The 57,671-nt window shown below is 41.6% G+C and carries 58 protein-coding genes and 2 pseudogenes (1 of these 60 running past the window's edge); 11 read left to right on the top strand and 49 right to left on the bottom strand.

The genetic code is table 11. From position 1 onward, the window contains the following. Together CU635_RS01230 and CU635_RS01225 are read right to left on the bottom strand one after the other, a co-directional pair. Window positions 1-135, bottom strand: partial view of a carbohydrate ABC transporter permease gene (locus CU635_RS01230; RefSeq protein WP_101575354.1) — the start only. 753 nt of this gene lie to the left of the window's left edge; only the first 135 of its 888 coding nucleotides appear in the window; the start codon lies at window positions 133-135; its stop codon lies off the left edge, out of view. Between the two features lie 79 nt (window positions 136-214). Beyond that, window positions 215-1,483 (bottom strand): sugar ABC transporter substrate-binding protein, encoded by a 1,269-nt coding sequence (locus tag CU635_RS01225; protein WP_101575353.1) that lies wholly within the window; start codon window positions 1,481-1,483, stop codon window positions 215-217. A gap of 531 nt (window positions 1,484-2,014) precedes the next feature. Here CU635_RS01225 and bglX point away from each other — a divergent pair. From bglX to CU635_RS01210, 3 genes are all read left to right on the top strand, one after another. After that, window positions 2,015-4,180, top strand: a complete 2,166-nt coding sequence (bglX, locus tag CU635_RS01220; protein ID WP_101575352.1) for a beta-glucosidase BglX — start codon at window positions 2,015-2,017, stop codon at window positions 4,178-4,180. 27 nt (window positions 4,181-4,207) lie between these two features. Next, window positions 4,208-7,531, top strand: a complete 3,324-nt coding sequence (locus tag CU635_RS01215; RefSeq protein ID WP_101575351.1) for a GH36-type glycosyl hydrolase domain-containing protein — start codon at window positions 4,208-4,210, stop codon at window positions 7,529-7,531. Between the two features lie 132 nt (window positions 7,532-7,663). Next, window positions 7,664-8,629, top strand: coding sequence for a LacI family DNA-binding transcriptional regulator (locus tag CU635_RS01210; RefSeq protein ID WP_101575350.1), 966 nt, complete (start codon window positions 7,664-7,666; stop codon window positions 8,627-8,629). 145 nt (window positions 8,630-8,774) lie between these two features. Here CU635_RS01210 and CU635_RS01205 read toward each other — a convergent pair whose 3' ends face one another. The 20 genes and pseudogenes from CU635_RS01205 to CU635_RS01110 form a co-directional block, all read right to left on the bottom strand. Continuing rightward, entirely contained in the window at window positions 8,775-9,221 is a 447-nt protein-coding gene (locus tag CU635_RS01205) for an SMI1/KNR4 family protein (RefSeq protein ID WP_101575349.1), read from the bottom strand. A gap of 298 nt (window positions 9,222-9,519) precedes the next feature. Then, entirely contained in the window at window positions 9,520-9,936 is a 417-nt protein-coding gene (locus CU635_RS01200) for an immunity 70 family protein (RefSeq protein ID WP_101575348.1), read from the bottom strand. A gap of 13 nt (window positions 9,937-9,949) precedes the next feature. After that, a complete protein-coding gene (locus CU635_RS01195) occupies window positions 9,950-11,158 on the bottom strand; it encodes a pre-toxin TG domain-containing protein (protein ID WP_101575347.1) in 1,209 nt (402 codons plus the stop codon). Then, window positions 11,155-11,472: a DUF5082 domain-containing protein gene (locus tag CU635_RS01190; RefSeq protein WP_101575346.1), complete on the bottom strand. Its 318-nt coding sequence runs from the start codon at window positions 11,470-11,472 to the stop codon at window positions 11,155-11,157. The genes CU635_RS01195 and CU635_RS01190 overlap by 4 nt, the downstream gene beginning before the upstream one ends. Before the next feature lie 347 nt (window positions 11,473-11,819). Further along, complete coding sequence (locus CU635_RS01185) at window positions 11,820-12,677, bottom strand: divalent metal cation transporter (RefSeq protein WP_142383173.1); 858 nt, start codon at window positions 12,675-12,677, stop codon at window positions 11,820-11,822. A gap of 42 nt (window positions 12,678-12,719) precedes the next feature. Continuing rightward, on the bottom strand, window positions 12,720-13,121 hold the full coding sequence (locus CU635_RS01180; RefSeq protein ID WP_101575344.1) for a hypothetical protein: 402 nt from the start codon (window positions 13,119-13,121) through the stop codon (window positions 12,720-12,722). Window positions 13,122-13,249: 128 nt separating this feature from the next. After that, window positions 13,250-13,963 carry a GntR family transcriptional regulator gene (locus CU635_RS01175; RefSeq protein ID WP_101575343.1) on the bottom strand — a complete coding sequence of 238 codons (714 nt, stop codon included), beginning with the start codon at window positions 13,961-13,963 and terminating at the stop codon, window positions 13,250-13,252. A gap of 53 nt (window positions 13,964-14,016) precedes the next feature. Continuing rightward, window positions 14,017-15,363, bottom strand: a complete 1,347-nt coding sequence (locus CU635_RS01170; protein WP_101575342.1) for an FAD-dependent oxidoreductase — start codon at window positions 15,361-15,363, stop codon at window positions 14,017-14,019. A 391-nt stretch (window positions 15,364-15,754) separates the two neighbouring features. Continuing rightward, window positions 15,755-16,543, bottom strand: a complete 789-nt coding sequence (locus CU635_RS01165; protein WP_101575341.1) for a MerR family transcriptional regulator — start codon at window positions 16,541-16,543, stop codon at window positions 15,755-15,757. 144 nt (window positions 16,544-16,687) lie between these two features. Then, window positions 16,688-17,547 (bottom strand): annotated as a pseudogene (locus tag CU635_RS01160) (AraC family transcriptional regulator). Window positions 17,548-17,839: 292 nt separating this feature from the next. After that, on the bottom strand, window positions 17,840-18,346 hold the full coding sequence (locus CU635_RS01155; protein ID WP_101575340.1) for a DinB family protein: 507 nt from the start codon (window positions 18,344-18,346) through the stop codon (window positions 17,840-17,842). 177 nt (window positions 18,347-18,523) lie between these two features. Then, window positions 18,524-19,291, bottom strand: coding sequence for an HAD family hydrolase (locus CU635_RS01150; protein WP_101575339.1), 768 nt, complete (start codon window positions 19,289-19,291; stop codon window positions 18,524-18,526). Between the two features lie 155 nt (window positions 19,292-19,446). Beyond that, on the bottom strand, window positions 19,447-20,676 hold the full coding sequence (locus CU635_RS01145; RefSeq protein WP_101575338.1) for a phosphopentomutase: 1,230 nt from the start codon (window positions 20,674-20,676) through the stop codon (window positions 19,447-19,449). An 82-nt stretch (window positions 20,677-20,758) separates the two neighbouring features. Then, window positions 20,759-21,673, bottom strand: a complete 915-nt coding sequence (locus CU635_RS01140; RefSeq protein ID WP_101575337.1) for a phosphotriesterase family protein — start codon at window positions 21,671-21,673, stop codon at window positions 20,759-20,761. Window positions 21,674-21,746: 73 nt separating this feature from the next. Continuing rightward, window positions 21,747-22,127: a PRD domain-containing protein gene (locus CU635_RS01135; protein WP_101575336.1), complete on the bottom strand. Its 381-nt coding sequence runs from the start codon at window positions 22,125-22,127 to the stop codon at window positions 21,747-21,749. 206 nt (window positions 22,128-22,333) lie between these two features. After that, the gene (gene rpe / locus CU635_RS01130; protein WP_101575335.1) at window positions 22,334-23,020 is read right to left on the bottom strand and encodes a ribulose-phosphate 3-epimerase; all 687 of its coding nucleotides are present in this window, start codon (window positions 23,018-23,020) and stop codon (window positions 22,334-22,336) included. 108 nt (window positions 23,021-23,128) lie between these two features. Then, window positions 23,129-24,226, bottom strand: coding sequence for an SIS domain-containing protein (locus tag CU635_RS01125; RefSeq protein ID WP_101575334.1), 1,098 nt, complete (start codon window positions 24,224-24,226; stop codon window positions 23,129-23,131). Window positions 24,227-24,271: 45 nt separating this feature from the next. After that, a complete protein-coding gene (locus tag CU635_RS01120; RefSeq protein WP_101575333.1) occupies window positions 24,272-25,537 on the bottom strand; it encodes an alanine racemase in 1,266 nt (421 codons plus the stop codon). 129 nt (window positions 25,538-25,666) lie between these two features. Then, the gene (locus CU635_RS01115) at window positions 25,667-26,056 is read right to left on the bottom strand and encodes a DUF2620 family protein (RefSeq protein WP_142382808.1); all 390 of its coding nucleotides are present in this window, start codon (window positions 26,054-26,056) and stop codon (window positions 25,667-25,669) included. Window positions 26,057-26,222: 166 nt separating this feature from the next. Beyond that, window positions 26,223-27,560, bottom strand: a complete 1,338-nt coding sequence (locus CU635_RS01110; RefSeq protein ID WP_101575332.1) for a YhfT family protein — start codon at window positions 27,558-27,560, stop codon at window positions 26,223-26,225. Window positions 27,561-27,821: 261 nt separating this feature from the next. Here CU635_RS01110 and yhfZ point away from each other — a divergent pair, with 261 nt between their 5' ends. Then, window positions 27,822-28,763 carry a GntR family transcriptional regulator YhfZ gene (yhfZ, locus tag CU635_RS01105; protein ID WP_101575331.1) on the top strand — a complete coding sequence of 314 codons (942 nt, stop codon included), beginning with the start codon at window positions 27,822-27,824 and terminating at the stop codon, window positions 28,761-28,763. Between the two features lie 143 nt (window positions 28,764-28,906). On the opposite strand, the pseudogene cax reads toward yhfZ, so the two are convergent. Then, window positions 28,907-29,946: pseudogene (gene cax / locus CU635_RS01100) on the bottom strand (calcium/proton exchanger). A 253-nt stretch (window positions 29,947-30,199) separates the two neighbouring features. Continuing rightward, window positions 30,200-30,934: a DsbA family oxidoreductase gene (locus CU635_RS01095; RefSeq protein WP_101575330.1), complete on the bottom strand. Its 735-nt coding sequence runs from the start codon at window positions 30,932-30,934 to the stop codon at window positions 30,200-30,202. Between the two features lie 195 nt (window positions 30,935-31,129). Between CU635_RS01095 and pepT the strand changes: the two genes are divergently transcribed. Next, complete coding sequence (gene pepT / locus CU635_RS01090; RefSeq protein ID WP_101575329.1) at window positions 31,130-32,362, top strand: peptidase T; 1,233 nt, start codon at window positions 31,130-31,132, stop codon at window positions 32,360-32,362. Window positions 32,363-32,632: 270 nt separating this feature from the next. On the opposite strand, the gene CU635_RS01085 is transcribed toward pepT, so the two are convergent. The 3 genes from CU635_RS01085 to CU635_RS01075 all read right to left on the bottom strand — a co-directional run bounded on the left by CU635_RS01085 (window position 32,633) and on the right by CU635_RS01075 (window position 34,757). Next, on the bottom strand, window positions 32,633-33,403 hold the full coding sequence (locus tag CU635_RS01085; protein ID WP_101575328.1) for an SDR family NAD(P)-dependent oxidoreductase: 771 nt from the start codon (window positions 33,401-33,403) through the stop codon (window positions 32,633-32,635). Window positions 33,404-33,763: 360 nt separating this feature from the next. Continuing rightward, window positions 33,764-33,952, bottom strand: coding sequence for a hypothetical protein (locus tag CU635_RS01080; RefSeq protein ID WP_101575327.1), 189 nt, complete (start codon window positions 33,950-33,952; stop codon window positions 33,764-33,766). Between the two features lie 94 nt (window positions 33,953-34,046). Beyond that, window positions 34,047-34,757: a pseudouridine synthase gene (locus CU635_RS01075; RefSeq protein ID WP_101575326.1), complete on the bottom strand. Its 711-nt coding sequence runs from the start codon at window positions 34,755-34,757 to the stop codon at window positions 34,047-34,049. Window positions 34,758-34,889: 132 nt separating this feature from the next. Between CU635_RS01075 and CU635_RS01070 the strand changes: the two genes are divergently transcribed. Further along, entirely contained in the window at window positions 34,890-35,114 is a 225-nt protein-coding gene (locus CU635_RS01070; protein WP_101575325.1) for a hypothetical protein, read from the top strand. A 104-nt stretch (window positions 35,115-35,218) separates the two neighbouring features. Here CU635_RS01070 and CU635_RS01065 read toward each other — a convergent pair whose 3' ends face one another. Next, window positions 35,219-36,835 (bottom strand): putative polysaccharide biosynthesis protein, encoded by a 1,617-nt coding sequence (locus CU635_RS01065; RefSeq protein WP_101575324.1) that lies wholly within the window; start codon window positions 36,833-36,835, stop codon window positions 35,219-35,221. Window positions 36,836-37,049: 214 nt separating this feature from the next. Between CU635_RS01065 and CU635_RS01060 the strand changes: the two genes are divergently transcribed. After that, complete coding sequence (locus tag CU635_RS01060; protein WP_101575323.1) at window positions 37,050-38,318, top strand: BaiN/RdsA family NAD(P)/FAD-dependent oxidoreductase; 1,269 nt, start codon at window positions 37,050-37,052, stop codon at window positions 38,316-38,318. A 212-nt stretch (window positions 38,319-38,530) separates the two neighbouring features. Here the strand turns inward: CU635_RS01060 and CU635_RS01055 are convergent, their stop codons facing one another. From CU635_RS01055 to CU635_RS01035, 5 genes are all read right to left on the bottom strand, one after another. Then, window positions 38,531-38,716 (bottom strand): sporulation protein Cse60, encoded by a 186-nt coding sequence (locus CU635_RS01055; RefSeq protein WP_101575373.1) that lies wholly within the window; start codon window positions 38,714-38,716, stop codon window positions 38,531-38,533. Window positions 38,717-38,784: 68 nt separating this feature from the next. Beyond that, on the bottom strand, window positions 38,785-39,294 hold the full coding sequence (locus tag CU635_RS01050) for a hypothetical protein (RefSeq protein WP_101575322.1): 510 nt from the start codon (window positions 39,292-39,294) through the stop codon (window positions 38,785-38,787). Next, window positions 39,269-39,760: a hypothetical protein gene (locus CU635_RS01045; RefSeq protein WP_101575321.1), complete on the bottom strand. Its 492-nt coding sequence runs from the start codon at window positions 39,758-39,760 to the stop codon at window positions 39,269-39,271. The genes CU635_RS01050 and CU635_RS01045 overlap by 26 nt, the downstream gene beginning before the upstream one ends. Window positions 39,761-39,909: 149 nt before the next feature. Further along, window positions 39,910-40,215, bottom strand: coding sequence for a rhodanese-like domain-containing protein (locus CU635_RS01040; RefSeq protein ID WP_101575320.1), 306 nt, complete (start codon window positions 40,213-40,215; stop codon window positions 39,910-39,912). Between the two features lie 17 nt (window positions 40,216-40,232). Further along, a complete protein-coding gene (locus CU635_RS01035; protein ID WP_245917250.1) occupies window positions 40,233-40,778 on the bottom strand; it encodes a DUF3267 domain-containing protein in 546 nt (181 codons plus the stop codon). Between the two features lie 364 nt (window positions 40,779-41,142). Between CU635_RS01035 and CU635_RS01030 the strand changes: the two genes are divergently transcribed. From CU635_RS01030 to CU635_RS01020, 3 genes are all read left to right on the top strand, one after another. After that, on the top strand, window positions 41,143-41,508 hold the full coding sequence (locus CU635_RS01030; protein ID WP_101575319.1) for a DUF485 domain-containing protein: 366 nt from the start codon (window positions 41,143-41,145) through the stop codon (window positions 41,506-41,508). Continuing rightward, complete coding sequence (locus tag CU635_RS01025) at window positions 41,505-43,043, top strand: solute symporter family protein (protein WP_101575318.1); 1,539 nt, start codon at window positions 41,505-41,507, stop codon at window positions 43,041-43,043. Before CU635_RS01030 ends, CU635_RS01025 begins: the two co-directional genes overlap by 4 nt. A 149-nt stretch (window positions 43,044-43,192) precedes the next feature. Further along, window positions 43,193-44,035 carry a manganese catalase gene (locus CU635_RS01020; RefSeq protein ID WP_101575317.1) on the top strand — a complete coding sequence of 281 codons (843 nt, stop codon included), beginning with the start codon at window positions 43,193-43,195 and terminating at the stop codon, window positions 44,033-44,035. A 324-nt stretch (window positions 44,036-44,359) separates the two neighbouring features. On the opposite strand, the gene CU635_RS01015 is transcribed toward CU635_RS01020, so the two are convergent. From CU635_RS01015 to CU635_RS00990, 6 genes are all read right to left on the bottom strand, one after another. After that, window positions 44,360-44,551 carry a hypothetical protein gene (locus tag CU635_RS01015; protein ID WP_101575316.1) on the bottom strand — a complete coding sequence of 64 codons (192 nt, stop codon included), beginning with the start codon at window positions 44,549-44,551 and terminating at the stop codon, window positions 44,360-44,362. A gap of 428 nt (window positions 44,552-44,979) precedes the next feature. Beyond that, the gene (locus CU635_RS01010; RefSeq protein ID WP_101575315.1) at window positions 44,980-45,687 is read right to left on the bottom strand and encodes an ABC transporter ATP-binding protein; all 708 of its coding nucleotides are present in this window, start codon (window positions 45,685-45,687) and stop codon (window positions 44,980-44,982) included. After that, window positions 45,687-46,466 (bottom strand): ABC transporter ATP-binding protein, encoded by a 780-nt coding sequence (locus CU635_RS01005; protein ID WP_101575314.1) that lies wholly within the window; start codon window positions 46,464-46,466, stop codon window positions 45,687-45,689. Before CU635_RS01005 ends, CU635_RS01010 begins: the two co-directional genes overlap by 1 nt. Continuing rightward, entirely contained in the window at window positions 46,441-47,415 is a 975-nt protein-coding gene (locus CU635_RS01000; RefSeq protein WP_101575313.1) for a branched-chain amino acid ABC transporter permease, read from the bottom strand. Before CU635_RS01000 ends, CU635_RS01005 begins: the two co-directional genes overlap by 26 nt. 14 nt (window positions 47,416-47,429) lie before the next feature. Continuing rightward, a complete protein-coding gene (locus CU635_RS00995) occupies window positions 47,430-48,308 on the bottom strand; it encodes a branched-chain amino acid ABC transporter permease (protein WP_101575312.1) in 879 nt (292 codons plus the stop codon). A 96-nt stretch (window positions 48,309-48,404) separates the two neighbouring features. After that, a complete protein-coding gene (locus tag CU635_RS00990) occupies window positions 48,405-49,583 on the bottom strand; it encodes an ABC transporter substrate-binding protein (protein ID WP_101575311.1) in 1,179 nt (392 codons plus the stop codon). A gap of 508 nt (window positions 49,584-50,091) precedes the next feature. Between CU635_RS00990 and CU635_RS23160 the strand changes: the two genes are divergently transcribed. Next, window positions 50,092-50,241 (top strand): hypothetical protein, encoded by a 150-nt coding sequence (locus tag CU635_RS23160; RefSeq protein ID WP_180955485.1) that lies wholly within the window; start codon window positions 50,092-50,094, stop codon window positions 50,239-50,241. A gap of 259 nt (window positions 50,242-50,500) precedes the next feature. Here the strand turns inward: CU635_RS23160 and CU635_RS00980 are convergent, their stop codons facing one another. From CU635_RS00980 to CU635_RS23155, 10 genes are all read right to left on the bottom strand, one after another. Beyond that, window positions 50,501-51,181, bottom strand: a complete 681-nt coding sequence (locus CU635_RS00980; protein ID WP_308303480.1) for a DUF975 family protein — start codon at window positions 51,179-51,181, stop codon at window positions 50,501-50,503. An 86-nt stretch (window positions 51,182-51,267) separates the two neighbouring features. After that, entirely contained in the window at window positions 51,268-51,996 is a 729-nt protein-coding gene (locus tag CU635_RS00975; protein ID WP_101575309.1) for an MOSC domain-containing protein, read from the bottom strand. 300 nt (window positions 51,997-52,296) lie between these two features. Continuing rightward, window positions 52,297-52,536, bottom strand: a complete 240-nt coding sequence (locus tag CU635_RS24275; protein ID WP_373270843.1) for a hypothetical protein — start codon at window positions 52,534-52,536, stop codon at window positions 52,297-52,299. After that, on the bottom strand, window positions 52,452-52,775 hold the full coding sequence (locus CU635_RS00970) for a tetratricopeptide repeat protein (protein WP_101575308.1): 324 nt from the start codon (window positions 52,773-52,775) through the stop codon (window positions 52,452-52,454). Before CU635_RS00970 ends, CU635_RS24275 begins: the two co-directional genes overlap by 85 nt. Before the next feature lie 596 nt (window positions 52,776-53,371). Continuing rightward, window positions 53,372-53,911, bottom strand: a complete 540-nt coding sequence (locus tag CU635_RS00960; protein WP_101575306.1) for an SMI1/KNR4 family protein — start codon at window positions 53,909-53,911, stop codon at window positions 53,372-53,374. 21 nt (window positions 53,912-53,932) lie between these two features. Then, entirely contained in the window at window positions 53,933-54,118 is a 186-nt protein-coding gene (locus CU635_RS23695) for an HNH endonuclease signature motif containing protein (RefSeq protein ID WP_245917258.1), read from the bottom strand. 229 nt (window positions 54,119-54,347) lie between these two features. Beyond that, entirely contained in the window at window positions 54,348-55,583 is a 1,236-nt protein-coding gene (locus tag CU635_RS00950) for an IS110 family RNA-guided transposase (protein ID WP_101575304.1), read from the bottom strand. Between the two features lie 148 nt (window positions 55,584-55,731). Then, a complete protein-coding gene (locus tag CU635_RS00945; RefSeq protein ID WP_101575303.1) occupies window positions 55,732-56,511 on the bottom strand; it encodes a recombinase family protein in 780 nt (259 codons plus the stop codon). A 415-nt stretch (window positions 56,512-56,926) separates the two neighbouring features. After that, on the bottom strand, window positions 56,927-57,181 hold the full coding sequence (locus CU635_RS00940) for a hypothetical protein (RefSeq protein ID WP_245917248.1): 255 nt from the start codon (window positions 57,179-57,181) through the stop codon (window positions 56,927-56,929). Between the two features lie 4 nt (window positions 57,182-57,185). Continuing rightward, on the bottom strand, window positions 57,186-57,671 hold a 486-nt coding region (locus tag CU635_RS23155; protein ID WP_219620167.1), incomplete at its 5' end, for a hypothetical protein.

Here is a 57,671-nt window from a genome sequence, read left to right as displayed (position 1 = left end):
CAATCCTGCTAAATCAATGTCCGTGAAGCTGATAATTAAAGCAACAAAGATTGGGAAAATTGAAAACATCGTCAACAGGATAATGGCTGGTGCAACGAAGAAATATGGAGTTTTTTTCGAGGTGCTGCTATTCATGGAAAATCCCTTCCTTCTATGCCTTGGTCAATATATTGAACTAGCAGGGAAGCCCTGCTAGTTCAATATATTAATTGATTTATTCAGTTAACAATTCTTCAGCCTTTTTATTAAAGTCATCCATTTCGGTTTTTACATCTTCTCCACCGCGATAGATTTTCTCAAAGCTGGTTAAGAATGTTTGGGCAATTTTTTCAAACGATGCAATGACAGGCATTGGCTGGGCATTTTCTAATTGCTCACCAAATACTTTGTAATACTCATTTCCCTCTAAAACTTCACTATTCCATGCTTCTTTATTCGCAGGAAGTGAATTTGTAATTTCAAGCCATTTAACCTGTGTTTCTGGTTGGCTCATGTATGCTAGAAACTTCAGTGATGCATCTTTGTTTTTCGTATATTCAAAGACAGAAAGATCAGAGCCGCCAAGCATTGAAGTATTATTTTCTTTGGCAGGGAGGACCGCTGTTGCCCACTTGCCTTCAAGCTCTGGCGCCTGGTCGTTGATTAATTTAACCATCCAAGGACCGCTTATAAACATTGGAAAAATGCCGTCTCCTTTGAATGCCTGAATGATATCCAGGCCAATATCATCAACAGGGGCAGAGCCATCTTTAAAGAATCCATTTAAATATTCGACACTCTCGACAAATGGAGCTTCATTGAAAAGCGGCTTATTTCCATCTATTAATTGGGAACCGTTCTGGCGGGCAAACATGAATGCAAGGCTTTGTTCTTTTGCATCAAGACTGATGCCATATTTATTATCGCCGCGTTCAGATAGTTTTTTAGCAGCAGCGCGCAGCTCATCCCATGTCTTTGGTGCTTCGCTGTAGCCGGCCTCTTCCAATAAATCGGTGCGGTAGTAAAGGACACGGGTATCAACATACCAAGGAACACCGGCCACTTTATCTTCAAATTTTGTTGTTTCAACCGATCCTTCATAAAAATTATCCGCTGCTAATTCCGGATATTCTTCCAGATGCGGTGTTAAATCCAATAAGGCACCGGCAGAAGCAAATTCAGGAATCCAGCTTGTCCCCATTTGCAATACGTCCGGACCTTTTTTCGAGGCTACTGCTGTCAGCAATTTATTGTGGGCCTGGTCCCATGGAATTGCCTGTACTTTAACTTCAATATCCGGATTTTCTTTTTCAAACTGATCAGCAATTTTCGGGAGCGACTTTGCTTCCTCACCCATTCCCCACACATTGATCGTGGTTTTGCCTTTATCGTCTGAAGATGATGAATCGGAAGAACAACCAGCCAGGGCGCCGGAAATAACAACTGAACCTAGTATCGCTGCTGTGATGAGCTTTTTTCTTAAACTGATAAACTTTGGTTTCATGGTAATATCCCCTCGTATTGTGGAATTTTTAAATTTTTTCATCAAAGCTCTTTTTTCTGTGCTGTCGCTTTATTTTAATAATAGCGATGTAAATCAATCAAGAACTGTCTTCAGTATCCTAAGAAATCCATAATTTGAATTACTTATTCATAGCTAGGTGAATCCTCCCCTTCAGTGAAACGTTTCGAAAACAACGAAAAAAATATAATTCGTGTTGATTTTAATAACGTTTCTATTGATCTTAAAAACTGGCCATTGTGTAGACACTTTCATTGAAACGTTTCGATAGAGTTATTATAAGACAGGTTGAAATCGTTTTCAATAGGGTTTTTTTAAAAATATGAACTTTTTAAGAACGAAAATTGTAGAATTCTACCTCAAATGCCTTTTCTACATAGTTAAAATCATTTTATACCAATCGAAACGTTTCTATTTTTCATTGACTACAAAAAAGAAAGCGCTTATAATCCAACTATACTTAATTCGAAACGTTTCTATAAATCTATTGGAAAAGAATAGTGGAGGTTTGAAATGCGCGACAATCAACTTAATTCTCTTATTCAGCAAATGACGTTAGAAGAAAAGATTGCCCAATTAATTCAGCTGGCCACCCCCTTTTATCAAGGTTCCAACTACAACGGCCAAATAACAGGCCCGATCGTTGAATTGGGTATTACTGAAGAAATTGTTCACAACAGTGGCTCCGTACTGGGAGCTTCAGGGGCAGAAGAAGTGATCAGCATTCAAAAAACTCATTTAGAAAATAATCGGCTCGGCATTCCTCTATTATTTATGGCGGATGTTGTCCATGGCTTTAAAACGATCTTTCCCGTCCCTCTCGCAATCGGCTGTTCCTGGGATTTAGGACTTGCGGAAAAGAGTGCTGAGATCGCCGCTCGTGAGGCGGCTGTCTCTGGAGTGCATGTAACGTTTGCACCGATGGTTGACCTCGTCCGCGATCCACGCTGGGGAAGAGTGATGGAATCAACAGGAGAGGATCCTTATTTAAACAGTCAATTTGCGAAAGCATTTGTGCGTGGCTTTCAAGGATCAGATCTGGAAACTGACAAAAACCGGGTTGCCGCATGTGTTAAGCACTTTGCTGCTTACGGTGCTCCAGAAGGCGGCCGCGATTATAATACCGTCAATATGTCGGAGCGGCAGCTTCGTGAATCATATTTACCGGCATATAAGGCTGCTCTTGATGCAGGCGTTGAAATGGTGATGACCGCGTTTAACACCGTCGATGGGATCCCTGCCAGCGCTAACAAATGGCTGATGCGCGATTTACTTCGGGATGAGTGGAAATTTGATGGCGTGCTGATTTCCGACTGGGGCGCCGTTAAAGAACTGATTCCGCACGGCGTTGCCGCAGATGAAACGGAAGCCGCCTATAAAGCCATACAAGCCGGTGTTGATATTGAGATGATGACGGCATGCTACGTTAAACATTTAAGGGAGCTTGTTGAAAACGGAGATATTCATGAAACTACTATTGATGAAGCCGTTCTTCGTATTTTAAGGTTAAAAGCGAAACTCGGTTTATTTGAACATCCTTACAGGGCGGCTGATGAAAGCCTGGAAAAAGAAATTGTTATGAGCCATCAGCATCGCCAAGCATCAAGGGAACTGGCCGCAAAATCATGTGTGCTATTAAAAAATGATGGTGTGCTTCCGCTCCAAAAAGACCGAAAAATCGCCGTAATCGGTCCGTTTGCACAAAGCGGAGATATTTTGGGACCGTGGTCATGGTTAGGTTCAAAGGAACAAGCCGTCCAACTGTATGATGGACTAACAGAAAAAGCCGGCTCCTCGTTACTTCTAACGGCAAAAGGTTGCGGAATAGACACAGGAACTGAGGAACAATTAAACGAAGCATTTGATATTGCAAGTCAGGCGGATATAATTGTTCTGGCGCTTGGGGAAGACTCTGAGATGAGCGGGGAGGCTGGCAGCCGTGCCGATATTCGTTTACCTGAAGTACAAATTGAATTGGTCAAAAAGCTAAAGCAACTGCACAAACCGACCGTCGCCGTGTTGTTTAACGGACGTCCTCTTGATCTACACGGTGTGATAGACCATGTGGATGCAGTCCTTGAAGCATGGTATCCGGGCACTGAAGGAGGAGCCGCGATTGCCGACTTATTGTTCGGTGATGTCAATCCATCCGGAAAATTAACGATGTCCTTCCCTTTTTCAGTCGGACAAGTTCCGGTTTACTATAACCATTTTAATACCGGCCGCCCGAAAGACGCACCGGATGCACAGGAGCGCTATGTGTCGCAGTATTTAGATATACCAAATCAACCGCTTCTTCCGTTTGGATTCGGTTTAAGCTATACTACCTACTCTTATAGTGAAGCAAAGCTGTCGGGAGACTCTATCAATCTGGAACAGTCTTTATCCCTTACTATTAAGGTTACCAATACAGGAAAAATGGCTGGTGAGGAAATTGTCCAGCTTTATATACAAGACCTTGCCGGTGAAGTGGTTCGCCCTTTAAAAGAGCTGAAAGCCTTTGAAAAGATTATGTTACAGCCAGGTGAATCGAAAAAGGTGACGTTTACGATTACAGAAGAACAACTTCGTTATTACCATTCCGACTTACAATTTAAAAGTGATCCCGGGGCGTTTAACGCATACGTTGGACCCAACAGTCAACAAGGCCAGGCGCTGCCGTTTCAACTAGTAAAATAGTAAACAAAGGAAAGAAGATGACAACCAATGAACAATGCTAAATTTCAGATTAAAGCAGGCCACTACAATTTCACCTTTTTAACTAGTGGCGATCTTTATGAGGCAACCCATAAAAACATAATGATCAACCAGTGGCTCTCCAATCCAATCGATGGAGCCTTAAATAATCTTTATTTGCGTCTTCATCAGGAATCGGGAATCAAAGCCTATCCGCTCCTTGGTGTTCAGTCAGACAGCAATGTCCGCTATAGCGAAACACAAGTCATTTGGGAAGGTTTTGTCAGCGATATTAAGTATCAGGTCACTTTTACCCTTGCTGAACAAGGCATCTGGTTCTGGGATGTATCAGTGGAGGGGCAGGATGCTGAAGTGGACGTCATATATGGACAGGATCTCGGAATGGCTGAAAAAGGAGCGATCCGTTCAAACGAAGCCTTCGTGTCGCAATACATTGATTACACCATTTTTGAAGATCATGAAAAAGGATATGTCGTTTGCTCACGGCAAAACCAGCCGCAGCAAGGGGCTTTCCCCTATCTGCAGCAGGGTGCGCTAACGAAAACAATTGGCTATTCTACAGATGGTTTTCAATTCTTTGGTTTATCCTATAAGGAAACGAACCAACCGGAAGTCCTGACGAAGGATTCTCTCGATAATGAGGTCTATCAATACGAATTTGCCTATACAGCATTGCAATCAGAGCGGATAAATTTAGCAGGATCAGCGCGATTTGTCTTTTATGGACTATTTCACGAGGATCATCCGAACGCGATTATTTCTCTGGAACACGAATCAACCATCTTAAAGGTTTGGGAACAGGTCAAATCAGCAACTACAACAACTGGGCAACTGGCAGAGAAATCAACCATTTCTGCTGTGTTTGGAGCACCTATACAGACAACATCTATGACAAAAGAAGACATAAATAAGTATTTTCCTAACCGTCATCAAGAAGAATGGGACAAATCAACTCTGCTCTCGTTTTTTACAGGTACACATGAACATGTAGTGTTAAAAGAAAAAGAACTGCTCGTCGAACGTCCGCACGGCCATATTTTGATGACCGGCCAGAATATCGACAACAAAGAAAATGTACTTACTTCGACATCCTATATGTATGGAATTTTTAATTCCCAGCTGGTTATTGGCAACACTTCTTTTAATAAAATGCTGACAAACGCCCGCAATCCGCTGAATGTTATGAAAACCTCCGGCCAGCACATTTATGTCGAAGTCGATGGTGTGTACCGTTTATTGACATTGCCGTCGATGTTTGAAATGGGATTTAACTATGCACGCTGGTTTTACAAAACCGAAACTGATTTACTGATTATCACCAGCTTTACAGTCGTCGATTCGCCGGAATTGCACTTGCAGGTCCGTTCTGCGAGCGGCAAATCATACCGATATTTAGTCACAAATCAAGTTTCGATGAACAACAATGAATACGACGCCCTAGTCCGAATTGAACAAGACGGGAATACGATTTCTTTTTCTGCAAGTGCGGGTTCAGACAGTAAAGAAACCTATCCTGACTTGACCTATCGTTTACAGGTAAAGGGTGCGCAAATCAACCTTTTAGATGAGCGAATGTTTGCCTCGAATCTTCCTCCTCATTCTGCATCGCTTGTCGTACTTGATTTAACTGAAACAAGTGAATGGACCATGATTGTCCAAGGAGCAGTGAATGGTGAGGATTTACCGTTTGTAGTTCGTGAAGCTGACACTGAAATTGAACGCTACCGGTTGTTCTATCAATCTGTCATGAACGGATTCCACCTTGAGCATAAGGATGGAATTGAGAAAATGAATGATTTGGCCTGGTGGTATACGCATAATATGCTTGTCCACTACTCTGTCCCTCACGGCCTTGAGCAATATGGCGGTGCGGCATGGGGAACGCGCGATGTGTGCCAGGGACCATCTGAGTATTTTCTTGCGACACAAAAATATGAAGCTGTCCGTGATATTATCAAAACCGTTTATGCCCACCAATATGAGAGTGACGGCAACTGGCCGCAATGGTTCATGTTTGATCAGTATTACAAAATCCAGCAAGAGGAGAGCCATGGCGATATCATCGTCTGGCCATTAAAACTGCTCGGTGATTATATTGCCGTGACAAGGGACTACAGCATTTTAGAAGAAAAAGTCCCTTATACAAAACGCGGAAGCTTTGAGTTTTCCGAAGAAACAGCGAGCATTCTTGAGCATGCAAAGAAAGAAATCGACTACATTAAAGCGCATTTTCTCCACGATACATTGTTATCATCGTATGGCGATGGCGATTGGGATGACACGCTTCAACCAGCCAATGCGCAATTGAAAAAGTATTTGGTCAGCAGTTGGACTGTTGCGTTGACATATCAAGTTCTCAAACAGCTGGCACAGCTTTTTGAAGAAGTCGATAAACAAGACGCGGCTGAACTCAAAGCTTTATCTTCAGGCATCGAAGCCGATTTCAAACGTTACATTCTCCAGAGCGATGTCATTCCAGGCTTTGTGTTCATGGAGGAGCCCGGCAAAGCAGAATTCATGCTGCACCCAACTGATTCAAAAACAGGTGTCCAATACCGGCTGCTTCCGATGACAAGAAGCATGATTGGTGAACTTTTAACACCTGAACAGGCGGAAGCACATTATCAAGTCATCAAGGAAAAGCTTTATCATGCCGATGGCGTCAGGTTGATGGACCGCCCTGCTAAATATAATGGCGGAGTCAGCACCCATTTTAAACGGGCCGAACAAGCAGCGAATTTTGGCCGTGAAATCGGACTGCAATACGTGCATGCCCATATCCGTTTCGTCGAAGCAATGGCCAAACTCGGCAAAGTTGATGAGGTTTGGAAAGGCCTCGAGAAGATTAACCCAGTCGGGATCCAAGACGTCTTGCCAAATGCAGAACGGCGGCAAAGCAACGCTTATTTCAGCAGTTCCGACGGGAAATTTAAGACGCGCTATGAAGCGCAGGACCGCTTTGACGAATTGCGAGCTGGTTCAGTTCCGGTGAAAGGCGGCTGGCGTATTTATTCGAGCGGCCCGGGAATTTATATGAACCAGCTGATTTCTAATTGTTTAGGAATCCGCTTATCAGCAGGCGACTTACACATTGACCCGGTTTTACCGGCCAATTTAAATGGATTGAAGTTTCATTTTAAAATTCTTGACCGGCCCGTTACGTTTGTCTATCATCTTGGCGGCAATGCTATATGCAGTATTGTTATTAATGGGCGTCCAGTTACCGCGGACCAAGTGTCTAACCGCTACCGTCAGAGCGGGGTGCGGGTTAGCAAACAAATCCTCGACCAGCAGTTATCTGCTGATTCCAATCTAGTAGAGATTTACATGTAAAAAAAAGTGCTGGCGGCAGTTATGTTCGCCGCCTTTTTGTTAAAATTGTTTTGCATAACACATTCTACTAGAAGATACCAAAAACAAGGTATAATAAAAGAAACGTTTTTTGTAAAGATAGGAGAAGGTATCGTGGTTAGTATTAAAGATATCGCGAAACAAGCAGGTGTTTCGATCTCAACCGTGTCGTATGCCTTAAACGGAAGCCCGAAGGTGACAGAAGAAACATCAGCAAGGATTCTTGCAATTGCTAAAGAACTAAACTATATTCCAAATGCTGCAGCCCGATCACTGAAAAAACGGGAAACAAAAATTATTGGCGTGTTTTTAACTGATTATAGCGGAGCCTTTTATGGACAGCTTCTGCAAGGTTTGCAAGAAGCTCTGACCAGCAGAGGGTATGAGTTAATTGTCTGCAGCGGCAAAGAGTCACACCGCTTTCTTCCTGAAAGAATGATTGATGGTGCCATTATCCTTGATGTTACTTTTTCAAGTGATGAGTTGATTAAGTATGCGGACCTTGGCCATAAATTAGTCGTTTTAGACAGGGAACTGGATCACCCCAATATCAATCAAATATTGCTTGATAATAAAGCCGGGGCTACTCTAGCAATTGATCATTTCATTGATAAAGGGCATCGAAAGATTTATGCCGTCACGGGACCCAATATTTCTTATGATTCGCAGCAACGCCTGCAAGCTGTCAGGCAAACAGTCGAGCGCTATCAAGATATTGAATATGAGGAAATCGAGGGCGATTTTAATAAACCTGCGGGAGTGCGGGCTGCACAGCAAATCATTGCGGAATACAGCAAACCCGTCGCCGTTTTTTGTTTGAATGACGAGATGGCGATCGGAATGTACAATTATTTATCAAAAACGGATTATCGGGTTGGTGAACATGTTCATATCATCGGATTTGATAATATCGAGGTGTCACATTATACCGATCCGCGCCTGACGACCATTGATTATTCCAAACGCAAATGGGGAACCCTCGCTGCCGAGCATTTACTCAAGCTGATAGCCAACGAACCGCTGGAAAATGAGCGGATTTATGTATCACTGATTGATGGGGGTTCTGTTGGGACGATGTAACAATCTAACCACTTATAATCGAGCTGATAAGCATACGCAACAGAGCACCGGCCTTTCAATATTTTAATGAGAAGGCCGGTGCTTTTTTAAATATATTTTTAATCGCACTTCCTAGCAAAACGCCAATCAAGAAAATAAAGGCATTTTAAAAATCTTCTTCCCAATTCTCTTTTGCTTCGAGCAGCCTATTTGACAGAAACTCATGAAAATTGTTCGCTCGCTTGCCACTATACCCGGCAACCCTATCCCAAGAAATAATCGGGCATTCATTATTAGAAATAAAACTGGTATCAAGACAATAAACAAATTCTTCACAGTTTTCTATTACGACGTATTCTTCGGGTAAGCCCAGCTTTCGAAATCTTTCAGTATTTGATATAACTGAAGGAATTTGTGATTTTCCACAACATAGTATTTCGACTCCGAATAGCCCGCCCGAACCATAAGATTTCAAGAACCATTTATAACTTTCCGGGAATACAACCCCGAGTTCATCTTCAAGTCTTATGACTTCGGTTTCATTGATACCTCCAGTAAAATCGTCAATATCCGAGTTTTCTTCTATAAATGCAACCAATTCTTCACGAGTCAAAGTAATTCCCCTCCAACTACAGTGTCCAAGCTCTATGAAATAAAGAGAAACTATTAAACTGAGAAAATATGCAAGTTCATGTTACACTATATGGATTTGAAAAACTGTAAGCACGTTGAACTGCACTTTTAGTTGGGAACCATTCCCTTCTATACGATTCTCCTCTATAGATTATTTTCCCTTTCAATATTAATATCTCTTTGGGCTTAAAATAAGACATTTTCATTGTCCGATTAAAGAGTGAAGAGTGTACTCAGTCCAAAAAACCATGAGAGAGATACCCATGGTTTTACAATAATTAAATTTGTTGAATTTTTATATCACATTTATCTTCTTCTGCTACATCCATAGCATTACAAATCACTTCAAAAAACGTCTTCCCGTTAGCAGTTGCAAAATAATCCGCTAAGCTTGTTACTTTTGGACTGATTTTATCCCCCCACGGTGGTTTTTTTGATAAGTCATCAATATCCCATACAACACGTTCTGGCGAGTATTTTGAAAGTTCTTGTTCAATTTCTATTAAATTAGATTTTGCAACTGAGACATCAACCCAATTTAATTTGTCGTTATATAACTCATTCATCAATAATGGGTATTTTGTCCCCCATCCTTCTTTTTCCAAATGATATGAGATTGTTGAAAAGAATGAATGTACAAAATCGCTATGCCCTAATTCGTAGTAAAAACAATCTACTAATAAACCTACAGCCATATAAACTTCACCTCTAATCCATTTTAAATATAATTTCTGCTACGCCTTTTGTTCTTTCATTTATCTTTTGTTTAATGTCTCTCAACACATCCCTTGAGACACTTTGACCTCTCACATCAATAATAACAGATTGATTAGTTTTTTCTGGCAAATCACTTATCCGCTTATTTATTTGCTTTGAGACATTCCTTATTAAATTTTTTCTACCAGAAGATGTCGTCAATTTATAATTCTTAACTTCTATACTATGCCCGCTGATATAAAAATCTGGTCTCGAACTATTTTTAGTACCATGATTCACTTCATTACCATCCTTAAATGAAACTTGGTCACGATAACCAGGATATTCCGTTCCTACATCAATTTCCGACTGTCTCCATGATGGTCTAGTTTTAGCTATACCCCTGTCAATAACTTCAACCGTGTTACTGCTATTACCACCACTGTTCACCATCCGAACAACCGATTCCTTCGCACCTTCCAACGATTCCCGAACGGTTGTCCGCATCGGACCGACTCCGGCAAGCTGTACCTGAAGATTCGCCGGGACAGGCAGATCTCCCAGCTTTTTCATAACCTGATCAAACCATACCTTCGTGGCAGCCAGTGGTCCTTGGACGACTCGGTTATATACAACACGAAAAGCTTCTGAAACTTTGTTTGGATTCACAACATTTTTCATAGCCATAAAGGCTTTTGAATTTTTGGCAAGGGCAGGTAAACTACTTTTGGAAGCTGCTTCAATTCCTGCATTGATTCCTTTAACCGCTACTTTGCCTCCAACTCCAACAACTTTCCCTGGAGGGAAGAGGGAAAGTGCGAGCATCCCAACCGCCAATGCCCGATCACCTGCAGAAAGTTTTTCTCCAGTGACAGGGTCGTATTCGCTGTACACCCGCTGAAGATCATACCAGCCGACCATTTCGAGAAGAAACCCGCCGATTGAACCTGCCAGCTTTTGATCGGCCTTCTTTATTTCAGCCGCCGTCATTTTGATCAAACGCTGTGCATCATCCAGTTTGTCTCTATATTGTCTGATAGCCTGCTTGAACTCGGCTTCAAGATCATGAATCCCACCGGGTAACACGCCTGGGAAGTCAGCCAGCAACGAATTAAAATGCCAGGTTACAGCATTAAGCGCCTGGCTGCACTCCCTTTCAGCTTTGCCAAATTGATCCGCGAACTCCTCCAGCTCATCAACTTTGATCTGGATGCGGCTCATGACAGAGCCTCGACTTTTTTACGTAATTTACGGATTTCCGTCCCAATTTCCTGAATCAGTTCTTCTCCTAAAGTATAAACCTGATTCGCTGTTTGACTCAATCCACCTGCAATTAGTTCATAAGCCTCCCGGGATTGGCCTTGCCAATTGGTTGCATAACACCCATGCGCACTTCGATAGATACTAACTCCGTCTTCGAAGTGATCAGTGGCCTGACGTATATTGGACTTGTAGCCTTCCAAAATATCAATCATCCAGAGGTACTTCTGGCGTTTCGCTCTCCTCTCGATTTCCTCGAGAAGTTCTATATCCATTGAGGTCCCTCCTCTTTGTTAAGTCTTATACACTATATAAAAATGTTAGTAACCATTTAATACCATAAGATAATATTACCAAAATTACCATCAAGGCAAACCTTACTTTAGTACTGAATTGTTGGTTAAATCTTATTCGTTTTTGATTACTATTTTCCTATTAGCCTACCCTTTTCATGAAGCGGCATTTATTTAAAAGAGCCTCCGGAAGGCTTCATTTAACAAAAAGAGAAGGTCCCAAAATTCAAGAATTTTGGGACACTCTATAATTATGCTTATAATCAAAATTCTTTTACTTTACTTCTTCGTATATTTTCTCACCTTAATTATTTGAAACCGCTTTCAAATTAAAATAAACTGTTTATTAGATGCCATGTTGACCACAGGGTTAAGCCGATAAGTATTAATAAAAGCACGTTCTCCCACCACTTATTTACGTACTTTCCTAAAAGCTCTTTATGGTTTGTTAAAATCAACAGTCCTATCGAAACGATAGGTAAAAGCAAGATTTGCCACGCATTAACTAAAATAGTTAAGTATATAAAACCAGGCATTGATGGCAGAGCCCAAATAATGGGCAATACTACCGTAATGAGAAGAGTAAATTTGAAAAGTGGGTCTTTGTTAAACTCTTCGTTATATTTCTTCCCCCTTTCAGGAAAGGTAGTGTAAATGGCATCAACAAAAAGATTGCCGAAACCAAGTGCATATCCAATTACTGTACTAAAACAAGCTACGAAAACGCCAACATAGAACAGGATACCACCAAGTGCACCTAATGTTGTTGTTAGCATCTGGGCCATGTCAGCTACACTCGAAATGGTCAAACCTTGGGGATTAAGTATTTCTGCACCTAGAGTCCATACAGCGAGGTCGATAATAATAATCATTAGTACACCGAACAAGAGATCATAACGCTGAAGTTTTAAATAAGAGGGACCAACCCAGCCCTTTTGCTTAAACAGATAAGGATAAATCAAATTTGATAAAGATCCGGCTACAGCGCCGATTAAAGAGACAACAAAAACGATAGTATCTACCCCTCCAACATTATCAGGAATACTAAAAGCTACAGTGCCTTTAACAATTGCAGGAACATCAGGACCTACCCATATGGCACTTCCTACTAAACTGACAACCATTAAAATAAGAATTCCCTTAATCGTAATTTCAATATAGTTATAAATTCCTCCCAAGTAAGGCAAGAGAAACTACGACTACAACAAGCGACCATACAAATGTGTTCCCTACCTTGCTAAGTTGCCAGAGAGCTTCTCCAGCCCCTTTAAGAAGATTGCGGCATAAAAATGTGCCAGAAAAAGACTAGCGACACCTAAAAACAAGGGCAAATATTTATATAATCGTTTATAACCCTGGAAAATGGTTTCTTGATGTACGTTGCAAAGGGCGTATTTAGAAATAACATTTACTAAGATATACCTTAAGACTAAGGCTAAAACCAGCCCCCACATGAGATTATATCCGTAATGGGCACCTGAAACGGACATATCTACTAAGTCTCCTGCACCTAACCAACTCAAAACCATTACTATTCCAGGACCAAAAGAAATCAAATATTGCCAGAAACTAGATGGCGTTTTGGTTATTATCTGCGTTGGTTGTATCACCTTTTCTTCGGGAACTGACATTTCTACTTCCTCCCTTAATATTTATTTTTTCATTTTATATCATCAGTCACCCCATGAAGTAATAGACATTATGCGAATTTTTTAGAACTGGAAAATTCACCTCCATTCCAAACCCTGCTTTTGAAAATTCATTCCTCATTTTTGGAAGTCATCGCAATCAATACTTTTTTTGCAGTCATAAGGTGCTTATCAAGAACCTGGATGGCTCTTTCTGGATTATTGTTTTTTAAACTCTCAACGATTTCCCAATGCTCAGCTTCTGATTCTTCTGCCCATCTGAGATTTGTTAAAGAATATAAACGGTAACGGACGATCGTATCCTGAACAGTATCTACAAACTGTTCTAACCGACGGTTTCCCAGTGCTGAAACAAGGATAGAATGGAACACTGAATTCGTATTCGCCAATCCGGTTAAGTCGTTTGCCCGTAGCTGCGTATCAGCATTTTTTAAGCACTCTTCCAGCTGTTGAATAATTAAATCATTCTCTGACGCAATGCTTCGTAAAGCCTCTGATTCCACTAATAATCGAATTTGGTATATTTCCTCAATATCCTGAATGTTAGGAATTGAGACTATGATTCTCCTTCCAGGCAGTGTGGTGACCAAGTTTTCCGTCTCCAAAATCCTTAGTGCTTCACGTACTGGTGTACGACTGACCGACAATTTGTCTGCTATTTTGTTCTCGCTTAACAGCTGTCCCGGTTTTAATGATCCATTTAAAATCGATTTTTTTAGAGTTTGAAAGACAGCTTCGCGCAACGGCATATATGGAGGAAAATCCCCGGGTGAATCTATATTAAGCTCGTCTTCTATGATTAGTGGTTCTTTAGAGTTATCCATCTGCTTAATTCCTCCTGCTTAAACGATTACTGCTCCATGCGAAAAAACAATTGTTACTGTGTGACGCGGTTTCCAAGGTAGACACCCCGTTCTTCAAGAGTAGCCTGTAGTGTCTTAATATCCAGGTCAGGCATAGCACTGTTTTGCTTCGCGGCAAGCGCTGCAGCAACGCCGGCGCTTTCACCCATAACCAAACACGGTGCCATGTTTCTTGTTGCCCCATGAGCGAAAGAAGTAGCTGAAATGCATCTTCCCGCTACAATGATGTTTTCCAGATTTTTTGGAATCATGGCACGGTATGGAATATCAAATGCCCCGTCATCCCCGATTTGATAAACAGTAGCCTGCCCGGTATCAGGATCGTGAATATCGACAGGAAAACATACTTGTCCAACCGTATCTTCAAATTTGCGCCCTGTAGTCACATCTTCATCGCTAATTTCGTACAGCCCTTCAATTCTTCTGGTTTCCCTTACACCGGCAAATGCTGATGGAACAAAGTATCCGTTTTGGAACCCTGGCACATTTTCTTTTAGAAATTGACTAATTCGATGTATTTGATTGGTTAATTCCACAGTAGCACGCGATAGTGACAAAGGATCTGTACCATCGATACCAATCACAGCGGAGGTATTTACGTTGATATGATTTGGCCAGACTGTATTAAAAAACACCTTATGATCTTCATTAGGAAATATCTGATTCTCACGGATAATGTCATTCCATTGACTAAAGGTTCCATTAAAATAAACCGGAATAGGTTCGGGATAATCACTGCGCGTGGCCATTGCGGGTGTGGAGACAGCAATAGTCTCAGCAATTTCCTTGTTGTTAGTACCAAAACAACGAAGCACCATTGAAACCGGTTGCATTTTTCCGGTTTTACGATCGCCCTTTGTATAATTTGCTCCGGCAGACACAGCTACATCAGCATCCCCGCTTGCATCAATATAAGTTTTAGCCTTAATATGACGTATTCCCCCCTTTACAGCCACCTGGACACCAGTGATATTCCCTTCATCCGTTTCAGTTCCAACTACGCTTGCACCTAATAATACTGTGACACCCTCTTCAGCCAGAAGTTGCGTAGAAAGGATCCTAAACATTTCCCCATCTACAGGAGTGACAGAATGAACAAAACTTCCATATGGAATATGCCCTACAGCCCCACCCATTTTGATCAGCCGGTCAACTATTTCTTGAGCAATTCCAAACACGACCTGACGCCCGAATTTTGTAATGTAATTATGAAGACATAGTCCTGTAGTGGCGTTACCTCCGACAAATGGCTTTAATTCAATCAGGATCGTTTTTGCACCGCTACGTGCTGCCGCAGTGGCAGCAGCAACGCCCGTCACGCCCCCGCCAACAACTAAAACATCGCAATCATACTCATACATACAGCGTTCCTCCGTTTCTTAAAAATATGTATACCTGTATACAGGTATACTATATAATTAATTCAGCAAATTGTAAATATTAATTATTTTCAGTATTTAATTTTCTTTATGTAATTAATATGTATTTTGGATTTCTTTTTCAAAAAGACCTTTTATCTATTACTCTGGTGATATCCTATCCGGTCCTATTATTTGCATGAAATAAAAAAAAGGAACTGAATTAATAGTTCCATGGTTAATATTCTCCAATATTTATCTTTACAGAAGGGTTCTTAGGGAGACAGCAAGCACTGAGTTATCATTGAATCCACTCCGGTCGATTCGATAAGACATTATTGTCCTTTTGGAAGAATTCACGTTACTTAAGAGTATAAGATTCTCATGCTTCATGTTACTTTTGCTCAGCATTTGGATCATACAAATTGTTCTGAATCATATAGTATTCCATTGCCTGGTTTAACCAATCTTCCTCTTCCTTCGTATATGGAGATGGAATCATCACCATCTTCTCAAGTTCTTCCGCGTCTGCAGTTTCTATTCCAGCAAATGCTTGCATTGCGTCTTCACCAATATATTCGACAGTGGCTTTCATGTGTTTCTCGATTAGATCTTGCACCTCTGGATCATCTACCGGCTTTCCTGCCAACCTTTTCACTTCTTTTGATAATTGAATAAACTCTTTGTCTAAAATTACCTTGTCTTCTTCAGTTTTATTGTATAGGCGATTAACAACGTCTTGAGGCATATGTTTTTCTAACCAACGACGTTGGTTCTTTTCTGTTTGTACATTATTGATTAAACTCATCAAGATCGCGCTATCCACTTCCCCTTCATCTTCCAACAAGGTAATTGTCCGCTTGATAGCTGCCAGGGCAGACTCTATATGTTCTTTTTTTTCTTCAAGAAGACTTTTTTGAATCTTTAATGTTTCAATTAAGCTTACATCAAAGCTCGACTCATTCATCATTTCACAGATTTGATCTAAACTATAGCCCAAAAACTTGAGACTGACGATCTTTTGCATTTTCAGCAGATCTCGATCCGTATACAGACGATGTCCGGAGCTGGGATGTTTTTCAGGTTGAAGCAATCCGATTTCATCATAATAATGTAATGTTCGTATTGAAGTGCCGGTCATCTCTGAAAATTCTCCGATCAAATACTGCTTATCTGTGCCCATAAAAATTCCCCTCCAGTATACTTTTGTGGTGTCTACATCGATTCTACTCCCTCACGTAACTGGAGGTGCAAGCGGATTTTTCACGATCTTACTATCATCGGGTTCTTTTCTGCATTTAATTATTTAGAATTGTCAAGATCCAGATTATTTCACTGGAATCCAGATCTCAGAATAATAATCCGGGTTTGAGGGGTTGTCGTTTGTGTATACTTCCAGTTGCGGTGAATCGGCAAGCTCATATTTACTGGATGGCAACCATTCCGAATAAATCTGTTTCCACGCCTTTTGCATCGCATCTGGCATCGGGCCGTGAACTTCGAATACAGCCCATTTTGCTGCCGGGATCTTAATGCTTGATAATTCATCAGGAACGTCACCTTTGTATTCTGTAGCCACCCAATAATCCATAACCTGATCCGATTGTTTGCTTTTATCAACACAAACACCAAGTACACCCTTAATTTGTCCGTTGTTCATTTTTACCAATAAATCGTTTATCCCATTCTCATGAACTTCATCCCAAAGCTTTGGAATCCCCACCAGGTTTTCTTCATTGATTAGTGAAAACTCTCGTTTCATCCCGACTGCTCGAAAAGCTTCTCTTTTAATTACATTATATTTCATTGGTTCTGCCCCTTTCAAACTCACCTGAATAATCAGGCGGTTATAAGATTGTAGCTTTCCAATATGCTTTCGTATCTCACTTGGAGTCACGCCATGTTGCCTTCGAAAAGCTTTTGTGAAAGCCTCGGGAGTGTCATAGCCATATTTATAGGCAAGGTCAATTATTTTGCAATTTGTCCTGGACAATTCTTCAGCGGCCAATGATAAACGGCGGCGGGTAGATATTCACCAATAGAAATATCTGTCAATAGCGTAAACGTGCGTTGAAAGTGAAAAGGAGATACATTCGCCTGCTTGGCTATTCCTTCGATCGTAATACTTTCCAGTAAATGTTCCTCCATGTAGTCAATCGCTTTCTGTAATGACTCAACCCATTTCATATCGCTCACTCCTTGATTCATTCTAACAGCCGTTGTTCGAAAAAATCCTGTCTATTTATGCTTTGTTATGGCAGCATTGATACTTGAAAATGATTAATATGTATTTTTGAATTTTTCTCATCTAAAAGATAGTGAGCGCAAGAGACTCTTATGTGAGTGGAGATTTTCAAGGGATTGAAAGTAGAGGTCTCAGTAAAGGTGACCGCATTGTAATGGTTATATTCACAGCGAACGAAATAAATGATTTGCGTCAGCAAGGTGATGTGGACATCACCTCGCATCCCGCTGCACTTCATTTCTTTTGTTCAAACAAATACCATACATAATCAGTGGATGGTCCTTTATATCCTAACTGCCGCAAAATAGCGGTGATGTTTCCGCGGTGATATGTTCCATGATTTGCGACATGCTGCAATAATTCAAGATAACTTGTAGTCAATTTTCCGTAGCGGGGATGCTGAATACTAATTTTCTCATGCAAGTCTTCGATTTCACGAATTAATTTACGATACTCATTGCCTATTTGAACAAATTTCTCATCCAGCAGATCAAGGTTTTTTTCCTGAATTGTATCTGTTAATTGGTTTACATCCTTGATAATATGATCAAAACTATCCCCATTTAACGTTCTTAACCATACATAATCAATTTGGTACATATGAAAAAGAGTATCATATAAAGATGGAAATACACTTTTTACCTGTTGATAACAGACTTCTGAAGGAAGTTCTTTTAAATGCTTAAATACAACATCGTTCGCCCACAAATGATAATCAAAGATTTGTATAGCAGGATTCATTTTTTCTCCTCCAATTTAAGATTTGCTTAAGACCGGCTATTAATTTAATTCTTCATTTTTCACAAATGTTCCTCTATCAAAATCCGTATTTAGCATCTTTTGCTCTATCGAACAAAAATAAAGCTGCCACAAATGGACAGCTTAATTATTAAGAGAACGGGTCAGTACTGTGTTTTATTAAAATATTAATTCATTTATGTTTAACTCAAAAACTTTGCTTAATGCTAAAGTAACACCATGATGATCATTATCCGCTGTTACCCAATTAGCGCTCTTTTTTACAGTTTCAGAAGCATTCCCCATTGCAATCCCCAAACCTGCTTCCTTCAACATTTCGATGTCATTTGTGCCATTTCCGATTGTTATTACTTCATTCGGAGAAATTCCCAGTTGCTTGATTAAAGGCGAGATACCCGACCATTTCGAGCCCTGTGGAAAAATCTCTAATCGGTCTCCTTCATCAAAAATGGCAACATTCTTTATTTCTTTTCGTAACGAGGCCCGATGATTTGCTTCAAGATAAAGGACTAATCGGTGGGCATCATGATTTGTATCGTCTACAGTAGACGGTTTCGCTATAGGGAGCAAGTATTCGATTTCCGGCGGGGTATGGTTGGACTGTGAAGAGCTATAAGAAAAGTGGATAAACACTCCATTTAATTCGTTTGTCTTGTTGCATAAATTGTGTGCCAATTTGGAAGGGATTTTGACATCATGGACTATTTGATTATGTGAAATCACATATCCCCCATTGTAAGTAACATATTTAGAAACTCCCAGCTGCTCACCGTAAATTTCGGCACCTTCCAAAGACCGGCCTGTTGCCAGGGCTACCAAAATACCTTTTTTCTGAACCTCTTGAATCGTCCCAATGAGCTTGGCATCCAATTGGCCTTGAGAGTTTAATATTGTTTCGTCGATATCGAGAAAAACAATCCGATACATGTATAGCACCTCGTGGAAATTTTATATTAGGAACGCTTTAAAGCCTTGGCGGTTCAAAGCACAAAAAGAGTGCTTCCCCAAACTCTTGTTGCGTGTCGGATTACTATTTAAGTAGGTTTTGGAGTCACACCGTAGGATTGCCGTTTATGTCTTACTTATTTATTGTGAATAATTGAATTACCTTTCAACAATGGATAAAAACTTTCGCCATTTTCCGGGAGGCCTGCTTCAAAAAAGTCTGTTACTGTCGCGGCTATATCTGATAGACTGTCGCGATCACCTAAATCCACGTTTTTGAGTTTTTTTCCGTATGCAAGTAAAAAAGTTTTTTCCCGAGTATGCTGACTATGGCCTATTGTCGGATCATTTCCATGGTCCGCACTCAAGATCAGTAAATCTTCTTCCGACATTTGCGCCAACAAAATCTTTAAATATTGATCTACTAACATGATTTTTTCAGCATAAAGATCCACATCCTGTGAATGCCCAGCAATGTCAGTTTCCTGAACGGTCGCTGCAATAAATCCTTCTTCCATATCATCCATCGTCTCAAGGACAGATTTCATCACAAAGTCCGTGTCTACTGCAGGAATTTTATTTGCACCGTCACAACTAATCACATCCTGCATTTTTCCGATTAAAGTAACTGGTATTCCTTGTTCTACTAAAATGTTCGCTGCCTGAGTATCAGGATTAATGCCATATCCTAAATGAAGGCAATTATAACCCTGTTCATAAACACCTGATTTCGGGGAGTTAACCCCGACAAGTCCGTCAGCACGCATCTCAACGGCCTCTTGAATTTGCTTCACTGAGATGTTTTCCCCGCCAAGGGCTATGACTCGGTTGACTTTTACATTTGCTCTAACGATTTTCCCAATTTTTAAAACCTCATCAAAAGAAATATCGTCTAAAGGAGCAGTAACATTATAAATTTGGCCATAATCTGTTTCGATATTATTGGCCACGATTACTAAACCGTTTACGAGCAGATACGGAAAATCAGGATCAGGAATTTCGGTCTGGTACCCTTCCTTTTCCAACGCTTCTTTCACTTCATTCATCACCGTTGAAAAAGGTGTTGTAAAAGGAACTTTAGGGTCGGTGCCCATGATTTCATTATGGCCTTGAAAACTGTCCGCACCAAAGTGTTTCAAGTTCATTTTCCCGAAGCTGGCGATCCCGCTTCTTTCTTCTAAACGGGGATGATTCACAATGTTATTAATCCCCAATTCTTGTAATTGGGGGATCGAAATTTCCTTGGCTTGGTCAAGTATATGATAAAATGTATTAGCACCTATATCTTTGGGACGGACATCTTTCACATCGTCCATATATCCCACTCCAAGGCTGTCAAGAATCAATACAATTGCTCTTTTCTTCATGTAGGATCACTGCCTTTCATTTCTGTTAAAAGGGATATACTCCTTAATCACTTTTTGTAGCACCAGGGAATTCTTTCACTTCCTAAAAAGACAAGAATCGTCGAGGATTATCTACCATCATAGTTGTGATTTCTTCTTGTGAAATGCCAAGCTCTTTTAGCTGCGGCAAAAAGTCTGTGAATAAATATTCATAGCCGAATCCGCCATTTACTTTTAAATAAGATTTTTTCGTAATATCGCATGATAACATCAACTGATTTACATAACCTTTATCCAATAAATATATTAAATCGGATATCCGCTCTTTTTCAGAACGATAGTTATTTTTGCCGATCGTATCAAATTGGATATAGACGCCAGCTTTCAGTAAATAATCGTATTCTTCACGATTCCCATTTAAATCCTGATGGCCAATAGAAATTTTCGAAAGGTCGACATCCATGTCATTAAAAAGTTTTAATTGTGCTGAGCCCATCGTTCCAAGTTCACAATGAGTGCTTAAAGGAGCACCGGTTTGTATTTGTGCCCGGCATGCTGCACGAAACACCTTTTCTTCATTTGTTGTCATTTCATTCAAGCTGCTTCCGATTTCGGAAATAATACCGGCACGTATACCTGTATCTCCCACACCATCCATTATTTCAGATACAAAAAGTTCAAATATCTCATCTTCGCTCTTTTCAAACACTTCTGGAGGATAATATGCTTCTATGTAATATCCCGTTGCTGCGACAATTGGCAAATCGTGTTGTAACGAAATATCGTGGAGTGATATTACATCTCTTCCCATGCCATGGTTTGTGACTTCAACAATACCGCCACATCCGGCAGCCTTCAGACGTTCTAATTCTCTGTTTAATATTTCAGAGTTAGACAGAATTGGATCATCATCGTTTCTGACATGAGACAGATCCAATACAACATGTTCATGTATCATCGTTTGTCCGAATTTTTCAGGTGATAAATCACCGGTTACAGTTCGTATTTTCTTGCTCATTTTCAATCCCCCTGACTATTAATCTATAAAATTGCTGTGATCACACATAATAATCTGGTTCCAATACCCATTTTCAAACTTGATTCTCTAATAAGTTTTGTTGAAATACTGATGCGTAATGAAGATGTAAATAATTCTTCTCTTCAACAGGTAACGCATTTCCGAATTGCGTTTCTATGAATTCAATTTCTTTTTCGATCTTTTCATTAAAACCTGTACGGCTAACTTCATTTAAAAGTGCTTCAGGTGGTCCTTCAATCATCTCCCCTCTTGCCAGCCTTGTAAGGGCGGAAGCAAGATGGGTAAATAACATTTCGCTTTGCAAAATCGCTGTTTTGTTCATCATTGATCCTAAGTTTTCAAAGGCTTTTTCCGTAATTGCCGCAGCTTCTGCGGTGATAACCCCTCCTGTCAGAAGCAATTCCAGTCTCTCATTTAGCTCTGCTTTGTCCATTTCTTATCCTCCTATTGCATAATTCAACAAGCTTACAAACCAATCTTTCACATGGTTACCTTGCTTATAAAGGTTTAAGGTCATTACAGCGAACACAAACTTCTGTAATGACCCTTACTTGATATTTTTCCAACAATTACACATCTAATAACGTTAAACAATTAATAGATTTACAATCTAACCACTTTTTCGTTGTCCATTACTATCTATCCGATATTTTGCGTTTCTATATTTTCTACAATTGTTCTGAAATTGGGCAAAAGCTCAGCAGGATTTGAACCTGCCTTAAAGATGCTGGCCGTTCCCAATACAAATAGGTTTGCTCCCGCTTCAACCAAAGCAGGAACTGTATTAGCTGCAATATGCCCGTCTACTTCAATGTCTATTTGCAGTTTCTGAGAATTTATTAACTCCCGCAGTTCCTGGACTTTCGGAACAGCCTCAGGTACAAAAGGCTGACCTGCAAATCCGGGATTTACAGTCATAATTACTACCATGTCAAGAAGCGGCACGACATGTTGAATAGAAGACAATGGGGTTGCTGGGTTGATAGCGACTCCCGCCTTCGCACCAAGTTGGCGGATTTCAAGCAAAGTGCGGTGCAGGTGTCGAGTCGCTTCCGCATGTACAACGACTATGTCTGCCCCCGCTCGCACAAAGTCGCCACAGTATCGTTCAGGATCTTCAACCATCATATGCACCTCAAAGGGTACCTGAGTCAGTGGCCGAAGAGCACGAATAATGTCATTACTGAAACCAAAGTTGGGCACGAAACGGCCATCCATGACGTCGAAGTGAAACAAGTCCGCGCCAGCTTCAGCTAGCTCTGTCAGTTGACTTCCCAGAGAACTAGGATCAGCGCAGGCCATTGAAGGGGAAAGCTTAATTGTCATACGTGCCTCCCTCCAAACCTAAGAGTCTCCTGGAAAGCTGTTCGCATTGAAAAAGTTCTTTTATGCATAATCATCATCCCTTTTCGCTTGATTTCTCGCTCGTATCATTTATGCATCATGATTGATAACAGGAGTGGTATTGCGGAAATTTCCAGCTTCCAATCCTGTTAACCGGGCCAAATACGCTGTAAGCAATTGCACCGGTACGATTTCAGTAACGGCTGCGATGATCGGATCGTCTACCTTTTGGACGCCTAAGTGGGATAAATATTTCTCATTTAATTCGATTGGAAGATCAGATCCCACCGTCACTACCCTGCCAGGCAAGCTTATGAGCTCCTTAACGGATGCCTGGACTCGCTTATATCGTCGATCTGTATGGGGTGGGACAAAATAAATTGCAACATGCTCCTGATCAACTACCTCTACTGCACCATGACGGAACTGCCCTCCGCAGCTCGCTTCAGCAGGAGTCTTTGCGCCTTCTTTGAACAACAGAGCGGCTCCTCTGGCCGTATATTGGTCGTAACCCCTGCCAAGAAAGCTTGTAAACTGAGGACGCCCAAGGCGGTCCGCAAGATGTGCAGCCTCATTTTCCCAGGCTGGCAGCTGGCTTTCGATGATATTCGCAGCCTGAATGAGCCGGTCAGAAATATCATTTTCTTTACCCTCGACCAATCGGGCAGCCAGCAGCATGAGCAGACAAAGAGTGCCTGTATATGTTTTAATAGCTACCGACAGATCGGGAGGCAAACCAAGGAAGGCAACATCATATGCTGATCGGGCCAGAAAACTTCCTGGAACATTGGTCACGGCATAAAGGCGTCGTTGCCCTATTATCTCCACTATCTCTGTCATCTCAATGCTCTCTCCTGATTGTGAGATTGCAAATAAAAAAGCATTTTCCGGGATACTGGACAGGCGATCCACTAGATCTGAAGTAGGTAGCACCAATGAAAATGCGCCATTTTCTGCTAAGTAGGCCTGGACCAGTTCAGCCGCAAACAGGGAGGCTCCCATCCCTGTAAAGACAATTAGTGGTTTACCGGCTTGTTCCCACTCATCTCCCCATTTGTCGATAGCTCCGCTTCTGGTGCTATGATTTTCAATGAGCGCACGCAGCGCTTGTGGCTGGGAAAGCACGTCTTCAAGGTAACGGGTACGGTACGGTTGTTGGATATTTGAATTGGAATCCTGCTTATTCATTGAACTTCGCCCTTTCTTGTCGGCAGAGAAGTCAACCCTGCCGATTTAAAGTCTTATGCTGGAATTAAATCCTGCTTGTTGAATAAATTTCTCTCCTTCTTCCAAGCATTGTGGTCGGCCCTGCCGGTCTACCGGGTAGCCAACGGCGTTCCATAGCCCCGCCAACCGCGGTTTACCATGCCGCAAACCCACCAGTGGCGCCACAAATGAATTACTGATAAATACCTGGGAACGAAAGGCATATACAACACTATCCCCCACCTTTGGCATCGGCATGTTTGGGGGGACAACCAGTTTGCCGTAATAATCAATCGCCTCTGCCGGGTATGCACTGGCAGGATATCGTTGTCCTATTAATTCATCCGGGCTGGAACCGACCAGAGCCTCTTTCAAATGAGAGCGAGGATAGAATCCGTAGCCGATCGTTAAAGCACCGTCCTTTACTAAGTGGCTGACCTCGGTGACATAACACATCGCCGGGATCTCGGGTTGGTCAAGTAACGAGTGCAGAGGCGTGTTCCCGATCAAGGCACTTCCAGGTTCCACATGTGTGATACCACGCTGAACCATACCAGGAATCGTTGCACAGCATGTCACACCGGGAGCATTAACCTGTCGGACATCGACCCCACACCGTCGTAAAATTTCCGCGGCCTCCAGTAGCGTCTTCAGATTTTTGGTAGGCAAGGCTTCCCTGCGGTCCGCCTGATACAATAGATTGGGATGTGTCGTCACACCAACGAGGCGCACTCCTCGAGCTCCGTCTAAAGCATGGACGGCCTGCTCCAAATCAGAAAGGCGGATCCCGCCTTCCTGTGCAGGATGGAAGTCGTCCTGGTCATCCCGTGTAGCACGGACACGAAACAGCACCTGCTGTTCCCTTCCAAGCCGCGCAGCCTCCTCTCCTACTCGAAGCGCTTTTTCCACTGAAAAACAAGTAACGACTTCAGGCTTATAGGAAAGTATTTCTGCCAGGGAATGGTCGGGAATCTGCTGCAAGTGGCCTACATGGCCGATCGTAACACCGTAGGAAGCCAGAGCAATAGCTTCATCCACATCCACACATACAGCACCTTTAATCCCTGCCTCCTCTGCTGCAAGTGCAGCAACCGGGTTTCGTCCGTGCTGTTTAGTCATTTGGTAGAGAGTGGCTCCATATTTATCGGCAACCTCCCGAATAGCAGCGGCATTCTCATAAATGGCATCCACATCGAGCACATATGTATTGGTCGGGATTGCTCCGCTCTGGTGCAACAATGCTGCAGTACGAATCAGGTCAGGGTTCCTTTCAACTGTCATGTCTAAAAACATCCTAATCCCTCCTCGTAAATTGGCTCATGTGTTTGGCTTCGGTTTGTTTATTTCTGTTCCTGTTTTCTTGCATCTATATAACCTCGACTTAAATGTTTTTAGTAAATCGCTTTTTCTGAAAAAAAAAATCTACTTCAAACCGTTCTTTTCTAATAGCGCATCGATTATATGGGGCACAGCCGATGCTGCATGAGCCGCATTGATACCAAATGCTTTCCAGTCCTTTTCATTCACTCTAGACTTAATTTGTTCTGGCGTCGGATGTCCAGAAGCTGTTGTTACCATGGCACAATTGCTGTATCCGAGCACTCCAATTGCAATGCTAAGTGCCCCACCTTGGCCGCTCCAGCAAGAGCCAATGTAGTAATCAGCTTCGCCATTCTTTACCTTGCGGGCTCCAGCCATATCCGAATTGATTTCAATCTCGACAAGATCCCCACCCGATTTTTTGGCTGCATCCGCAATGGCCTGCTTTGCAAATCCGGTACTGACAATACGAATTTTTTTGCTGTCAGACATACAGTTCACTCCTTTAAAATAAAATTAACACGGAATCCTCTAACTTGATAAGGAATCAGGACTCTCGTAAACCGGTTCCATTATTCAGTGGAAGTCAAATTGAGATCCTGATTCTTTTAAACAATTCTCTTACTAAATGCTCCAGCCTATATTCAAAAAGCTTCGATTACATCCAGCCGATTAATACGAATATGTTCGCAAGGATACCGGTAATGATCGCTGCAGCAGGAGCTGCTGCCATCGGCATCAATTTCTGTCCAGAAAATTCATTTAATACAAATAGACCAGCGACAAGAAAGTAACCTGTTCCGCCCGGAATTAATTGATTACCGGCTACCATTGATCCGGCTAACAGTGCATATGTCACAACTTTATCCATGGAAAGGCGCAGACTTTCTGCGGATTCGCGCAATGTTTGATATTGATCAAGAAGCTTTCCAATTTGTCGCAGAAAAACCACTTCCAGGCCAGCAACGACTCCACCAGCAATTAGCGCCACATATGGATTCGGCGAGAAATATCCAGCAGCCACTGCAAAACAGAGACCGACTGTTCCGTAAACTCCAGTGGTTAGGGCAGTTGTTGCAATCAGAGGCAAGAAACCGAATGCCAACGCTAACGAGAGAATTCCAGATTCAATCATCTTTCCTGCCGCTGCTGACATAACGTCAGTCGGCTGCCAAGCGACGATTCCTGCTCGGATGCCGAAAGCAATTATCGCTCCTTGGATGGCGAGTAATGGCAGGCTTTTATAGATTCTTGCAGAGCGCTCACCGAAAAATCCTTCGCCATCCTCGTCTTCTTCGATCGTTGCCGCCACCTCGGATGCTATCTCTTTTCTGGCCCGCCTATCTTTTTGAATAGCAAAGATAATTAACATGCCCATACCAAACAACATTGCTGCTCCATCAGGGCTTAGAGTAATCTCATTCCCCATGAGCTTGAAAGTTCCGAAAGCGCTCAAGAGTTGGCGAGCGATAACAGCCACAGTCAATGCAATTACGCCCTTCTTCCAGCCAAACTGGTAACCAACTGCCACCACCGGGAAGGCGACGAAAGCAAAAGTCAAAGGAGTTGCCAATGATGCAAGCGCTGCCAAAATATCGACTGGAAGCAACTTTGATGCTGTTTGTATTCCTTCTAAGCTACTGGAGACCAGAGCGCCCCAGGCACCACCCCCAAGAACAGCAATCCACCATTTGGGAGCAGCTGCTCCAATCGAGTCAACAGGCAGAAGAATGAGACCAACAAGAATAAGTCCAGTAGTTAATGTAAATGGCGCCCACCCTAGTACAAATCCAATACCAATGGCCAGTGAAATACTAGTCAGCTGTGCCCTCCCCATACGTCCTTCAATGAATTCGGGTAAAACTGGGCGTAAACCATCATGAAAGGTTGCAATAGACTTATTCATAAGGAACGCACTAAAACCACCAAACACTACACAAAACAAAATTTTTGCTGCAATTGGATCTAAACCAAAAATCGGCCATGTAGTTGCCATACCTTTCCCTCCTTTATTAGGTTTGCGTTGTCGAATTACTTCTTGAGAAGATCTGTTATGTTTTCGACTGCATCACCTTTTATATCCACAATTTACAGTATTCTGTTTTATGAGTCAATACAAATTTTAAAAAAGTCTGAATTTATGAAAATTTAATGTCCACAATTTACAGGATTTTGTTTTTATGCTATACTACTATTATTTGGTATAATTTTTTAGACTAATAAACTATTGTTTATCTATTTATATAGGAGTGAGTCTATGTTGAACAACAAGTTATCTCAATCCCTGTTTAGTAAGCAAGGCGCAGTAGCTGCTGAATTAGCCAGGGAGTTTTTACAATTTCAAGTGGGCGATCGAATCCCGCGAATCACAGATTATGCCGTTCAGTTTGGAGTCGGTAATGGTACAATTCAGGCAGCTGTACAAACTCTGGTGGACATAGGAGCATTGCAACTTGAAAGCAAAGGGCACAAGGGAACGCACATTGAAGCAATCGATTACCTTGTTCTTTGGCAGGCAACTGGCCGTGAGGTTATTTTTGGCGCCTTGGCTTTACCATATACAAACCTTTTAGCCGGGATGGCAACAGGACTTAAACAAGTTTTTACTGTTCAAAATATTCCTTCTTCGTTAGCATTTATGCGCGGTGTAGTTTCTCGGGCGAAAGCCTTGAAAGCAAAACGCAATGATTTTATTGTTTGTTCTAGGTTGTCAGGGGAGACTCTTTGCGAAAATGATCCGGAATTGGAAATTTGGTGTAGATTTGGTCCCGGTACTCATGTGTCCAATCATGTGATATTCAAACCCCAGGGGGCTGAAGAGAATTTTTTTCAAGGTATGAAAGTTTGTGTAGATAAGGACTCACTTGATCAGTTCCAGCTAACTCAAGCCGAGTTCGGACATCTACCAGTAGAATTTTTGGAAGTTGGCTATATGCAGATACCTCATATGTTGCAGAGTAGACAGGCTGATGCTGCGGTTTGGAACGTAGATGAGATTGTTGAAAAAAATCTTCCTCTCAGCATGTTCCCTCTAAAAAGTGATCAGGCAAATGATATCCTTCCTAAATGTACAGAGGCTGTGATTGTCATCCAAAAACATTCTGGCGTTGGTAACTTCCTAAACCATATTATCGATCCCGACGAAGTTATCAAGATTCAAAAAAATGTAGTTAACGGGTTGACGCCTCCTGCATTTTGATCGTCGTTATATGATCCTTTCGAAAATTTCAATGAACATAACACCGTCGAAATTTCGACGGTGTTATGTTATGTATTTATATTCTTTTTTTGTAAAACGGTCTCTTCATAGAAAACATGCTGGACAGACCGACAAACTTATTATTACAACAAGAAAAACCCAATACCAATGATAACATATGCCGCCAACATGGTAAGCCCTTCAAACCAGTTGGATTCACCGTCGTTTGAAATGACGATTGTTAAAAGGACTGCCGACACCATAGCCACCAGTTCGGGAAGGCTGAATACGAGTGGCATTGGATTTGGATATAACAGTGAAATCAACACAAGCAGAGGCGCCACAAACATCGCGATCTGCAGAGTGGAACCTACGGCAATTTCAACAGCAATATCCATTTTATTTTTAAAAGCCATAATAATAGCGGATGCATGTTCAGCTGCATTACCGACGATTGCAACAATAATGACCCCAATAAACAATTCGGTCCATCCAAATGTTTCAGCAACAGCTTCGAGCGAATGGACGAGATTTTCAGAAACATACGCTACTGCAAGGGTCGCAATTAATAAAATAGCAAGTGCTTTACCTTTTCCCCATTCAGGTTCCTCTTCGTGATGTTCCGCACCCTTTTTATCATGTTGATATACACCGCGATGTGTAACTAGCTTGAAAAATAATGCAGCCAGATAAAGCCCAATTAAAATGATCGATATTCCGACGCTGAGAGACAAAGTCTTTGTTTCGTTCATATCCATTGAAAATACTTCCGGGATAACAAAAGCAACGACTACCGCGAACATTAAAAGCCCGGAGTTATGTCTGGCATCAAACACGTTAAATTCCTGACGCTTAAACTTAAGGCCGCCAACAAAAAACGATAACCCTGCACTAAAAGCAAGTTCCCTAATACGGAACCCGTCAGGGAAGCAAGCACAACGCCAACGAGACCTGCTTTTAAAGCAAATATTGAAATGATTAATTCGACCGCGTTACCAAAAGTGGCATTCAACAAGCCACCGATACGAGGACCGGTCACAATCGCAAGGCTTTCCGTTGCCCTTCCCATAAAGCTGGCTAACGCAATGATGGTTAAGCAGTAAATAATAAATAATGCAGTACTTGACCAATGCATAATTGTTCCAACCACCGAAAGTGGAAAACCAATAAATGCTAATGCCATAAAAATCTTATTCGTCACACAATTTCCCTCTCATTCTTTGATAATCTCTTACTCTTTATACCCTTTTATATCATGATTAATCGAAGGGTTGAAATTAATATTACAGATTCTCCGAACGAGAAAGCCCGCGCAGGGCCTAGCCCGTCTTTAGGCGTGGGAGTCTCATACAAGTTCAATAATATAATAAATAGACCCTAATTCAAATACCGAATTAGGGCGATTGTTTTTTAATTCGTATATCCTGACTTGCAGACTATTTCTCTCTGGGTGGAACAGCACAGCTGCCGTCAGCACAGAATGCATCGTCGTCAGCCCCGCCTGCTGAAAGATCTTGCAATGTTGGTGTAGGATTTTCTTCTTCCCAGACTTTTTCAAGTGCGCTTGTAAACGTTTCGGTCGGCTGAGCTCCAGATATCGCATATTTTGAATTAATGACAAAATACGGCACGCCACTGATACCATATTGCTGTGCGATTGATTCGTCAATGCGGACTTCATTGGCAAAAGCATTTTGATCCTGTAAAGCATTTACGGCCTCTTGGCGATCCAAGCCGACTGCTGCGGCGATGTCTGCAAGCGTTTCGAAATCACTCAAATCTTTAGAGTCTGTAAAGTATGCATTGAGCAGCTTTTCAGTAAGCTGTGCTTCTTTTTCATGGTATTTTGCAAACTTCGCAAGACGATGCGCATCAAATGTATTCGTTGGCTTCATAGAATCAAAATTGAATGTCAGCCCGACACTTGCTGCTTGCTGGCCAACATTTGCATTTGCTTGTTTCGCTTCTTCAACAGTCATTCCATATTTAGCCGCCAGGGACTCGTGAATGCTTTCCCCCGAATTTCGCGGCGCATTTTGATCAAGCTCAAAGCTTTTGAACTCAATCTCAACCTGATCTTTGTGGGGAAACTCCGCCAGCGCCGCTTCTAATCTGCGCTTTCCAATATAACAAAACGGACAAACAAAATCCGACCAAACCTCGATTTTCATGTTTAGCACCTCTTTAACTCAAGATATTTATTATAGTAGCACACCCTTTTCTGAAAGCACTCGACAGATGCTCAAATTACTGGAAAATTAATGGTATCGCCCGAATTTTTTTAAAAATGGTTTTGCCTTAATGAGAAGAAATTTCCGGATCATGATAATATAAAAACATATCAATAAAAGGGAGATGACCAAACATTGAAAAATGAAATGATTGAAAGATTTGTCTCTTATGCAAAAGTGAACACCCAATCTAATGAAGACAGTGATACCTGTCCTTCTACCCCCGGGCAGCTAACACTTGCGAATATGCTCGTTGCTGAATTAAAGGAGATTGGCATGGAAGAAGTAACAATGGATGAAAATGGTTATGTGATGGCGACACTGCTATCGAATACCGAGAAGGAAGTGCCAACGATTGGATTTTTGGCCCATCTTGATACGGCAACCGATTTTACTGGAGCAGGGGTCAATCCGCAAGTTGTCGAAGCGTATGATGGCAACAAAATTGTTTTAAACGACACTTTACATATTATGTTATCGCCACAGGAATTTCCTAATCTTGCCGATTATAAAGGGCATACGTTAATTACAACGGACGGGACGACACTTCTTGGGGCAGATAATAAGGCAGGTATTGCCGAAATCATGACGGCGATGGCTTATTTGATCAAGCATCCGGACATCAAGCATGGCAAAATAAGAGTTGCCTTCACACCTGATGAAGAGATTGGCAGAGGACCTCATAAATTCGATGTGAAAGCTTTTAATGCGAAGTATGCTTATACAGTCGACGGCGGACCGATTGGCGAGCTCGAATATGAGAGTTTTAACGCTGCCTCTGCGAAAATTATGATCAAAGGCAACAATATTCACCCCGGAACCGCCAAAGGAAAAATGGTGAATTCTGCAAAAATTGCAATGGACCTGCACAATAGGCTGCCTGCTGCTGAAGCACCTGAATTTACCGAAGGGTACGAAGGCTTCTACCACTTAATCTCCTTCAACGGCGACGTCGAGACAACAAACCTCTATTATATTATCAGGGATTTTGACAGAGAATCATTCGAGGCCAGAAAAGCAACGATTGAAAGCATTGTAAATGAATTGAGGCAAACGCACGGAAAAGATAGCATCATCCTGGAAATGGCGGATCAATATTACAACATGAAGGAAAAGATTGAACCCGTCAAGGAAATCGTCGACATTGCTTATGAAGCTATGGAAAAATTGGGTATCCAGCCTGTCATCAAGCCGATCCGAGGCGGTACAGACGGTTCACAATTATCCTACATGGGACTGCCGACACCGAACATTTTCACAGGCGGAGAAAACTTTCACGGAAAATACGAATTTATTTCAGTCGAAAATATGGTCAAAGCATCGGAAACAATTATTCAAATCATTAAGCTCTATGAGGAAAGAACTTGAATATATTAAATTTGACCAGGGATTGAGATCCCTGGCTATTGTTACATATGGATTTGCGTCTATTTTGGATATATCGTGCTTTTCACGGGCGGTATAGTGCTACTTGCCGCGAATATATCGTGCCTTTTCGTGGATATCTGATTCTGAACGCACATAAATAGAGTCCCTGCCTACCGAAACTATGGCTATTTACGCACCCACTACTGTGAAGCAACATAGTCACATAAAAAGGCAACCTCCTTTAAAAAGGAAAGTTGCCTCTGTTTATTGTTATTGAGCTGTAAGCCCTCCATCCACTGGACAGGCAACACCTGTAATGAACGACGCTTGCTCAGAAGCGAGGAATAGAACAAGGTTCGCGACATCCGCAGATTCACCATAACGTTTTAATGGGATCGTTTGTGTCAGTTGTTCTTTCGCAGCCTCAGCATCGTCAGGAGAAAAACCGCTCTCGAGAGACCGCATCATTCGGGTGTTCACCGGAGAAGGGCAAACAGCATTGACACGGACACCGAATTGGGCCACTTCAACTGCTACCGCTTTTGTCAGACCGATGACGGCATGCTTTGATGCGATATATGCACTGACATTCGGGCTTCCGGATAGACCCGCAACGGAAGAATTATTAATAACTGCGCCGGATTTTTGCTCTTTCATGATGCGCAATACGTGCTTAAGTCCAAAAAATACACCTTTGACATTTACGTTCAGGACAAGATCGAGAGTCTCTGCAGGATAGTCTGTGATGGGAAGTACCTTTCCTTCAACGCCGGCATTGTTAAAGAATACATCAATCGATCCAAATTGTTCGACAGTCTTTTGAACATATTGCTCCACTTCTTCTTCTTTGGAAACATCAGCCGCGACTAACAAATAATTGCCTTCCTGGAGTTCCAGCTCTTTTGCTGTTGCCTTGAGAGTGCCAATATCCAAATCAACTAACACAACTTTCGCGCCTTGATCAGCAAACGCTTTCACCGATTCTTTGCCGATCCCCGCTGCAGCTCCAGTAACCAACACCACTTTGTCAGAAAAACTCACCAAAATTCCTCCTCGTAAAATAGAATGGACCCAACAAAAACATTGTACCATCCCAGTGTACTGCTGAGAGCGTTTGCATGCAAACTCCACATTATTAACACAATTAGCGCGCTCATCGATGTGTGAATAAATTAATTATGTAGAAACAGTAATCAATGTATTTCAAATGATACCTGGACTTCCTAGAAATATATGCGGCCTACACAATTTTTTGGTCTTAAATGGAACCCGAATTTCTTGATGCCACAAAAAAGAAAAACCTTGCTATTTTAACAAGGTTTTTCTAAGAAAATATGCTTCTTAATTCAATTTGAAATTCAGGAAAAGTATGTGTACAAAGCGTATCTTCTTCTCCGAGTACTAGTGATGTTGCGAACACACCATTATCATCCAGATTATATTGCTCAACAACATTCTCGGCTGGTGCCGGCGTGAAGGTGCAACCTGCAGATGAGGTATTCCATCGATAATTTCATATCTTTCTTCATCATTCCATGTTAAATACTCTGCATACGACACTTTGTCAGGATAAGGCGGATCCATCTTCATAAGAGATACCTCCCTTGATTATCCATAGTGTAACATCATTTTGATCGTCTAATCTCGTTTTATAGTATAAAAAGCCCAATTACGTTAAACCCCGCTAATGTTCTATCAGCCCTTCAAGCTCTTCCTCAGTCAACTCGCGATACTCCCCAAGATCAAGGCTGTCATCTAACACTAACGAACCCATCGAAATCCGCTTTAAATAAACAACCCGCTTTCCGACCGCCTGGAACATTCTCTTCACTTGATGAAATTTACCTTCCGTTATTGTCAGTTCAATATCCGACCTCAACCCCGATTTAAGAATGACGAGCTCACCCGGTTTTGTCAGGTAGCCGTCATCAAGTGTAACACCTTTTTTAAACGCTTCAATATCCCCTGCAGTGACCTCTCCATCGATAACCGCAAAATATGTTTTCGGCACATGCTTTTTCGGGGACAACAGCCGGTGCGCTAACTGCCCGTCATTTGTAAGCAACAGCAATCCTTCCGTGTCCTTGTCAAGCCTGCCGACCGGGAACGGTTCAAATACCTGGTCCTCCATTTCGAGCAGGTCAATCACGGTTTGATCTTGGCTGTCTTCTGTTGCGGAAATGACGCCGGGCGGTTTGTTCATCATTAAATAAATGAATTCCTTATATTCGATCACTTCCCCATTCAGGGTTACGGTATCTGTTTCCGGATTTACATGGTGCTTCGGGTCCTTGATTTTTTCATCGTTAACGAGGACTGCTCCGTCCTTTAAAAGCTTTTTCACGTCTTTTCGGCTTCCATATCCGAGGTTTGCCAGCATTTTATCAATCCTCATTTTTTTACCTCCACAGATTTCTGGGCGTTCGCCAATGGTAAAGTTATAAAAGCAGAACTTCACTCACCAAAAAAACGGCTCTGAATAGACTATTATCATGATTTTAAAATCGCATGATTAGGAGTGGTGAGAGTGCATTATAACTATCGTCAACAAGGTACAGAAGGCTACTTCCCGGCTCCAGGCTATCCGGGTGGTTATCCAGGTTATCCAGGCGGGGGCGCCAACCAGCGTATCGACCGCCTTGAGCGCCAAGTTGAACGGCTCAACCGACAAGTAGACCGCATCAACCGCAGGCTCGACCGGATTGAGAGACAGCTTGGCTACCGTGACGAAACAGATACCTTCAGTTACTAAAAGAACAGGTTCCCGATTTGGGGAACCTGTTTTTAATGTGCCTTGGGATTAAACCCCACTCCTTAAGCATAATCGTGATTCAAGCCAACAGCAGGTGACGGCATTCACATCGGCAATCTCAGCTTCCCTTTTATCTTGTCCACTCTTTCGCCAAATAAAAAGTAGACAAGTCTGGAACGCATGCCTAAGTAAAAATAAACTCCGGCTCCAACGGTGGCACAAATGACTAAGATTATGACCGATTGCATCTTTGTCTCCGGACTAAGCACCAGCGTCACCAAATTGTAAGTAACAGCAGTGGCAGCCAGCATCAGCCCCGTAAACAACACGATTAGCAAGCCGCGTCTCAACACAAGCCGAAATCGATAATGGGCAAATGCCTTAATCACGAACATATTAATTAAAATGGCTACTGTGTAGCCGAGCGCTGTTGCTAAAACTGCACCCTGCGTTTCCATAACTTTAATCAGCGGAATATTTAAGCTTAATTTTACAAGCAGGCCGACAAGCAAGCTTAACAAGGTAAAACGCTGTTCGTTTATTCCTTGTAAAATCGCCGCGGTTACCGAATAGAGTGCAAATAAAATGGCTACTGGTGCATATGTCACCAGGACCTGCGTTCCAAGCGGATCATGTTTATAAAACAACGTATAGGCTGGTTCCGCGAGCAGTGAGAGTCCAACAACAGCTGGCAGTGTTAAATACAGCATGACCTGGAATGTTTGGTTCAACTGGCGGTTCAAGCTGGTCCGATCATTCTCAACAAAGGCCTTTGTGATGCTCGGGACAAGCGTCAGCGAAAAAGCGGTCGCCAGTGACACGGGAATGATCACAAGCTTATGAGTTTGATAATTTAAAATCGATAAAGCAGTTTCTGATTGTTTCGCCAGGCCAATTGTCGCCATCGCCCTGTTAAAGGTCAGCAAATCAATAAATTGAAAGAGCGGGTTGGCGATTCCGACAAGCACAAACGGTACTGCATAAATAATGATTTCCTTATATATGTCCGGCAGCGAAATATCGACCGTTGCCTTATCATGCGTCAATAACTCATCAAGATGCGGCTTTCGTTTGTACCAGTACCATAACAGGACAAAAAGGCTGCCGATCGCGCCAATGAATGCGGCGAACGTCGCCACGCTGACCGCAGACGTCAGGCTTCCATCCATCATTTTGTAGACGATAAATGCTCCTGCTAAAAGAAAGACAATCCGGACGATTTGTTCGACAACCGTCGAAACAGCTGAAGGACCCATTGATTGGTGGCCCTGGAAAAATCCCCTGATCAGGCTCATAAACGGCACAACAATCAAGGCGAAACTGACAGCCCGGATTACTGTGGTAACATCAGCGACACTGGAAACAAAATCTTTATCATTAATAATAATCTCAGCCAGTGCCGGCGCTCCGAAATACAATATTACAAACGATATAATGCCGCTGATTGCCATGACAACGAGCCCTGATTTAAAGAGCCTCCTGCTGACCGCATATTCTTCCAGAGCATTATACTTTGAGATAAATTTTGAAACAGCGAGCGGCACACCGGCTGTCGCGATGCTGATAAAAATGGTGTATGGAATATATGAATATTGGTATAGAGCCGTCCCCTGGTCCCCGACAATATCGTAAAACGGTATTACATATAATAGACCGAGAACCTTGGAGAGAATCGTGCCCAAAGTTAAAATAAAGGTTCCGCGCAAAAGTTTAGACGACATAAAATCCCTCTCTATATATGACACAACCGTTTTTTTCTAAAAAAGCAAAGCCAGTTGCGGTATATTTATAAAAAAATTGCACTATTAGTAGTTTACATCTCTTTTGTGCTCTGCGCCAGTTGCAGCCGGAAAAGCTGGTTTTTACTTTCCGGTTTTTTTCATGCTAAGATGGAAATGTTTAAATATGTAGATAAATGACGAAGTTGGTGAAATGATGAAATACGATGTCACAATCGTGGGCGGCGGACCATCGGGGTTAATGGCTGCGATCTCGGCCGGCGAACAGGGGGCTAAAGTTCTGCTGATTGATAAAGGAGACAAGCTCGGGAGAAAGCTGGCAATTTCCGGGGGAGGCCGCTGCAATGTTACCAATCGGCTGCCGATCGACGAAATCATCAAGCATCTCCCTGGTAATGGCCGTTTTTTATACAGTGCGTTCTCTATTTTTAACAATGAAGATATTATTGCTTTCTTTGAAAAACTTGGCGTCGAGCTGAAAGAAGAGGATCATGGCCGGATGTTTCCAGTTTCAGATAAAGCTCAGTCTGTAGTTGACGCGTTATTAAGAAGGCTAAAGGAATTGAAGGTTGAGATCAAAACAAACTGTCCAGTCAAAGATGTTCATTATCAGGATAACCGCACTTCTGCCATTGAGCTGATTAGCGGCGAAAAAATCCATACCAGTGCAGCCGTGATTGCAGTAGGCGGCAAGTCGGTTCCCCATACAGGATCGACAGGGGATGGCTATCCCTGGGCTGAAAAAGCCGGGCATACGATTACGAACCTGTTTCCAACCGAGGTGCCAATCACGTCGAGGGAACCATTTATTAAGGAAAAAACCTTGCAGGGTTTGTCATTGCGCGATATTTCGTTAAGCGTGCTCAACCCGAAAGGCAAGCCGCTCGTGACGCATAAAATGGACATGATCTTCACGCATTTCGGGATCAGCGGCCCGGCGGTCCTACGCTGCAGCCAGTTTGTTGTTAAAGCAAAGGAAAAGTGGAAGCTAGATGAGGTGACGATGAACCTCGATGCACTTCCTGAAAAAAAAGAGGAACCGCTTTTTCAGGAAATTTCTGCTCTTATCAAAAGTGAACCGAAGAAAGCAGTCAAAAATATCTTAAAAGGCTTGCTTCCGGAACGGTATTTGCTATTTTTGCTTGAGGTAAGCGAAATCGATGCGAATGAACAGGGTGCGGTTATTTCACATGAAAAAATCCGCACTTTTGTGAAAAACATTAAGCAGTTTCAATTTGAAGTTAACGGAACGCTTCCTCTTGAAAAAGCGTTTGTTACAGGCGGCGGCGTGTCCATTAAGGAAATTGAACCGCAAACGTTGGCTTCCAAGCTGATGGATGGGCTTTATTTTTGCGGTGAAATTCTCGATATCCATGGTTACACAGGCGGGTATAATATCACCTCCGCCCTTGTCACAGGCCGGCTAGCCGGGAAAAACGCTGCCGAATTCGCTCTTTCCAGATGAGGCAGTTGAATCGACAGGATTAGAAAATCGATTGGAAATTATTTAAGCGAAAAATGGAAGGAATTAAGCGATGCCAACGGTTATTCAAGAGAAAACTCCCCGGAATTAAGCGAAACCAACGAATAATTAAGCGAAACGCCTTGTTGACCGACTTAGAGAAAGCCTTCAAAATTGGAAAATGTGCCTACACTAAAAATGAGCCTGACACCATGTCAGGCTCGATAAATGACCATCGCGGAAAAGCAATAGATTTGTTCTTCTTCGTCATCTTCAGGCATCGCTGCCACGTTATACTTAATATCGACAAGTTTATTTTCATCCAATCTTTCCAAAAAACGATTCATATCATACTCTAAATCTTTTTCATGCTCCTGATCAAATACTTTTACTTGTATCAAAGCCCTCTCCCTTTCAATCTCTTTTTTTACCAGTTTTAACAGCCAACTCATTTTTTATACTTTTTCCACTAAAAAGGAGCGATTTTTGATTGATATGAATGAAACAATTTTTTTATAAAAACATAGCTGGTGCCAAAAACAAGCAGATAGGTGAAAAAGGAATAAATCTGATGCCACCTGAGGTATTGGAATACAGAAAAGTAAACGGCAATCACCTCCAGTGTGACTGATAAGGTCGACCAGCCACAGACAAATAAGACCGCATTTAAGTCCTTGGGCTTGAACTGATAAATTATCAGGGAAAAGCAGTAGCCGTAGAATGGATAATGCCAACCGTAAACGATTAAATCAAAGATATCAATGGAGGAACGATCCATCGTATCGTATAAATTAAACGGATGATCTGCCCCGATGATGTGGTCAACAGTTAATCCAAGAAAAAAGAAATACATAGAAATCGTCACGATTACTAGCTTTGGTAACGGCTTTTTCAACCATTTGCAGAAAAAGATCAAGCCCAAACCGGTAATTATAACAAACCACTCATTCTCATCAAAGCGGATCGGCGTCAGCAGCATGTCGAGTGCGCTCCTTTCGGATAGCCATATCAACAAAGTAGGCAAACATATAGTAGAGGGCGATCACGCTACCCCAATACACCATGCTCGTAAGGAAACTCCACTCCTTGTGAACGAGCACACCGTCTGCCACGAACATGTTCTCGCCGCCAATGCACAGCAGTAACAGGAGAAATAACAGAATAAGCTTTCTGCTTGCTGCCTGTTCGGTATAGTGCAGATAGATGAACAAAAACAAAGCCGGAATCGTAAAGATTTGTACAAAATGGTACGTAATAAAACTGAGCGGAGATTTCATAATTTCTATGGCGTTCATGTTGTATTCCATTAAAAACATTGGCAGCTGGATCACAATCGACACAAAAAGCCAATGAGTCACTCCCAAAAACAAATATATATCAGGATCTCTGCGCAACGCATAACACAGAATCAACGTTACTAACAAAACAACCCAAAAGCTTAACATATGCAAGCTCTCCTTTAAATCAAAAACAGTTTCCTATAGCTTTCTCAAGGCATGGTCGAAATATCCATGGATGGAACTGTGCTCGGTGCAGCAAGACTGAAGCAAAAAATAAAACCGACTCTCACAGTGAGAACCGGCTTTCCGTGTTTTTATTCTGTTTCCCCTTCCCATTCGAGCATGCCGCCAACCATATTGCGAACATTGTAGCCTTGGTCCTTCATATAGTAGCAGACATTTTCGCTCCGTCTGCCTGAACGGCAGATGAAGATGTATTCCGTATCTTTGTCAAACTTATCGAGGTTGTCCGGAATCGTACCCATGCGAATATGCCTTGCTCCCGGAATCATTCCTTGCTCGACTTCTTCATCCTCCCGGACATCGACAAGCTCTAATTTATCTCCAGATTCGAGCTTCTTTTTCAGTTCTTCCGTTGTAATCTTTTCAATTGAATCCATCATGATCTCTCCTTTGTTTATTGTTCATAAACCGTAAATTGCGGTTTGGTTGGATGGTCTTTAACGAGTGTATTTGAGCGGTACTTGCGGATCTTAAAAATAAACGCAAAATCCCCGGTACAGCCGCCTATCAAAAAGGCGCCGAGCAGTGTCAGAAAAACTTCGTCAAGCATGACGCCGATAACAAACGGCAACAGGCCCGTTACTAAAAACGGCAGCCATAAAGCGATTTTCATCGCTTTTACCGTAATCATCTGCTTGCTGTGCGCGTAGGCAATCCCCTTTTTGAAATCTACCCCATATGCTATCTCATTCCACGGCACTTTTCCAGCAAAGTGAAAGCCAATCATATGAAAAAATTCATGAACGATGACGAGAACCATTAAACAAAGAGAGAAAAGGATAAATCCTAAAGTAGTGACTGTAAAATTGGCCGTCCCGTGAAATGCACTGTGGAGAACTGCAGTCATGATCATCATCAAGATCGATAACAAAAGGGAATTCACCATTACTACAGGTATCGAAAATGTCACGACTTTGCCGGAATTTTCTGTCTGGTTCACACAATCACTCCTAAATGATTATTTTGCCATTTTTAATTTAATCATAACCGTTATAAATACTATGTTAAAGCAGAATTTCCGATAATGCAGTCAGTTTACGTTAAATAATGCTGCATAAAATATAGACCGAACAGATTAATGTTGCGAAAAAAACGTATCGCAACATAGCAAAATTTGACTTTCCACAAACTGTTTAAGCACATCTCACCCTAGCAATTTAAGCTATTTAATCACTATTTTAGCTATGTGTCGAAAGTTTCATATGGTTTAGAATTTACAAATTTTTCAGATAATAATATAATAGAGACTGTATTAAATTTGCCAGGGACATACCTGCGCATTTTACGTTCAAAGGGGGATTTGTATGGGATTAAATCAAAAAAGTGTAACCGATCTAAAAAGGGAACAATGGGCTGCATCACTCGATTATTCGAAGATTGCTAAATCCTCGTCTTTTCAGAGGCTGCTAAAGAGTAAGAAGAATTTCATTCTGCCTTTTTCTTTGTTTTTTCTCGCTTTTTATTTTACTCTTCCGATTTTGACAGCGTATTCAAAGGTTTTAAACAATCCTGCTGTCGGGGCAATCAGCTGGGCGTGGGTGTTCGCCTTTGCACAATTCATCATGACGTGGACTCTCTGTATTATTTATTCGAATAAAGCAGCGGGTTTTGACAAGATTGTTGAGGAAGTTATTGAAGAAACAAGGGGTGCAAGGAGGAAAAACGCATGAACACGCTGGCATTTACACTCTTCTTATTGATTGTTGGCCTAACACTGGTCATTACCTATTATGCTTCAAAGCGGACGAAGACGACCAGTGATTTTTATACAGCCGACAGCAGCTTAACAGGCTGGCAAAACGGACTCGCAATTGCCGGTGATTATATGTCGGCTGCTTCTTTCCTTGGTATTGCCGGGATGGTCGCACTTTCCGGATTTGACGGGTTTTTCTACAGCATCGGCTTTCTTGTTGCTTATCTGGTCGTGTTATACATTGTTGCCGAGCCGCTTCGCAATCTTGGAAAATATACGATGGCTGACATGATTGCCGCTCGTTTTGATGATAAAAAAGTACGCGGTGTTGCTGCCCTCAATACGATCACAATCTCAATCTTTTATATGATCGCCCAGCTCGTAGGCGCTGGCGGATTAATTCATCTGTTGCTTGGGATTGACTATGTTTATTCGGTATTAATCGTCGGTGTATTGATGACCGTTTATGTGGTGTTTGGAGGAATGACAGCAACAAGCTGGGTCCAAATCGTCAAAGCGATGCTATTGATGATTGGAACCTTCATTATTTCCGTCATTGTGTTCGCCAAATTTGATTTTAGCGTGATGAATATGTTTACACAGATGAAATCTGCTACTCCATTGGGGGAAGCCTACTTAAATCCAGGCAACAAATTTACGAATCCGCTCGATAACATTTCGTTAAATCTTGCGTTGATTTTAGGCACGGCTGGCTTGCCACACATTTTGATTCGCTTCTTTACCGTAAAAGATGCGATTACGGCCCGGAAGTCTGTTGTTTATGCAACGTGGATTATTGGCGCTTTCTATGTGATGACGATTTTCCTTGGATTCGGAGCAGCCGCGTTTGTCGGATATGACGAGATCGTTGCGGCCAATGCTGCCGGTAATATGGCGGCGCCATTGCTGGCAAAAGCTTTAGGCGGAGATTTTCTGTTTGCGTTTGTATCGGCGGTTGCATTCGCAACGATTTTGGCAGTTGTCGCAGGTCTTGTTCTATCCGGAGCCTCAGCCTTTGCCCATGATTTTTACAGCCATATTGTCCGCCGCGGCCAGGCTACCGAAAAAGAGCAAATTGTTGCAGCACGCTGGGCTTCAATCGGCGTTGCAATTATGTCTATTTTACTGGCGCTGTTTGCCCAAAAGCTAAATGTCGCATTTCTTGTTGCGCTTGCATTCGCGGTAGCGGCCAGTGCCAACCTGCCAATTATTTTGTTAACGATCTTTTGGAAGCGTTTCAATACAGCTGGAGCAATCAGCGGAATGCTGGTTGGTTTGTTCAGCTCTATTTTTCTTGTGATTATTAGTCCTAACATCTGGTCTCCTGAGGGCGCGGCAATCCTTGTCGGTGAACCGCTGATCAGCCTGACTAATCCGGGCATCATCTCGATCCCGCTTGGATTTATTGGTGCTATTGTCGGGACTCTCCTCTCTTCGAAGAAGGAAGATGCAAAGAAATTTGACGAAATTCTCGTTAAAGCCAATACTGGTATTCACAATATTTCTCAATAAAGACTCAGGAAGGGGCGGCAGATGCTGCCTCTTTTTTCAATGGATAGGGCAGGTGTTACATACCATTGTTAGTGATCATAAATACTCTTCTTTCTTCATACGATACATTGTATTGCACAATCAAACTAAATTTGGAAAGAAGGTTGGGTATGTTTTATCACATCAAAGAACTGCAATATCAAGCGAAACCAACACGTCCAGATCCCTCTTTTGCAAGACAACTGCAGGAAATATTAGGCGGGCAATTCGGTGAAATGACCGTGATGATGCAGTATCTTCTGCAAGGATGGAATTGCCGGGCAGAGCAAAAGTACCGTGATTTATTGCTGGATTTAGGAACCGAAGAAATAAGCCATGTTGAAATAGTCGCCACTTTAATCGCCCGGCTGCTCGACGGCGCGCCAGCTTCGGAAGTTGAATCGGCTGCAGAAGACCCTTTTGTCAACGCCGTGTTGGGAGGGATGAGTCCGAGGCAGCTGATTGCCAGTGGTCTTGGAGCGCTCCCTGAAGACAGTGAAGGTGTACCATGGAATGGCCGATATACGATTGCGAGCGGTAATTTGCTGGCAGATTTCCGGGCAAATTTAGCGGCGGAATCACAAAGTCGTCTGCAAACTGCCAGGTTATACGAGCTTACAGATGATCCTGCTGTGAGAGATAGCCTCGCCTTTTTAATAGCAAGGGATACAATGCACCAGAATACATGGATGGCCGCGATCGCAGAAATCGAAGCGAAAGAAGGAGTAGTAGCTCCTGGTACTTTCCCAATTGACAGAGAACGAAGAGAGTTTTCCTATAAATTCTTTAATTTGTCCCGTGGAGAAGAAAGCAGTAAAGGCCGCTGGGCGTATGGACCAACCATGGATGGCTGCAGTGTCTTCCAATATGTACAATGTCCGCAGCCTTACGGAGAACCGGCATATCTTAAACCGGCACCACCCCAAGTCCTTGATACTCCTCCTGGTCAACTGCCAAAGATGAATAAATGCTAGGAAAGATTCCAGCGAGTGAGCAGAACTCGAGATTTACGAGCGGAACTCAAGATTTATGAGCGGAACTCAAGATTTACCCCAGCTATGCCTCAGCCAATACTTAAAGCATTCACCCAAAGATCAATACTTACTTCTGTCTTTTAATAAATGGCGGATCTATGAAAAGAGGCAGGATGTGGCCTGCTTCTTTTATCATGACAAACTGTAGTCCATCATAGTTTTCTCTTCATATTTAAATGGATGTTTATTTCTCTTGAATGTTTCAGTAAGGGCAAAGTTCTTTTAAAAAACGCCATTCCGTAGTGGAATGGCGTTTGATTTGGTTTATTTTATTAGAGAAACCCATTTTAGCAGTGGATTTTGTTTTTTATCGGTTATCTTTAATTCATCCATGATGATTTTCTCTTTATGGTTTGCTATCCATTTTTCCAGCTCATGTTTATCATGACAGTGGGTATAGTATGTTTCTCCACCTTTTCCTACAGCGTTAATAACAAACCTACAAGTATTCCCCATAAAGGCCACCTTTTTATGAATTGTATTTCTTCATAAAACATTATAACAGGGAAAAAAAGTTATGCCAGACTTTTTTTTAGACGTAGGATGACATTTCTGGAACGATGGAAATCTCGCCTATTACCGTTTCGCTTAATTAATGATGGTTTTCGCTTAATTCCTGATTTTATCGCTTAAATAACACGAAGTTTCGCTTAATTCCCTTGATTTTTCGCTTAATTAATTTCCTCTTATACCAACCAGGTATTTTAACAATATAATATTTTCATTATTTGTAATATGTTGGTAGAATACACCAATGCAAATCAAGGATTTTAAAAAAAAATCACCAAAGCTATCTTGGATTGTCTCTTTTAATCTCCTTTTTTCAAAAAAGAACTTCATTTAAAATAAAAACGGAGTTAATCCCAGGTAAATGTAGTTCAAACTTAATGCCCGCCCAAATACGCCATTTTAATTTGGTCGCTTGAGTTGAGTTCTTCCGCTGTTCCAGACAAAACTACCTTTCCTGTTTCGATGACATAGGCCCGATTGGCAATCGACAGTGCCATATGGGCATTTTGCTCAACAAGGAGGATGGTTGTTCCGTTCTGGTTTATTTCTTCAATGATTTTAAAAATGGTTTTCACTAGCAACGGAGCAAGCCCCATCGATGGTTCATCGAGCAAGAGAAGCTTCGGCTTGGCCATTAGAGCCCGGCCCATCGCAAGCATCTGCTGTTCCCCTCCCGAAAGCGTCCCGGCTTGCTGCTTTCTCCGTTCATACATGCGCGGGAACAAATCGTATACGCGCTCGAAATCCTTGCGAATCCCGTCTTTATCCTTACGAAGATAGGCTCCCAATTCAAGATTTTCTTCCACGGTCATGTTGGAGAAAACACGGCGGCCTTCCGGCACATGGGAAAGGCCTCTTTTGACAATCATCTGGGCCTGCTTGCCGGCAATCGATTGTCCTTCAAAGACGATGCTCCCTTGTTTTGGTTTTAACAAACCTGATATCGTTTTGAGCAAGGTGCTCTTTCCCGCTCCGTTGGCCCCGATCAACGTCACAATTTCCCCTGGTTCAATATTAAGGGAAACTTCTTTTAGCGCTTGGATATTTCCATAAAATACATTGATGTCGTTAATCTTGAGCATTATGAAACCTCCTCTCCCAAATACGCTTCGATCACCTTTGGATTATTGCGGATTTCTTCGGGAACACCTTCGGCAATTAATTGGCCGTGGTCAAGGACGTAAATTCGTTCACATACTCCCATGACAAGTTGCATATCATGCTCGATCAGCAAAACAGTCAGGCTGAATTTCTCACGAATAAAGGCAATCAAATTCATCAAATCTCTTGTTTCCTGGGGATTCATCCCTGCTGCCGGTTCATCCAATAGTAGCAGCTTCGGGTAAGCAGCCAGCGCCCGTGCAATTTCCAAACGGCGCTGCTGTCCATAAGGCAGGTTCTTTGCTTTCTCATCCTTAAAGCGCTCAAGGTTGAAAATTTTCAAGAAATCGATTGCTTTTTCTTCCATGTCCTTTTCTCCGGCGAAGTGCGAAGGCAGGCGCAACAAAGACGCCGCAACCGAATGCTTGGCGAGCGAATGGTACGCAACCTTTACGTTATCAAGAACCGACAGTTCACTGAATAAGCGGATGTTTTGGAAGGTCCTGCTTACTCCTTTTCTGGTGATTCTGTATGGTGGAAGGTGGTTCAGCTTGTCGCCGTTCATGACGATTTCGCCTTCTGTTGGCACATACACACCTGTCAACAAGTTAAAAAACGTTGTTTTCCCTGCTCCGTTCGGACCAATCAGCCCGACAAGTTCGCCGGTTCTTATTTCAATATTCACATTGGAAACAGCTTTCAAGCCGCCGAATTGGATTCCTGCGTTGTTCACCTTAAGCAACGGTGTTTTTGCTGTCATTTGTCGCACCCCCATCAACAGATCTCCGTTTTTTAAATAAGGATGTAATTTCTTTTGTTCCGAGGAGTCCTTGTGGACGGTACAGCATCATTACAATCAGAACAAGGCTGTAAATAATCATTCTTGTCTCCGAGTAGTCCTGCAGGAACGTCGAAATGATCGTCAGCAAAATCGCTGCAATCACCGCGCCTGACATACTGCCGAGGCCGCCGAGTACAACAAAGATTAAAATATCAAACGATTTTAGAAATCCAAAGTTTGACGGCTGGATGATATAGAAGTTGTGAGCGAAAAGCCCACCAGCGACCCCGGCAAAAAAAGCACCGAGGGCAAATGCAGTTACCTTATAGTAGGTTGTATTGATTCCCATCGCATCCGAGGCAATCTCATCTTCCCGAATCGATATGCAGGCTCGTCCATGGGTTGAGTTTGTAAAGTTCCTGATCACCAACAGCGTTATCAGCATCGCAAAAAATACCCATGGCCACGTCGTTAAAGGTGAAACACGCATTCCGCTCGCCCCGCCGACATAGTCAATGTTTAAAAGGAAGATCCGGACAATTTCACCAAACCCCAAAGTCGCAATCGCCAAATAGTCCCCCTTCAACCTTAGTGAAGGAATCCCAATGATCAGTCCTGCAACTGCTGCTGCCAACCCGCCAACGATTAGCGCCAAACCAAATGGCAATCCCAATTTCATCGTGATGATTGCGGAGGCATAGGCACCGACGGCAAGAAAGCCGGCATGTCCGATTGAAAACTGGCCGGTAATCCCGATGATCAAATGAAGGCTGACCGCGAGGATAATATTAATTGCAATTGAAAATAGCGTATTTTCATAATAAATATTCAAAAGTTCATTCATAAATAAGAACTGGATAATGCCAAATACAGCAATGGCCGCTGCCATTGAAAGCCAAAAGCCTTTTGTTTGTTTGAAAATTGCCATCATGCAGCCCTCCCCTAGACTTTTTCCCTTACATTTTTGCCGAGCAGGCCTGACGGACGGAAAATCAAGATCAGAATAAGCACAATAAATGCCACCCCGTCACGCAACAAGGAAAATCCCGAGGCGCTTACCAAAGCTTCAATGACCCCCAGCAAAAGGCCGCCGATCATCGCCCCGGGGATGATGCCGATTCCGCCTAAAACAGCAGCAACAAATGCCTTTAGGCCGGGGATGATTCCCATTAAAGGTTCAATTTTAATATAGTAGGTCCCGAAAATGACTCCCGCCGCTCCTGCAAGGGCAGAACCGATTGCAAACGTCGCGGAAATGGTCCGGTCGACGTTGATTCCCATTAATTTTGCGGCATCAGCATCATGGGAAACGGCTCTCATTGCTTTCCCAATTTTCGTTTTATGAACGATAAACTGCAGCACAATCATGAGAAAAACGGAGACACCGAGAATGAACAGCGATTGGCTGCTAACTGTAATTCCGGCGAATTCAAGATTTGTTGAAGGAAGAACGGAACCCGGATATGCTTCAGGCTGGGCACCGCGTATGTATATGACTCCGTATTCAATAAGCAGCGATACCCCGATAGCAGTGATCAACGCCGCAATTCTTGTAGCATTTCTGAGCGGCTTATAAGCAATCCGTTCAATCAATACTCCAAAAATAGCACAGACAGCCATCGATAACAGCATCGCCGGGAAAAAGCCAAGCTCCAGAATTGTAATCGAATAAAAGCCCACAAAGGAACCGACCATAAACACATCGCCATGGGCAAAATTAATCAGTTTTACAATCCCGTATACCATTGTATAACCGAGAGCGATCAATGCGTAAATACTGCCAAGTGATATGCCATTGATTAATTGTTGAATGATTTCCATAACCGCACTCCTGTCTAGAAAAAACTATAATCCCCCTACAAAACTTGAATAGGGGGACAAGGCCCCCCTATTCCGAACTCAGCTCCTGCTGATTTATTATGGGTTTACTTTTGTTTCAAACTGTTGTTCGCCGCCTACATACTTCAAGATTGCTGCCGATTTAATCGGATTATGATTTTCATCAAGATTCATCGTTCCGGAAACAAGCGCTAAATCCTTCGTTTCCTCAAGTGCTTTCTGGATTTTTTCAGGATCGGCACTTCCGGCGCGCTTAATCGCATCGGCAAGGAAATAACCAGTGTCATAGCCAAGTGCTGCGAACGCATCAGGCTTTTTATTTTTATATTTTGCCTGGAACGCTTTTACAAAGTCTTGAATCTTTGGATCTGGATCATTGGAAGAATAATGGTTTGTAATATACGTATTTTCAAGCGCTTCAGCACCGGCGATTTCTACTAGCGTCGGGGAATCCCAACCGTCGCCGCCCATGAATGGTACATCCAGTCCAAGTTCACGCGCCTGTTTGACAATGAGACCCACTTCTTCATAGTATCCAGGTACAAAGACAAATTCCGGATTCTTTGATTTGATTCTTGTTAAAGTGGCACGGAAGTCTGTATCCTTGGCGATATAAGCTTCCTCACCGACAATTTCTCCGCCATTCTTTTTAAAGGCGTCCTTAAAGGAATCAGCAAGCCCTTTGGCATAATCGCTTGCACTGTCAATCAAAATAGCTGCTGATTTAACACCTAAATCTTTCGTCGCAAAGTTAGCGGCCACGGTTCCTTGAAACGGGTCAATAAAACATGTTCTGAACACAAAATCATTTAATTTACCATCAGCACTTGTAATCGTCGGACTTGTTCCTGTCGGGGTTATCAACGGAATCTTGTTTTCCTGGACAATATCCACCTGGCCAAGCGTATTTGTACTTGTTGCTGCCCCGACAATGGCCGCAACTTTATCCTGGCTGACAAGCTTGATCGCTCCGTTTGTCGCTTCAGGAGCTTCGGACTTGTTGTCGACTGGCACCAATTCAAGTTCTTTGCCGTCAATTCCTTCTTTATTAATCTCCTCAATTGCAAGTTTAAGCCCTTCATTAATTGATTGGCCGTATGAAGCTACTCCCCCGGAAAGCTCAAGGTTGGCACCAATCTTAATCGTCTCTCCACCGCTTTCACCTGATGATTTCTCTCCGCCACCGCCACATCCGGCGATTACACCTGCCATTAATAATAAAGACATAAAAATTCCTGCTGTTTTTCTTTTTCTCATCTTTTTGCCCCCCTATTTTTACTCTTGTTCGGATTGATCAAATTGATTTTGAGTCTTATGAAGATAATCAATATTCTGAAAACATTGTACATGATTATTCCCTATTAGTCTATGACAAAAATACGAAATATAAGAGGGTTTTCTTTTAAAATTATCCATGTAAAGGTCGCGGTGCTATCAAAATCCCAGCCAACTTTTGTTGATTTGCTCTGTTAAAAGAAATTGTTGATTTTTGATATCTCAGCTTTGTGGCCTGTTATTATTTTTATCTTGTTTTCTGTCTAGAGTATGTGTTATCACGATCTATCATTTGTCACTGAAATTAAGTGATCCTTGTCGACTTTGGAACCATTAAGTTCAAACCCGAATGTAAAGCAACGGCTGTTTTTTATAGCCAGAAAAGGAACAGAGCATTTACGATCGAATACTTGACAGAGCCGATTTCTGTTCATTAAATTGGGGTAATCCAGGGAATCAAGTGAAAAGCAGAGGCATTGAGGCGAAAGAAATGAAGATTGGAAAAAAGAGTTTTATGAACCGTGGCGGGATTATTGATCACAACAGCAGATCCTATAAGCGGTCTTTGAAATTTTTCCAGTGGAATGCAGAACTGCGAGGGAGAATATCCGACTTTTATGAAGCAACAGCAGATTTATGAGCGAATTTCTGAGTTTATGAGCGGAACCCAGATTTATGAGGTTTTTCCGATTTTATGAGCGGAACGCCAGATTTATGAGAAGTTCTACTGATTTATGAGCGCAACGCCATATATCAGCCAAATTCCGAATATATGAGCGAATTCGGAACTAAGTGAAAATGAGTTGTGTATAAGCCCAGCCATAATTTGCAACGATCAGGAAACTAAAAAAGACCCAAAATACGAAGTTTACAAGCCTTCATACTTTGAGTCTTTGCTTTTATTCATTCACAAGAACAGTATCTTTCTTTGGCTGATCAATTAATTCATTATAAAATGTCGCGCACGCAGCTGAGATATAAGGGCTAATCCACAAAAAGCCGATCCCTAATGAAAGCACGGCAAGAATTCCCCATCCGATGAAGCTCAGGTGCATTAAGAAATATTTCCACTTGTAACCTTTCATTCGCCGTCTGCTCTCAGTGATCGCTTTAATAACGGTATACTCCGGGTGATCTTTCAGCAGGAAAAAGGTTTGCGAATAAGCGATAGCTTTTATAATGCCGGGAATAATCAATAATAAAGACCATAGAACGATAAAAATAAATACCAATATAGAAGCTCCGATTAGCTTAAGTGATGTTTTTCCGTCTTTATAGATCGCAAATACTTGAGCAATTTTCGCAGCTTCTGATCTTGATAGGTTGAGATAAAACCAGGTAGCTGCGATCGTGAGCGGAATTAACACTATCGAGATTACGATATTGGCGATATCCACAGCAACGGGGGTTTGTTCCTGCCACAACCAATTGTTAAAGCCACCGCTTAAGATGACTTCAACAATCGCTGAAACAACCGAATTCACCAAAAATAACAAAAAGGTAAGCAGAACGGCTAATCCCCATTTGCCCTGTAAAGATTTTAAAGCCAATTTCTTGATTTCAGAAATGGTCATATTCATGCGTTGATGTATCCTCCTTTTGTACTAGGAATATACTATCATCTACGTTTTTCGATACAGGGAATGTGAGGAAACAGATGTGTATGTTACATGTTATCGAGCAAGGAAATTTTATCCCCCACGTTAATTTCTCCTGTCTTCAATACTGAGGCATAGACGCCAAAATAATTATTTCTTTTTTGAACGACCGTTTTTAATAAAGTTAGATCAAGCGTGCCATGATCAGGATCCATCGCTATGATCGTGCATCGTTCACAGTGCCTCTTTATTTCCAGTTCCGCCTCCCCGATTAACATTCGCTTTCCAAACCAGCTATCCTCTGTAAAGGGAATTTTTTCAACGAGGGAGATCAGGATGTTCGGGCGAAAACGCCGGTTGTCGACTTTATCTCCCCATAATTCTTCAAGCTTTGCAAGAGATGCATCCGTTGTGAGTAATAGATGCTCTTCTTCAATTGCTCCGAGTGGAACATGCTCCGGTCGATACTGGATCGGCGCAATTGTTTTTTTGGATAACATCTCAAGCTCTTTATGCAATGCCGTATCTCCCCACTTATATGTATGGCCAAAAGGAGATTGAATTTTAATAGCTGGGAACTCTGTTAAACTTTCAGGTCCGGTAAATTCAGCATGAAACATGAGCATGGCCGGAAGCTGGGTCGCGGTTAGAAACTTGCCCGGTCTTGTTTCATCCAGAAAGGCATGGCTGCGATCCCCATAGAGACCGTATGATTGAATCGTAGTTTTTTCAACCTTCTCGCCCCGAAAGGATTTGACAGGATGGCGGATAATCTCCTTGATTTCTCCAATGACCATATTTACCCCTCCTTCCTCTACATTTAATTTTGAACCTGCAGCATAAAAACCATTTTACGGAAAGTGTATTCGGGCAAACAGTTTTTTAGTATACGAAAAATTCAAATGAAAGCAGGCCAAAGTCGGAAATAGGCCTGCTGGTTGTTATGTTGCTTTAATGCAACTGCGCATTGGAACCTTATTTCAGCAATTGTTTCATCTTTTTTGCCGTAAAACTATTCATCCGCAGCCAATCCAAGTCCGGATCTGAGCTGGCGAGATTTCTGAAGTAGTCATTTCCCATGTTTTTCACTGCAAATTTCAGATGCCCGAATGCTTCCAGGGCATCATAGCCAAGGACGGATAAGTACATGCCTTATTATAGTGGGCCATTAAAAATCCTTCTTCCATCTCTAACAGTTCGTCAATAACCGCAAGTGCTTTGGCTGTTTTTCCCTGGCGGTGGCAAAGAACACTTACTTGATTGTAGCCCAGTAGGAATTGAGGTTGCAGTTGAATGGAGATCCTTGCGAATTCCTCTGCTTTTTCAAATTGCTCCAGCTTCTCATAGACCCGGCTGCTTTCATAATAAACTCATAATCCTTTGAATCTGCTTTAAGCGCTTTTTCGAGATGGAATTCAGCCTTATGAAGAAGGTTCAGATCGTTATACAGCTTGCCTAAAAAATAATGGGCAATGGCATTTCCAGGCTGTTCGTCCAGGCAGTCCTGCAACAGCTTTTCAGCTTTCTGAAGCTCATCGCCCTTGTCTGGAAATTCTTCCTCAATATGTTTATTCACAAGGAGCTGTGCATAATAACTGCGCCATATCGAAACTCCATTTTTTCGCGAGAAAACGGGCGGCCTCGGCCATTGATTTTTCCATTTGTCCCTGGGAGCTGTAATATTCATATAACCAAATAAGCGTCTTATCGTTATTCGTGTCGAGGGAATAACTGCCTTTATATAGTTCGATCATTTTTCTTTCAAACATTTTTATTTGTTTCATATGTTTTAGCTTATTTAACCAGGAAGAGTTTTTCAGCTCCAACAAATGTTGTGCCAAGTTAGTAAATGGACACACTTTCATAATACCCTTTGTTTATCGCCATGAGCTTGTACGATCTCATTAGTTTATTGCCTATGCCATGTCATAATACCCCTGCCATGTAAAAGTCATCTCGCCCCTTTCTCGTTCTTGTTCATTTCTCCATGTATTCAAACGATACTCCATGATGGTACAACCTTCATGAGTTATGAATTTCATAAGTAACATTACTCACTTTGACCCAATTATTTATCCCTATATTTTCATATGCAAAATTAGATAAAAATCTAAAAATAAGAAGAACGGCTATCCCGAAAGATAACCGTTTTATTAATTAATAATTCTTACTCTATTTATCTGAGTTGTTTTCTAACTCTTTTAAAAAATCTGGGTCAACCCATACTTTTTTCACTTTGTATCCTTCTTCTTTTGATTCCTGTATGTCATCTCTCTCAATAGAATTTAAAAATTCATTAAATGTTTCTGCAATAAAATACAAATCATTAATAGTTATTTTTCCTTCATCGTATTTAAGTTCTTCTTCATGATCCGAAAAGTAAACATATCCATATCTATCTTCTGATAGATTTAAACATACCAAATTCCCGCCTGCATCTCTTCCAATTGGAATACAAGTATTAGGTATTCTATTTTTATATGTTTCAAATTGGCTTATTAAATCATCGTCAGACCCTAATCCACACATAGATGTCAAAATAAACTTTTGCTCTCCATTTTTAAAATAACTACTAATGCTATTTTTTACATAGCCACCATTATGGTGTCGCAAAAATTCAATGTAATCATTTGGTAACTCATAACCAATTTTTTTAGAAAATGCGATTAATTCATTTTCATTAAATCCTTCATTTGAAACTATGTTAATCATAAAACACCTCCGCTATTTCTGCTAAGGTCTTAGACCTTTATTAATTAATGAAGCACCACCAGTGTGCCTTACTGCTCCATGAATCTCACTTGGAACCAACATCATTGTTTTTCCATCTTCTACATGATGCCATGTATATCCTGCTGGAGTATTTTTGAGACCTAATACCTCATTAGCTTTTTTAAAATCATAATAATGGTCGCCGATTAATCCCTCTATTTCTAATTTAGCTTTTGAATAAGGACTGAAACCAGGAAAGCCATCTTTCGAAAACTTGACACCTTCAGGATACTTTTTGCCTAGATCACCACTTAGTTTATAGACTTCTCCTGCATATTTTTTATTTATTATTCTAACCCCATCTAAAGCATTACCCGTACCCCTATGTTGTAATCTTAAAAGCTAAAAATAAAAAAGTCAGCCATTTATAACCTTATTAAACTACTTCTTTCTCTTTCATTTTTGGTAATTCATAGGCTGTTTTGTGTTTCATCATGCCAAATATAATATTAACAAGCCTTCTCATTATGCAAACCAATGCTTGCCCCTTAGTTTTGCCTTCTTTAAGCTTTCGTTGGTAATAGGCATGGAACACTGGATTCCTTGGAACTTTACTTCCTTTTGCTACTTGCACTTGCTGGACTGCTAGGTTGTAAAATAAAGCGTGCAGCGCCCGATTTCCCTGTTTGCTTTTTTGTTCCTTACCTTTCCCACCAGAACCAAAATAAACAGGCGCAATCCCCGCAAATCGTGCCAATTTGTTGGCATCTGGAAAGCGTCTTACATCACCTATCTCTGCAATTAAAGCGGACGCTGTCACAAGGTCAATTCCTGGCATAGAGTCTAGTTGAAAGTCTAGTAAGCTCATTAACTCTTTTAATTCTCTTTCCACCTTGCCTATTTCCTGCTTTCCAAATAAAATGTGGCGCACAATGCTTTCTACTAAAAAGTTTCGTGTTTCTTGATGTTCTTTTGTTGTATTCCCATCCTCTTTCACTAGCTTCAATATTTCATTCGCTTTTTTTACTGAACATGTATTGTTGCTTACTTCTAATAAAAAGGTGGTCAACTGTTTAACACTCACACCTTCTAAACAAGACGGTGAAGGATAACGTTCCCAAAAAGCCAATGCTGTTTTTCCATCTACCTCTGAAAAAAACTTTTTGTAGCTTGGATAATGATGACTCAATTGAATGTGCAGTTGGTTCTTTAAAGCACCTTGGGCCTTTACTAATGCATTTCTTCTAGTAACTAATTGTTGTATTGACCAAAATAAATCATGTGGTTTAGCGTCTGGCAATTGGTCAAGTTTATTTACCAATATGCGTGCCACACATTCTGCATCCCAACTGTCACTTTTTTGTGTGGTCATATGGCTTTTTCGTTCAGCGTATGAAAGAGCTGGGTTTACTTCTTTGACAACCTGACCATGATCGGTTAAAAACTGTGCTAACGATCTGCCATAGCCACCTACATCTTCTAAACCAAATACAGGTGTCAATCCTTCTTCCATCAGTTTATCAATATTCAGTAAAAACGTGGAGAAGGCGGCAGGTCTATTTTCAAACTTTATTTCACCTAGTTTCTCTTGCCAACAATTAATAATAACCGCCACATGGTGCTGTTTATGTAAGTCCACTCCGACATAAAAGTATTTCTGTTTTTCGTGCATTTTCTCTTCCCCCTATTTAAATAAATGAAAATGCCGGCAACCTTAGTTCGAGCGTTCACCATCCGGTGCGCATTGGTACGAAAGCCTATCCATTTTCAACCTTACAGAAGAACTTATAAGAAAATGAGTCCCTTTTTTAAGTAACCTTTTAAATTATTGCTTCATGTTTCCCATTTGCTTGTATTTGTCCGTATGTATAAATCCCTTGATAAAAGCTCTGTCGGTCTAAAATGCGTTTCACTTGTACTTTGGTAAATGCTTTACCTTGTGTTGTTTGATAACCCTCCTCATTTAGAGCTTCTGCCAACCTAGACAGTGACCATTTTTTATATTTTTGTTTAAGTTGAAATAATCTTTTTACTACTTCTGCATGCCCGTTATGTATTTTTAGTTCTTTTTTTTCACCCTTTTGTTTGGTATAGCCAAAGGTAGCCCTTCCTCCTGCATAACCACCTTCTTTCGCTTTTTTATTTCTTCCTTTCGTTAGTTTCAGTGCTATTTCAAGCCGTTGGTATTGGTCTAATAACTCCATTAAGCCGTTGACTAAAAAATCATTTGGGTCTTTCTTATGGATACTGTAAAAGGGTTGTTCAATGCTTTTAATATCACAGCCATATTTCTTCAGCTCTCGTTGTATCAGTACTTTCACAATATCTGACCGCCATAATCGGCTTGTGTTCAGCACCACCGCATAATCTATTTGGACAGACGAAAGGTGAGCCAACATCTCCTGTAAGCCCACCCTGTCAATTTCTAATGCTTCTTCATTCAGTTTTGCGCCACTAATTCCTTCATCTCTAAAAATATGTATCAAGTTCAAGCCTTGTTCTTCACAATATGCTTTGATTTCATCTTCTTGATACTTCAAGCTGTATCCATCTCTTGCTTGCCCTTGAGTTGAAACTCGTATATACCCGACAACGTTCAATTTTTCACCCTCCCGTTACGAAAATTAAAATTTATGTAACGCTTTTTAAACGAATAGCGAGTATTATACGACCGTCTCTTTAAAAATTACAACCCTATTTTTATTTGCCCTAGGCTATACTAGGAACCGTTTTACGCATTCTATTGTTTATCGCCACGAGCTTTGTCATTCTCGTTAATTTATTAGCTATTCCATGTAAAACTACCCCCGCCATGTAAAATGTCATCTCGCCTAATTATCGTACTTGTCACTCTATCCTAGCATTAAAAGCAAACTCCATGATGGTACTACCTTCATGAGCTCTCGATTCTTAAACAAATCATTTTCATATTGTCCCACTCAAATATTTTGCTGATTTAATCTAAACTAAAGTAAAAAACCTTGAAAGGCATTTAGCCAATCAAGGTCCGTTTTACTATTCTTTGAAACTTTGTATCCATTCCATAATGTCCTCAAAAGTATGCAAATAACTTGTAGGGGAATCTTTTAAATCAATGCCGGAAACAACATCCAAGTACTTCCATACTAACAGTTTTCGCTCACTTAATCCCTGTTCATCCATGAACTTTCGGGTCCAATATTCTGCCCAATTTGAAACTTCTTCTCTAGTTAATGACCCATTTAATACTAAGTTTAGTCGCTTAATAATTTCCTCAACTGTTGGTTCCAAAATATCACCACTTTTTAGTTAGATTTCCACTTTCATCAAACATATAATGTTTCTTAACGGCTCCAAGTTGTGGCCTCACTTGTCTAATTTTACCTGAACCATCTAAAGTTTCAAGCCAAGTCCTAACATTTCCTGTTCTTGGATTTAATTCTTGGACTGTCCTTCGTCCAATCATTTCACCAGGTTTCGTCGCTGGTTGTATTTCACCATAATAACGAATTCTACCATCTTGTAATTCCTTTCGGGCTTGAGATCCGTATCTTTCTGTGTATTTTAAATCCTTTTTTAAGAGTTCGTAGTTAAATATATTCTTTGCATCGTTACCCGTACCCTTAATTGAATTAATAAAATTTATAACTTTTTTATTTGAAGAACTGGCAAAAGAACGAATGCATTTATAAGCCGCAGGAACTTTTGTTACAAATAAAGTGTCATAGGCCATTCTGCCTAACACTCTTAATTTACTCATAGGTGGACTATACGGACTTTC

Origin of the sequence: Bacillus canaveralius (assembly GCF_002860125.1) — a bacterium.
In the GTDB taxonomy this organism is placed as follows: Bacteria; Bacillota; Bacilli; order Bacillales; family Cytobacillaceae; genus Bacillus_BJ; species Bacillus_BJ canaveralius.
This window is presented reverse-complemented; position numbering and strand designations above follow the sequence as displayed.

Bases quoted from the DNA above. Each gene is read 5' to 3' on its own strand.
- CU635_RS01225 (WP_101575353.1), bottom strand. From the start codon at position 1,483: ATGAAACCAAAGTTTATCAGTTTAAGAAAAAAGCTCATCACAGCAGCG.
- bglX (WP_101575352.1), top strand. From the start codon at position 2,015: ATGCGCGACAATCAACTTAATTCTCTTATTCAGCAAATGACGTTAGAA.
- CU635_RS01215 (WP_101575351.1), top strand. From the start codon at position 4,208: ATGAACAATGCTAAATTTCAGATTAAAGCAGGCCACTACAATTTCACC.
- CU635_RS01200 (WP_101575348.1), bottom strand. From the start codon at position 9,936: ATGGCTGTAGGTTTATTAGTAGATTGTTTTTACTACGAATTAGGGCAT.
- CU635_RS01195 (WP_101575347.1), bottom strand. From the start codon at position 11,158: ATGAGCCGCATCCAGATCAAAGTTGATGAGCTGGAGGAGTTCGCGGAT.
- CU635_RS01190 (WP_101575346.1), bottom strand. From the start codon at position 11,472: ATGGATATAGAACTTCTCGAGGAAATCGAGAGGAGAGCGAAACGCCAG.
- CU635_RS01180 (WP_101575344.1), bottom strand. From the start codon at position 13,121: ATGTCAGTTCCCGAAGAAAAGGTGATACAACCAACGCAGATAATAACC.
- CU635_RS01175 (WP_101575343.1), bottom strand. From the start codon at position 13,963: ATGGATAACTCTAAAGAACCACTAATCATAGAAGACGAGCTTAATATA.
- CU635_RS01170 (WP_101575342.1), bottom strand. From the start codon at position 15,363: ATGTATGAGTATGATTGCGATGTTTTAGTTGTTGGCGGGGGCGTGACG.
- CU635_RS01165 (WP_101575341.1), bottom strand. From the start codon at position 16,543: ATGGGCACAGATAAGCAGTATTTGATCGGAGAATTTTCAGAGATGACC.
- CU635_RS01155 (WP_101575340.1), bottom strand. From the start codon at position 18,346: ATGAATCCTGCTATACAAATCTTTGATTATCATTTGTGGGCGAACGAT.
- CU635_RS01150 (WP_101575339.1), bottom strand. From the start codon at position 19,291: ATGTATCGGATTGTTTTTCTCGATATCGACGAAACAATATTAAACTCT.
- CU635_RS01145 (WP_101575338.1), bottom strand. From the start codon at position 20,676: ATGAAGAAAAGAGCAATTGTATTGATTCTTGACAGCCTTGGAGTGGGA.
- CU635_RS01140 (WP_101575337.1), bottom strand. From the start codon at position 21,673: ATGAGCAAGAAAATACGAACTGTAACCGGTGATTTATCACCTGAAAAA.
- CU635_RS01135 (WP_101575336.1), bottom strand. From the start codon at position 22,127: ATGGACAAAGCAGAGCTAAATGAGAGACTGGAATTGCTTCTGACAGGA.
- rpe (WP_101575335.1), bottom strand. From the start codon at position 23,020: ATGACAATTAAGCTTTCCCCTTCAATGGCCTGCGCTGATCCTAGTTCT.
- CU635_RS01125 (WP_101575334.1), bottom strand. From the start codon at position 24,226: ATGAATAAGCAGGATTCCAATTCAAATATCCAACAACCGTACCGTACC.
- CU635_RS01120 (WP_101575333.1), bottom strand. From the start codon at position 25,537: ATGTTTTTAGACATGACAGTTGAAAGGAACCCTGACCTGATTCGTACT.
- CU635_RS01115 (WP_142382808.1), bottom strand. From the start codon at position 26,056: ATGTCTGACAGCAAAAAAATTCGTATTGTCAGTACCGGATTTGCAAAG.
- CU635_RS01110 (WP_101575332.1), bottom strand. From the start codon at position 27,560: ATGGCAACTACATGGCCGATTTTTGGTTTAGATCCAATTGCAGCAAAA.
- yhfZ (WP_101575331.1), top strand. From the start codon at position 27,822: ATGTTGAACAACAAGTTATCTCAATCCCTGTTTAGTAAGCAAGGCGCA.
- CU635_RS01095 (WP_101575330.1), bottom strand. From the start codon at position 30,934: ATGAAAATCGAGGTTTGGTCGGATTTTGTTTGTCCGTTTTGTTATATT.
- CU635_RS01080 (WP_101575327.1), bottom strand. From the start codon at position 33,952: ATGAAGATGGATCCGCCTTATCCTGACAAAGTGTCGTATGCAGAGTAT.
- CU635_RS01075 (WP_101575326.1), bottom strand. From the start codon at position 34,757: ATGAGGATTGATAAAATGCTGGCAAACCTCGGATATGGAAGCCGAAAA.
- CU635_RS01065 (WP_101575324.1), bottom strand. From the start codon at position 36,835: ATGTCGTCTAAACTTTTGCGCGGAACCTTTATTTTAACTTTGGGCACG.
- CU635_RS01060 (WP_101575323.1), top strand. From the start codon at position 37,050: ATGAAATACGATGTCACAATCGTGGGCGGCGGACCATCGGGGTTAATG.
- CU635_RS01050 (WP_101575322.1), bottom strand. From the start codon at position 39,294: ATGCTGCTGACGCCGATCCGCTTTGATGAGAATGAGTGGTTTGTTATA.
- CU635_RS01045 (WP_101575321.1), bottom strand. From the start codon at position 39,760: ATGTTAAGCTTTTGGGTTGTTTTGTTAGTAACGTTGATTCTGTGTTAT.
- CU635_RS01040 (WP_101575320.1), bottom strand. From the start codon at position 40,215: ATGGATTCAATTGAAAAGATTACAACGGAAGAACTGAAAAAGAAGCTC.
- CU635_RS01030 (WP_101575319.1), top strand. From the start codon at position 41,143: ATGGGATTAAATCAAAAAAGTGTAACCGATCTAAAAAGGGAACAATGG.
- CU635_RS01025 (WP_101575318.1), top strand. From the start codon at position 41,505: ATGAACACGCTGGCATTTACACTCTTCTTATTGATTGTTGGCCTAACA.
- CU635_RS01020 (WP_101575317.1), top strand. From the start codon at position 43,193: ATGTTTTATCACATCAAAGAACTGCAATATCAAGCGAAACCAACACGT.
- CU635_RS01015 (WP_101575316.1), bottom strand. From the start codon at position 44,551: ATGGGGAATACTTGTAGGTTTGTTATTAACGCTGTAGGAAAAGGTGGA.
- CU635_RS01010 (WP_101575315.1), bottom strand. From the start codon at position 45,687: ATGCTCAAGATTAACGACATCAATGTATTTTATGGAAATATCCAAGCG.
- CU635_RS01005 (WP_101575314.1), bottom strand. From the start codon at position 46,466: ATGACAGCAAAAACACCGTTGCTTAAGGTGAACAACGCAGGAATCCAA.
- CU635_RS01000 (WP_101575313.1), bottom strand. From the start codon at position 47,415: ATGGCAATTTTCAAACAAACAAAAGGCTTTTGGCTTTCAATGGCAGCG.
- CU635_RS00995 (WP_101575312.1), bottom strand. From the start codon at position 48,308: ATGGAAATCATTCAACAATTAATCAATGGCATATCACTTGGCAGTATT.
- CU635_RS00990 (WP_101575311.1), bottom strand. From the start codon at position 49,583: ATGAGAAAAAGAAAAACAGCAGGAATTTTTATGTCTTTATTATTAATG.
- CU635_RS23160 (WP_180955485.1), top strand. From the start codon at position 50,092: ATGAAGATTGGAAAAAAGAGTTTTATGAACCGTGGCGGGATTATTGAT.
- CU635_RS00980 (WP_308303480.1), bottom strand. From the start codon at position 51,181: ATGAATATGACCATTTCTGAAATCAAGAAATTGGCTTTAAAATCTTTA.
- CU635_RS00975 (WP_101575309.1), bottom strand. From the start codon at position 51,996: ATGGTCATTGGAGAAATCAAGGAGATTATCCGCCATCCTGTCAAATCC.
- CU635_RS00960 (WP_101575306.1), bottom strand. From the start codon at position 53,911: ATGATTAACATAGTTTCAAATGAAGGATTTAATGAAAATGAATTAATC.
- CU635_RS00950 (WP_101575304.1), bottom strand. From the start codon at position 55,583: ATGCACGAAAAACAGAAATACTTTTATGTCGGAGTGGACTTACATAAA.